Source organism: Bifidobacterium sp. ESL0704 (assembly GCF_029392075.1).
GTDB lineage: Bacteria > Actinomycetota > Actinomycetes > Actinomycetales > Bifidobacteriaceae > Bifidobacterium.
In genome coordinates, this window is record NZ_CP113929.1 from 57,672 (window position 1) to 115,342 (window position 57,671).

Consider the following 57,671-nt stretch of genomic DNA (forward strand, 5'->3'; position numbering starts at 1 on the left):
ATGATGAGTATGAATGCGCCCATTACTGCGATAATGGTGGCACCGGCTGGCACTGGGCTCGTCGCAGGTATGATCTCAAGGTGCCATTGCAGGCTGAACGTTGGTATTTTCGCGGGTACTCGAACCGGTTCCGGCTTGCGAAAATCTGTCCAATGAGAGTCGTTGCTCGCGGTGATGCCTAGTTCTGAGGCAATGGAGGTATCTTTGCCGTAGTCTTGTGAAACGCCAGCTGAGACAGCAATAGAACCTTGTTGAAAGTTCATAGAATACTTCTGTGTCTTGTCACCGTGCGTACGGCTCCAAGAGAATCTTCCTCCTCCTCCTTTGTCGAGGCCAAGATCATGGTCAGTCTTCCATCTTCCGTAGCCTCGCCCCTCCGGAGCGTCAATGGGATGTCCGTTTTTATCAAGCTGGACTGAGTTGCCCATCACGCCAAAGGAAATCATGTCAAGCAGCTCATCTTTCTGTGCTTTCGCTATGGAGCCGGGTACGTTGAGTGTCACCTTCCCCTTGCCGTCTGCGGCGGATACCGAGAAACTCAGTACGAGACCCGGGCCAATTGGTTTGCTCCATTCATTGCTTACAGATAATTTGAGCGCGTACTTGAGGATTTTGTTGCCGAAGACCTTCAGCATGACCGTCAGTGCATGAGGGTCTTTTGAAGCGCTGTCGGCGTCCAAACCCTCGTTCTCCATCTTGCCGTAGAGCGCACTCACCTTGTTGTAGAAATCGATGGATGCTTTAAGGCCGCCGGTGAGGTAGGAGATGTCGAGTGTTCCTGTGGCTGCCCCGCCGTCCAGCGTGGCGGTCAATGCCTTGATTTGTTGTTGGAAGTCTTCCAGATCGGATTGAGTGGAGGAGAACTTGGTGAGTGCAGTACTGGCGTCATCGTTGACTTTCGCCCAGATTTGCTCAATCTGCTGGCGCGAGGTGTTGTTCATGTCGATGAGATCGCGCTGAGCGTTGAGGTCCACGATTCTTTGGTTCAGATGCGCGATTTTGTTGCGTATCGTATCTGAATACGGCATCGTGTCCCATTCCCTCTTGACAACATTGTGTTATAGGCCTGTGCAACAATTACGCGCATTTTATCATAAAAGAGAGATTTTTAATCATATCTGAAGCCCAATTGAAACTCATGGGTGCAAAAGGTATGATGCGATGATGTGTGGTACTGCTTGGGTACGGGAATCAATAGCGTGAGGCTGATTTCGCAAGGCATGAGTTATCAAGAGAAAAATCCAGTTGATTTCCAATTGGTGATTATCGGGCATTGATAGCACGGAAGATTTAGGGTGAGCGTGCTAAAAATGAGATATCGGGATATGTCAAAACTTATATGGTGTATCAATGTCTCTTCAATTCCAATGAAGTTTGAGCGTAGAGAACTCTGCTTGACGGGTGCGAAGTGCGCGGTGTAAGGCGTACGAGGCACTTAGGGGAATGCGAGACGCTGCAAGAAAATTGAAGGGCGATGAAGGGTATGGCGATGGCAGGCACGGGTTCGACTGGTGGCGACGCTGATGTGGATAGCGGGTTCGACGCAGCATCTATTTCGGATGATGCGGGTGACGCAGCGGGTCGTGTGACTGCGGAAAGCGGCGCTGACGATATGAACGGGCACAAGGGCTTCGGCAACGTCGCAGACGAGGAAGCCGACATGGACACGGTTGCCCGGGACATTGAGAAAACGGTGAATGTGACCGATGGCGTCAACGATGCCGACACCGGCGATGGAAGTATTGACGATATTTTCGGCGATTTGAACGAATCTGATTCCGAAGAATACCGGCGTGTGGCCAGGGCGGTGGCTTCCATCGATGACCATAAAGGCCACAATGAAGGAACTGACGACGGCGATCACCGCGATCACCGCGCCAAGGTGCACGACCGGCTGACGCATTATATGCCGTTGGACACCGCCGACATCGAGCGCGACTGGGATACGCCGGTGGTCGACGCCGGCATTGCGGCGAAGGCGAGCATCATTGCTCGTGTGGGCCTGCTCGACCTGCGCGCCGGCACGGGAAGCTTCCGCATCCGCGAGTTGATGCACCGCATCGGCTATCCGCTTGGCGTGCATGTGCGGGCGAACATCAACCTCACCGATATGGGGGTCTCGTGCAGCGATGGCGTCAGCAGGATTACGCAAGTTGTCGATTTGCCGACGACCGGAGTCAATACGGAGCGTATCTGGCTGCTTGAGCATTTCGCCGATTGGTTCAGCGTCAACATCGGCGCGCCGGCGACCACCTACCACGCGCAGACCGCGGTGTCGCAAGAGATGGTGCAACAGCTCGACAACCCCGACGCCCAACGTTCCATGCTGCGTGCCACGCAAAAAGCCCATCGTGAGATCGAGCGACGCAAACGGGTCCACGAAAAGGCCATCAAACGTGCCAAAAAGCGCGGATTCCAGCCGCCGAAGGGCGAATATGCGGAGCATTTCGAGCACATTGGCAAGACACGCGAGGATATCGCGGCCGAACGCGAGACCGCCGCTGGCCAGAACGAGCCTGGCGTTTCGCTGAAGCAAGGCCCCGTGAATGGCACTCATCATGTGCCTGAACAGCACGATGGCGTCAGGGCCGGCCAATCCTCGGTTGCGACGGCGTCGGCAGGTCAGAAGCCCCAGCCTGCCAAGTCGAAGTCCAGCCGTGGCATCACGGTACGTCAGGCGCATGAACGGCTAAGCCTCATCCAGCATCGCAAGCCGCTTTACGCGCCGTGGTTCTCGGCGATCGCTTCCGCCGTGGCATGTGCATGCTTCGTTTTCCTGCTCGGCGGTGGCCCCTACGACATGATCGGCGCGTTCGTCGGCGCGGGCGTTGGCCATTGGGTGCGGCGGCGGATGTTCATCTATCACCTGAACCAGTTCTTCGTCACGTTCGTGGCGGTTGCGGTGGCTGCGTTCGCCTGTGTGGGCACCTTGCGTCTCATCGGCGTTTTCGACCCGGTGGCGCTGCGCCACGATACCGCCTACATCGGCGCGATGCTCTTTGTCATTCCCGGTTTCCCTCTTATCACCGGCGGTCTTGATATCGCCAAAATGGACCTTCCCAGCGGCATTCAACGTTTGGTGTACACGCTCGCGCTCATCCTCATGGCCACACTCGCAGGCTGGATGGTCGCGTCCATCGTCCATCTGAGCCCGCAAGGCTTCGAGCCGCTAGGCCTGAATCCGTGGGTCAATGCCGGTTTGCGTGCAATCTGCGCATTCGGCGGTGTCTGGGGATTCTCGGTGCTGTTCAACTCGCCTCAGCGGATGTGCTTCACCGCGGCCATCATCGGCGCCATCACCGATACCTTGCGCCTGACCATCGTCGATTTCGGTATGCCGCCGGAGGCCGCCGCGTTTCTGGGTGCGATGCTCGCCGGCCTGCTTGCCTCGGTATGGCGCTCGTCGGTGCGCCACGGCTTTCTGCCGCCTTATCTGGGCTATCCGCGCATCTGCTTGACTGTGCCGTCGATCGTCATCATGGTGCCCGGCCTCTATATGTACCGCGCGATGTTCTACTTGGGCCAGTTCGACACGGCCAACGCGCTCGATTGGGCCTTCCGCGCCTTCATGGTCATCCTCTGCCTGCCCATCGGCCTGGCGATGGCCCGCGTGATTACCGACAAGTCCTGGCGCTACGACGTGTGAGATTTCAGGTTTCGTCGGCAACAAGTGCTGCTTTTGTGACGCAAATCGGCGTTTATGCGTCACAAAAGCAATAGGAATGTAGTGGACTGTTGCATTTGCGACGCAAGTTAAGGTTTTAGCGTCGTATTTGCAACAGTTTGCAATCGTTAGTTACGTTGGTGGCGCTAAGCGGATGCCAAGCGTCACCAACGTAATCAATCAATCAATCAGTACTTCATGCCCATAGCGTCGCGCACCTGGTCGAGCGTCTCCTCGGCGATCTCGTTGGCGCGCTTGTTGCCGTCGTGGATGATGTCGCGGACCGAATCCATATCCTTCGCCAGCTCCTCGCGGCGCTCGCGGTGCGGGGCGAGGAATTCGTTGACGGCCTTGGTGACGTACTGCTTCAAGGCCCCTGCGCCTGCGTCGCCGATCTCCTCGGCAATGTCCCTCGGGTCGCGATTGGTGACCAGGCCGGCGGTGGTCAACAGCGCCGAAACCTGCGGACGCTTGACTGGGTCGAAAGTGATGCGGCGTTCGGAATCGGTCGGGCTCTTCTTAATGAGCTTGGCGGTTTCCTCCGCAGTGGCGCTGAGCATAATGGAATTGCCATAGGACTTGCTCATCTTACGGCCGTCCAAGCCCGGAATCTCGGGGGCGTCGGAGAGAATTGCCGTCGGTTCGGGGAAGACGGGGTTCTTCTTGGCATACCGCTCGTTGAAGCGGCGGGCGATGGTGCGCGTGATCTCGACGTGCGGCAGGTTGTCTTTGCCGATCGGCACGACGTTGGCCTTGCAGAAGAGGATGTCGCAGGCCTGATGGACCGGATAGGTCAGCAGCAGGCCGGTCAGCGCGTGGCCGCTCGCTTCGGCTTCGGACTTGACGGTCGGATTACGCAGCAGCTCGGCTTCGGTGACCAGCGAAAGGAACGGCAGCATCAGCTGGTTTTCGCTCGGTACCGCGGAATGCGCGAAGATCATGGTCTTGTTCGGGTCGATGCCGGCGGCCAGATAGTCAAGCACCATGTTCAGCGTGTTCTCCTGAATATGCTCGGTGGTGTCGCGGTCGGTGATGACCTGATAGTCGGCGATGAGCACGTTGGTGTGCACGCCCTTGTTCTGCATCGCGACACGCTCGCGGATCGATCCGAAATAGTGACCGAGGTGCAGACGGCCGGTCGGTCGGTCGCCGGTGAGCATGGTGAACTTGCCTGGATCCTTCTCGAGCTTGGCCAAAACCGCGTCAGAACGCTTTTTCGCCTCGACAAAGCTTGCACTTATCTCATTGCCCGCCGCAGTGATCTGTTCTTTTTTCGCGTCGTTTTGTGTGTCCGCCATGACCTGCCCTTAATGTCTGGAAACCTTGAAAATCTTGTTTTTATGGTAAAAGTCTGAGCCGACAATGAAACGTAACAGATTGGGTGGTATCCTACTATATTGATGGATTAAATTGCGACTAAAAATTATTCAGGGGGTCAAATGGGCCGCGGACGTCAAAAGGCTAAACAAAAGAAAATGGCCCGTAAGCTTAAGTATTTGACAACCGATACCGATTATGACGAGCTGGCAAAGGAGCTTGGCGCGCAGGAACCGGGTAGCGGGTCGGCAGATCCGTTCGATGAAGTCGAGAAGGAATATTCAAAGACTCACGGCAAGCGACATGAAGATACGGCCGAGCAAGACGTAGACCGGCATGAGGATTCGCCGATTGACGACGATGATTTGGACGATTACGCCAAGTGGGCCGCCGAGGCCGCAGCAAAGGCGGCAAGCGGTGACAATGCGAAATCTGCTTCCAGCGCCAAGAAAGCGCCGATGCCGAAGCCGCACAAGCCGATTCACATGCCTATTCCCAGCGCTTTGCGTAAGCCGAAGCCCAAGGCCAGCGAGGCCTGAGCGGATTTTCGTGTTTCCGTATTTCTTACCATTACCGTTGGCGTTGAAGCGTCGACGGTAATTTGATTTCTGGAGATTATGCAGAGCCAGCTACGCAACGTTTGTTGGAATTAACCTGTTGGAATTAACGAAACGCTACGATCATTCATATCGTTCCGGGGATACCGGCCAGAATGTGTGTCCAAAATCAGCTCTGAGCCATTGAGGGAGTAAGCAAAGAGAAGATCCAAATTTTCCCATGCCGATCTTAAACAGCTTCTAAGCTATATGGCAGAACACTTCGATGCCTATTTGGACACACATTCTGGCCGGGATCCCGATTTCCGTGTCTAATCGCTATGAACCATATACATTGTGGCGGCAATGTTGTCGTATTTCAGCCGATGCCGGTAATTTAAGTAGTCGTTCAGTCCAGTGGTAGAAGTGCGCTCAAATTATCGCGCTCGCCCACCGCGCTGATGCGGCCGGCGTTCTTTTCTTCATCCCACTTCGTCAGCCCGCAAGTCAAGCGCAGCCACACGTCCGGGTCGAGCTCGATGACGTCTGGCGGGGTGAGATTGTGCGGGTCCGACTTCGGCCCGTCGAGAATCTTCACTGCTCCCCACGGCGCCACACGCACTTCGACGCCGGGGCCAGGAGCCTTGTTTTCTAGCAGATACAGGGAATAGCGCACGGCCATCGCCCAAGTATTGCGCGGCAGGCCGTCCGGCGAAAACGCAAGCCGTGCCTCAAGCGGTTCTCTGCGATGTGCGTCTGCCACTTTGCGCCACGCGTCCAGCGCCGCCATGCCCTTCGAAATGTCCTGTTCCCGTATCGCTGCCATAGCTTCATTGTATATGGCCGTGGTCTGCTGTCGGACTTCTGTGTCAGGCTGTCTTGTTGCTCTGCGTTTCGAAGATGCGTCGAAAAGCATGTTTTTGACCCCGATTTCGTGCTTTTCAACGTACCTTTTCTGTCCAATGCGTTCGAAAGCATGTTTCGGGGCTTGTTTTCCTGCTTTTCGACGCATCCATCGTTTCGTCGCGTCAAAGGCACGAAAAAAGGGAGCCGACCGAAATCGACTCCCCTTTTTATTGAATAAGATCAGGCGGTAGCGGTTTCCGGGCCCTGCTCGGGCTTCGGATCGGCTTCCTTATCAAGACCCAAATCGACTGGTGAAGAGCTGTTTTCCCACGGCTCTTCCCACGGATCATAGTCGGGGTTCTGCTGCTTGTACATGTACAGACCGACGACTGCAGCGAGCAGACCGCCGAAGAGCAGTGCAAAGAACTTCCAACCGTTAGAAGACTTGTTCTCCATGACGGCTCCTTTCATAAGTGTCGACCTGTGCGTCCAAGCCGACGTTGCTTCTATCCTAGCCGATGTTCTGTGACAATTGGGTGGAAAAGTGAAAAATCAGAATTCTCGCATCCCTAAACAGCGGTATTCAAAATATGATTGGCTGCTTGGTGAGGTTTTGTTGGTCAATGTCCCTATCGGGGTGTGCGGGAAGATGGGTTGTTGGGAATGGTCATCGATAAAATGGAGTAATGACCAATCAGAGCGGCGACATTCAACGGTGGTTTCGAAGGCTGAGGTACGAGTGGCGATCCAATGGGCCGGTGGTCACGTGGGCGATTGTGGTTGCATGCGTAGCGGTATGGCTTGTGGAAGTGCTGTTCAAGTATGCCTTCCCGCAACAGTTCAATACCCTGATTTTTAATGGCTCGTTCGCTTCAGGTTTGGCGGTTGTGAAGCCGTGGACGTGGTTCACGTCGATGTTTATGCATTCCCCAAATGTATTGCATGTCTTGGGCAACATGCTGACGCTGATTATCATCGGGCCGTACTTGGAAAAGCTGCTTGGGCACTGGTGCTTCCTCGCGGTTTATCTGATTTGTGGGCTCGGCGCTTCAGATGGCCTGATGGTCTACAGCTATATCACTCACGATTGGGGCACGTCCGCATACGGCGCTTCCGGCGCGTTGTTCGGGCTTTTCGGCGTGGTGCTGCTTGTTTTCCAGCGTACGCACGCGGATATTCGTGGGATGGTGATTTGGATCGTCCTCGACTTGGCGATGCCATTGTTCATTCCGAACGTGGCGTGGCAGGCGCATATCGGCGGATTTGTGATCGGCTTGGTGCTGGGTTGGTTGCTGTTGGATGGGATTCCCGCACTGCGTCGCCGCCCGTTGTGGGTACGGATGTTGGTTTACGGTGCAGTTCTCGTCGTGCTGCTGGTCGTGCTGGCGGTGGTACTGACGCCGTCGTGGCTGATTCGGCTCGGACAACAGATACCGTAGAATTTGCTGGAATGCCGTTGGCAACCGTCTGTCGGGCGGCCTCAAATACGGAAGAATCCATCCTGAACCGAATAGAGTGCATTTTTCTGACGGTGGTGTCGGGAAGGTGCGTTTTGGGTTCGGTGGGGTGCGCTTTTTGGACGGTGGCGTTGGGAAAGTGCGTTCTGGGTCCGGTGGGGTGCGTTTTTTTGACGGTGGTGTCGGGAAGGTGCATTTTGAGTCCAGTGGGGTGCGTTTTTCTGACGGTGGTGTCGGGAAAGTGCGTTGGAGCGGGGATTAGGTGCGCTTTTCTGACGTTGGAGTGGGATAAGTGCGTTTTGGGTTCGGTAGGGTGCGTTTTTTGACGGTAGCGTCGGGAAAGTGCATTTGAGCGGGGATTAGGTGCACTTTTCTGACGTTGGAGTGGGATAAGTGCGTTCTGGGTCCGGTGGGGTGCGTTTTTCTGACGGTGGTGTCGGGAAAGTGCATTGGAGCGGGGATTAGGTGCGCTTTTCGGACGCAATATATAAAAATGTGCAACCAACAGGTAGTTCGGTTGCACATTTCGGAGATCTGAACGCTGGCAGTAGACGGGCCGGTTGCTCGCCTATCCCCTATTTATCGGCGCGATGCTGGCGTAGGACGGACTCCACCAGCTGCGAGTAGAGATCGGACAGACTGTAACCGGCGGCGATGGCGGCTTGCGGTAGCTGCGAGGTCGCGGTCATGCCGGGAGCCACGTTCGATTCGAGGAACTGCGGGATGCCGGACTCGTCGACGATGAAGTCGGTGCGGGAGATGTCGCGTAGACTCAGAGTGTTGTGCGCGGTGAGTGCCGCTTCCTGCGCCGCCTTGAGCACGGCTTCGGGCAAGCGCGCGGGAACGTAGAAATCGGTCGGGCCGGGGGTCACGCGGGCTTCGTAATCGTAATCGCCGTCAGGCGTGGCCACTTCGAGCGGCGGCAGAACGAGCGGTTCCCCGTCGATTTCCAGCACGGAAACGGAAATCTCGGTACCGGTGACGGCTTGCTCCACCAGCGCAACGTCGCCATATGCGAAGCTGTTGACCATGGCTTGCGGCAGCTCGGAGGCCTTGTCGACGCGGGTGCAGCCCATCGCCGATCCGCCTTGGGTCGGCTTGACGAACAGCGGCAGCTTAAGCGAGGAGACCAGCAGGTCCACCACCTTCTTCGCACCCAGCTCGCGGAACGTCGATTCGGGCAGCGCTACCGAAACGGGCGTGGAAAGTCCGCCGAGTTTGCGCACCACGTTCTTGGCGATGGGCTTGCTCCAGGCGGTGCGCGACGCCTTGGCACGCGAACCGATATACGGCAGGCCCTCCAACTCGAGGATGTCGCGGATCGAGCCGTCCTCGCCATTGGCGCCGTGCAGCAGCGGCCAGACGATGTCGGGGCGGGTCTTGGGGTCGCTCAGATACGGCAGCAGTTCGCTGTCCATATCGTGCGTGGTGACATTCCAGCCAGCCTTTTCGAGGTAGCCGGAGACGCGGTGGCCGCTGGCAAGCGAGACGTCGCGCTCGTGGCTCATGCCGCCGCAGATGACGAGCACCTTGGTCGCCGCTCGGTCGATCGACTCGTGTTGGGTTGCGGAATGCTTGCCGTGTCGTGCTTGAAGGGTTGACGAGTCGACGACTTTGCCGGGGTTTGCGGTGCTACTGGCTTTGGTGTGACGTGCCATAATATCGCCTTTCGATGATTGATATCAGTTGAATGATATGGACTGATGATTGTTGCTATTGCGGAATCGTAACCGCTGTTGCCAATGTTGTCTGTCAGTTACCGGATAACAGGTAGAAGCGCGGGCGGTGTCTCGTTGCCTGTTGCCATTGCGGACTGTGTCTCGCAACGGTGGGAATAGCGGTAGAGGCAAGCCGGTGGCTGCTTTGTCGGTGGTTGTGGCGCTGGCGATTTGATATCCATGATTCACCTTTTGCTGATTCCTGTTGGAGGTAACGGTAACGGAGCTTGCTGCAACGGTGATGGTTTGCAGCAAAATAATATCGATTGATTTGCCGCTTCCAGCCGTCATCATTGTGCTCAGGCTTTCTTGCCGGCGGTGCCGGAGGTGCTGGAGGTGCTGGAGGTGCTGGCGGTGCTGGCGGTGCCGCTGGCAGGCGTACTCGAGGTGTGCGAAGCGTGCGTGTCCGCATCGGCCGCAGCGGTGCCGAAGAGTTCGGCGGTCTTGAGCTCGCCGTCCATCACACTTGCAAGCCGCTTGATACCCAGCGTGATCTTGTCCGGCGTCGGATAGCAGAACGAAAGGCGCATGTGGTGCGTGCCGCTGCCGTCGAGATAGAAGCCGGTGCCGGCCACGTAGGCGACTTTCGCGGTGATGGCGCGAGGCAGCATTGCCTTGGAATTCAAGCCCTCGGGGATTTTCAGCCAGATATAGAAGCCGCCCTGGGGTTTGTTCCAGGAACAGTACGGCAGATACTTCTTGAGCGCCGCGTCCATGGTGTCGCATCGCTCCTTGTACATCCCGCGGTACTGGCTGATCTGCTTCTTCCAGTCGAAGTTGTCGAGATAGGTGGTGATGGTCAGCTGGCTCATGTTCGGCGGACAGAGAATCGACGCCTCGTTGGCCAGAACGAGCTTCTTGCGGATTCCCGGAGGCGCCACGATCCACGCGATGCGCATGCCCGGCCCGATGATCTTGGAGAAGCTGGAAAGGTAGACGACGTTCTCGGCGTCCATCGAACGCAGCGCGGGGTAGGTCTGGCCATTGAAACCGAGCAGGCCGTAAGGGTTGTCTTCCACGATGAGCACATGGTATTTGCGCGCGATCTCGATGATGCGCGGTCGGCGTTCGACGCTCATCGTCACGCCGGCGGGGTTGTGGAAATTGGGCACGGTGTAAAGGAATTTGACCTTTTTGCCGGCCTTGCGCAGGGCCTCGATGGTCTCCTCGAACGATTCGGGGATAAGGCCGTCTGCATCGGTCATCGCGTTGACCACTTCGACTTGGAAGGAGGCGAAAACACCCAGCGCGCCCACGTAATTCGGGGCTTCGGCGATCACCACGTCGCCCGGGTCGCACATGATGCGGGTAATCAGGTCGATGGCGTTCTGCGAACCGTTGGAGATGACCACGTCATCGGGCTGCACGTCCTTGATGCCTTCGAGCGCCATGATCTGCAGCACGTCCTCGCGCAGATGCGGATCGCCCTGCGCCGAGCCATACTGCCAGGCCACGTCGCCCTTGTCGACGAGCATCTTGGCGATGAGCTGCGAAAGCTCCTTGAACGGCAGGTAGTCGAGATAGGGCATGCCTCCGGCCAGCGAGACCACGTCCGGACGCGAGGCGGTGGCGAACAGGGCCCGGATCTCGGAGGCGCGCATATTGTCGGCGCGGGCTGCGTAGGAATGTATCCAGGGATCACTTTTGATGACCTTCGAGCCGCCCTGTTGCGTGCCTTTGTTGACAGTTGGCATTGCCGAACCTTCTTATGCTTCGATATTCGATTACGTTGCCGGCCCGTCTACGGCGAACCGTAGGAAAACTCTAGTGCATGGGCCGTGTCTGTGCCACAGCCGCCCGTAAATCGCCACTGCTTCGTCACGGTTGGAGCGGCAAATGGTGCCGGCAGGCGTGCGGACGCTTCAGCGACACTCTGGAGAGATGACGACAGTGTCGGCGGGCACTCCCGCGTGTGCCCAATCACGGTGGCTTATCGTCGGGGCCGCGGTGCATCCTCCATCGCCCCGTTCTTGATTTGGCGGCTACGCCCTAGAACAGTTGGACGTGGTTGATGTAGAGGGAATGGTTCGGCAGGGAGTCCATGGGGACCCAGAGCATGAAGTCCTGGGACTTGACGGGTTTGGCCAGCTTGACCTCTGTGGTGCCGCTCTCGTCGAAGGTGAACTGCGCGACCTGCTGGCCGGCGTTCGGGTCCTGAGTGGTGTTGGCGATGAGATAGCCCGTACCGCCGGAAGTGCGGATCTGGACCACGAACCGGGTGACGGTCGCAGGATCGCTGACATGCATGTAATATGCAAGGCCGTTCTGCCCGGCAGGCTGACGGTAGAACTCCTGCTTGTCGATGGTCAGCGGCGTATTGTTCACCGGAATCGAGGGCGCGGGCACGGCGTTGGCGACCTTGTCGGAGGTAATGACTTTGGAGCTGGAGCTGGAGCTGGAGCTGGAACCCGCTTCAGACTTCGAAGTTGACCCGTTGGACGAGCCGTTCGAAGAATCACTGTTTTGCTTTTTGGAGCTTTCGGAACCGGCCGAGCCTTGTGCATCATTGCCCGCTCCGTTGCCTTGAGCGCCGAAGGGCACTTTGTTGAGGTTCATATCGGGCCATGGGTCGGAGCTGGATTGCTGGTAGCTGCCCGCGCCTCTGCTGTTATGGCCGGTGAGCACGAACGCGGCGACCCCTGCGGCCGCAAGAATCAGCACGATGACGGCGATGATGGCGACGGCTTTGGTGGTGAGTTTGCCGAGCAAGGGGGTGTCGGCGATATCGTCGCTGGTCGGGTTGGTGGATTGCTGATGGGCCCGCTGCTGAGGCGTGAAGCTGGGAGGCGTGATGACAGGGTTGGCGGCGTCGATGGCCTCTTGCTCCGCCTGCAGCGCCTGTGCGGACTCGTGCCCCGGCTCGATGAAATTCCCGTTGGCGTCAAGCAGCGGAATGCGGCCTGTGGCTTCAGTACGGTTTCCTGGGGTGACGTCGTGCGTGCCGTCGACATCACCCTTCATGGCGAAGTCAAATTGCATCGTCGGATTGGTGTTTTGCACGGCGTTCTGGTCGAAATCCGAGAAGATGGAGTCGTCGGCGGTCGAATCGAAGGATTTGAAAGCATCCGCCATTTCCGCGGCGGTCAGATCGTGCAGATCCATGCGCGGGGCCGCAGCGTTGGTCAAATCATCAGAAGCGCTGGGCTGATTGCTGCCTGACTTGCCGTGTTGACGCCACCATTTCGAGGATTTGTCTTGTGAGGATTTCGCCGAATTCGAATCCTTTGCGGAGGCGCGGTTTCCGTTGGTGCCGTTGGCGCTGCCGGGGGCGGGCGGAACATTTGACTTGGCATCTTTGCTCGGTGACGGTGCTGGGCCGTTTTGCGGCAATGCCGGCTTCGGCTTGTTCGACATGTTGCCGGAAGCTGGATTGGTTGCGGCTTTCTTTTGGCTCGGCGAACCTGTCTGTAACGGTTTACCGCCATGCTGGGTGGCAGCCGCAGAAGCCGTGGCAGCCGCAGCGGAACCGATGTGGTGAGCCGCCGTCTGCGCTTGTTTCCGCGCTGTGCCGGTTAAAGCGGAGGCTCCCGCAGCTGCGGCGGCAACGCCTTGTGCCGCCGCAGATTCCGCTGCGCTGGCGGCCTGACGCGCACGGAACTGCAACTGGTTGGTCGAAAGATTTTGTGGAAAATCAAGCAGGTTATTTGGCCGAGTCCTGCGAAGTGGAAGCCTCTGAATCGAAGCCTCGCCATCGGAATTGGGTCGCTTTATTTCACTTGCCGGAAGCGTTGCCAACGGTTTGGCCTCGCCCAGCAACGCCACAAGCTCGGACAGGGAGACCATCGAAAGGGTCGGACTGCCATCCGCATCGTTGATGGGCAGCCCGCGTTCGCAGATGATACGCAATTCTTCCGGAGTGTCTTCCGGCAACGCGGAAAGGTCAAAATCCTTGATTTCCGAAGTCCATTTGCCGATGAGCATGGCGTAAATCAGCGACGCGAGTTCGTGGATTGCGCGCATCTCCGGTTGGAGGCTTCTTTGCGCGGGGGTATCGGTGAACATCTCCTGAAGAGGGGCGTCGGCGATCTGGACACCTTTTGAGGTAATGCGAATGATGTCGGTGCTCAGGGACTTCATGCCCAAGTCGTCACGCAGCAGTGTTTCGAGTCCGTCGGCGACTTCGGCGATGACGGAATGCATGGCTGTGTAGCTAAGCTTGCGCGTGCCGTGCCCGATGAAATCGTTGAGCGAAAGTCCTCGGTCCAGTTGCGTGATAAGCACGGGGACGTCATCGACGCGCTGCATCTGGATAACCGGTGTGAAATGAGGGTTGCGCGAAAGGGTGAGCGTCGAAGCGATGGCCTCGAAACTGGGGATGGCAGCCTTGTCGGTGACGATGAAGAGCTGGCAATCGCGCGCGAGGACGCGGTCATTGGCTTTCCACGCTTCGAGCCCAGGTACGCTACGCAGCGGCGACACCAACGTATATCTGCTGATGACGATATCTCCCAGCTGTGGCTTCATAATGTCCTCGACCCTATACGCAAACGAATGTAAACAATGTCAGGCGACAAACCGCCCCTTTCATTCTATCCATGTCGGTGGCCGGACGGGAAGGTTTTGTGGCAAGGTTTCGTGTCGATTTGCCTGATATCGGTGGCTTGACGAGTCGGTTTCGGCGGCATCATCTCAGCGTGCGCGATGGCGGACGGCTTTGGAGATTTGCTTTTTCATCGCCATTGCGCTGTCGCCGGCAACCGGTGGCAAGCCCAGAGATGCCGCGGTAAGCCAAGCGAAATCAACGGCCGAAGCCGAGCGTTCGTGGCCGGATTCGGCGTTGGACTTGTCATCAGAGTCGTGCGACGGGATGCCGTCTGCGTCGAAAAGCGGCTTGATCGATGAAGCCAGGAGTTCGTCATCGGACTGGTCGCCGGAATTGATGGGTTCGATAGGAAGCGACGGAAGGCCCGTCTTATCGGTGCCTTTTGAGTGCGGGTGTTCGGCCATGGAGGCGAGCGCCGAATCATCCGATAGCTTGAGATTCTCTGATTGTCCGGGTTCTTGGGATTCCGGGGCGGTGAGTGACTGCTCGGTGTCTCGTAACGTCGGCTTGGACTCGCAGGCGCTGTCGGCCGCCGTGTCGATCGGCTGATTGCTCTGCCATGCATGATCATCCGATGGGCCGCTGTCCAACGAATCGAAGCCAATCGGATCATAGTGCCTCGGATGGCTTACTCCGAAGGGAAATTTTTCTCCCAGATGCCGGGCAGACCTCGTTTCCGTATCGGCGGGATCGGCGTTCGTGAAAGGCATACCTTCCACTGTAGCGCTCCTGATGGTGGCGTGCTGCTCGGGAACCGACGTTTCTTTCGGCATATCGAAGCCGTCTGTTTGGGACGTGTCCGATTCGTCGGTCTGCGACGTGTCCGGCACGTCCGGTTCGTCGGGAACGCCGAAATTGTCGGGAATGCCCGCATCCTCGATTTCCTGGCCGACGTCATCGCCGGTTCCGGAAGCGCCGTGGTCTCCGAGATTTCCGGTGCTAGCGCCGCCGGGGAGTCTGATACCGAATTTGGCGGCGAGCGTTCGTGCGATCGGCATCAATTCGTGTGTACGAAGTACCCACAACGTAGCGATATACAGCAGGATGATGACGATGGTCAGCACGCAGCAGACGCCCACTGCCTGCAGCCAGTTCATGTGCCCGCCGCGTACGCCCGAGCCCGGTTCGATGTCGGCGTGGAAGAGCGCGTAGGTCGGATAGCGCAGCAGCAGGCCACCCGCGATGGCGACCAGCGTGGCGATGATGCCTTTGGCATAGGTCGCGGTGATGCGTTTGCCGTCGATATCGCCGTTGAAACGTTTGCGGATCATGATCAGCAGTGTCGGGAACGAGAGGATGTAGCCGGCCGCGCTCGAGAACGCGAGCAGCGAAGCCCAATTCGAAGGCGAGATGAACAGGCAACCGACCAGCAGGATGCCGATTTGTATGATGTTCTGGATGACGACGAACAGGAAGGGATGGTAGCCGTCCTCAAAGCCGTAGAAGGTGCGCTGGATAAGCAGGTAGGCCGAGGAAATCGGTAGGCTCAGCGAAAGCAGGCTCATCGGCGTGGCCATCAGCACGGCTTCCTTGACGCTGACGCTGGGCAGTAGGGCCAGCGCGATCGGCGTGGGCATCACCACGAAGGCGACGGTGAAGAAGCACATCATGAGCCATACGTTGCGCAGGGATTCGCTTAGGTCGCCGCGCGCGGCGTCGATGTTGTGGTCGGCGATGGCCTGGGCGATTTTCGGGAAGACGGCCGTCGCCACGGAGACGGCGATCAGTGAATACGGCAGGATGTAAATGGTGTAGGCGTTCTGGTACGAGGCGTTGCCGGCGACGTCGAACTGACTTAAGTGCTGGGCCGCGGCGGCCTTTCCGGGGATGCTGGTCAGCACGCGGTTATTGACGATGTTCGAGATCTGCCCGGCCACGACGATGCCGAGACTCCAAGCCGCCACAGGGCCCATCGAGCGCAGGCCGATGCCGTGGATGCCCCAGCTCGGGCGGTAATGGATGCCGATACGGAAAAGCGGAATGAAGAGGATCAGCGCTTGGAAGGCCACGCCGAGCGTCCACGTGCCGGCCGTAAGCGCTATTTTGCCGGTGGTCCAGTAACCGAGCGGCTGGTGGCTGGAACGGCCGAACATCAGGATGAACACGGTGAAACCGATGCAGCTGATGACGTTCGCGCCCACCGAACTCCAGGAGTAGGCGCCGAAATGGTCTTTCGCCGCGAGGATTTGGCCGATGACCGTATAGAGCCCGTAGAAGAAGATCTGCGGGACGCACCAGAAGGTGAACGCGGTGGAAAGTGCGAGCATATCCGGCCCGGCGTGGACGTAAAGGCGCACCAGCAGCGGGGTGAGCGCGGCCACCAGCGCAGTGACCCCGGCTAAGAGGACGATGGCGAAGGTGATGAGCTTGTTGAGCCGGTCTTCGGCGTCCTTGGCCTTGAGCGTGCGCACGATTTGCGGAACGAGCACCGCGTTGAAGATGCCGCCGGAAACCAGCGTGAAGATGACTTGCGGAATCGTGGAGCCGGCCTGATAGGCGTTCGCCGCAAGACCGGTGGTGCCCAAAGCCGCCGCCAGAAGGATGGTGCGTACTTGGCCGGTGACACGGCTCGCTGCCGTGCCCACGGCCATAACCATGGAATTATGACCTACAGAAGAACTCATTCGTCAGGATCTTTCTTGCGATTGAATTGGCGCCACAGGCCGAGTACACCCAGAACCAGCGCGATTGCAATGAAAATCATGCCGCTCATGTCGCTTAAGCGCAAGGTGCTGGTGATGCGTGTCGACTGCGGAGTGGAGAATTCGTCTCCCCTGCGGTCGGTGAGTGTGAGACGCGCCGTGGCGGTGCCGGAAGTCGAGACGCGCACGTTGAAGGTGGTCTGGGCCTCGCTGCGGGCGGGAATGGAAAGCGTGGCGAAACGTGTCGTGACGATTTCCATCGAATCGGAGAGCGACGAAATCTTGACCGTGACCGGGTAAGGGTGGTTGTTGCTCACGGTTACCGGCATTTTCGCGGATTCGCTCAAGACGGTGATGGATTCCGAAGGGGTGATCTTGATGCCGTTCATCAGTTGGGAGGCGAGGTTCTGGGCGCTCGCGACCATGTGTTTGGCGACGGTGTCGCTGCGGGAAAGCGCATGCAAGGCGATGGTGCTTTGCGTGCTTGAGATGGCGGCGATCCAGTCGCAGCCGTTCTTCGAGCGTTTCGCCGTGGCGTCGGCGTCTTGGCGTGCGAGCGATTGCGCGTCGCCGGTGTCGGTTTTGCCGCCGTTGACATTGTCGGTTTTACCACTGAGCAGATTATTGCCATTGCTGTTTGAAGGCGAGGAAGGCGTGGTGTTTTCGGAATCGCTCGATTGAGCTGAAATGCCGTCCGCTTTCGAACCCGGTTTTGCCCCGGTTGCTGGAGCCGAGCCCGGTTTCGCGCCGGAGGCTGAACCTGAGCCCGATTGGGTATCGGATTTGGAATCTGACGAATTGCTTTGCCCGCTTTGTGTTTTCGGCGTTCCGGAATCATTCGCACCGCCGGATGTTCCTGAATTTCCTGTTGTCCGCGAATTCCCCGAACCGGACGAATCTGCCGAAGACTTATCAAGAATGGATGAATTGAAGCGGTCGATGTCGTTTTTGCCCGCTTCGAGCGCGGTCAGCTCTTGACGGATTTTATGAAGTGCAGAAGCGTGGATATTGGACGAATCCGGAATCGCGGTCGCCGCCTTGTCCCCGGAAAGATAGGCTTTGGCCTGATTCAGATCGCCGATGTTGTTCAACTTGAGCCAAGGCGCCTGCTCCACCGTCTGCATCAAGGTGTCTGCATCCTGCGCGTTGCTCTCGGAATTCGCGGTGGCGGTATTGAAACAGATCAGCAGGTTGCGCGTGGCATAGGGGCTTTCCATCTGGTAGAAAGCGCTTTGTGCCATGAAACGTGCCAGACGGCCGGCAGGGCTTGATTCCCCGTCCACGGTTTTGTCTGTCGGTTTGCCTTGGGCGAGCCTGCTCAGCTCGTTCTGTGCGGTGAGCACGGTGACATCGCCCGCAGACGTGTGAACGGTGTATTTGCCGGTGCGGATGGTGGAATTGGTGTTGCCGTCATCCATGCCCGTGGCGTCCGGCTCGATCACGGTGGAATATCCCTGCGCTCTGGCTGTTTCCAGCGCGTTGATCGTCCAGTGCCCGCGCCCGGGCCAAGCGTAGGCCGGCATATTGGCTTTGGCGTCGCCCACGGCGTCACGATACTGCTTCAGCGCGGTTTCCGAATTCCAGTCTTTGGCTGCGATTCCGGCTTTTTCGTATGAGGTGCCGTCATTGATGGCGGAATATGCGGTGATGTCGAAATCGCCGGACTGCATGATTCCGCTGGATTTCGGGGGCACGGGAAGGCTTTGCGCCAGTGTCGGATCTGTGATCACCTGCAGTCCGGGATGTTTGCTGATCAATTGCTCGACGGGCTGCGAAAGCTTGTGTGCGTTGACGATTTTGGCGGTATCGCCCTCCCCCGCAGTCATGAACTGCGTGAGTTTTTGCCCGTCGACCTGCCATTCGTCACTGGTCAGCGGCATGGCGATGGTGATATCCATCGGAGGGGTGTTCGCGGTTTTGAGACCATCGCTGGAACGGGTCAGGAAGGTGTGGGTGGTGTTGAGATAGGTGCGGTTCGATTTTGCTGAGGTTTTGCCGCTGTCCGTCGAATCACGAGCGAAGGAATAATCGATGCGCAGAGGCTTTGGCCCCCACGAAAGCATGTTCTTCAGGCTTGGTTGGTCGGGGTTCGCATCGATGGTGACGCTGGTTTTCTCGCCTTTGGCGATGGTCGGGACGTTGACCTGCCCGATCTGATTGGGCACCTGGATCCGCGAATTGCCCTGTGCCCATTGCTGCAGGTCCGAGCGTGAGGCGAACGTGTAGTAATCGTTGACGGCCACGCTCAATGTGCCCGCCGGCAACGCCGCGCCGCTCAGGTTGGTAATCGCCACGCTCAGGTGATAGCCCGAAGTCGAAGTGACCACAGGAGTCGAGGCGGCGATGGTCACCGTGGCTTCCTTTTGTGCGCCGTCGGTGTCGTGCACGTTGGAGGCCGAGTCATTTCGGGCGCTGCTGCCGGTGCCGTTTCGTGCCGTTCGTCTTGAGGAAGACGAGGAGTTGTGTGAAGAGCGTGGAGTTGTGGTCGTTTGCGGGTTCCGTGTCTGTCCGTTGGAAGGCCCGGTTTGTTGCGATGGCGCGGGTTCGTTTGGCGTCGTAGGGTTCGCCGGTTCCGTATTGGTATCATCGCTTGGCGAAGACGGGGAGGCGGGGGTTTGCGAAGTGTCGGATCCGCCCGGGTCCGAGGTGCTGCCGGTGGGAGGAGTGGTTTCTGCCTGTTCTGCGGCGAATGCCGTATTCGGAGAGAATATAAGTGCCGATGCGCACAGCAGAGCTATGACGGATGCAACAATCGCCGCAATCCGAGAGGAGACGGACGATCGTTTGTTGCCGGCAAAGATGCGGGTGACGCAGGGGTTCGAGTGGTTCAACCTTCTGCCTGCCTGTTCAGTTTCTTGGCATAAAGCCACACGATTTTACGTTCGTTAGGATAGCTCAGCACGTTGTCAAGGTCATCGAAATCCACCCAGATAGCGTCTTCGGCCTCATGGTCAGGGTCGCCTTCGACGGTAAGGAAGCCGCCGGTCTGCCGTAGCGCGAAGTGATGGACGAGCTTGTGGACGCGTTCGGCCTGGCCGGTGAACCAATAATCGATGGTGGCGATGGAATCGATGATCTCGCCTAATATTCCGGTCTCTTCGTGTACTTCGCGCACGGCGGTCTGTTCGGGGGTCTCCCCTTTTTCGATATGGCCTTTCGGCAGGCACCATTCAAGATGGCCGCTGCGTGAATGGCGTGCGATGAGCGCGACGCGGTTGTGTGAATCGAAAATCAAGCCGCCGGCTGAATATTCACGGGCTACCGGCAGTTCTTGGGCGTCGAGCGTGGCGAATTTCGTGGGACCATGGCCAGCACGGTGATGCGGCATCATCTTTGGCGTCGGTGCGCCGTCAGGTTCGATGAAACGGACGATATGACGTTCGGATTGTGAGGTATAAAGCAATGTGTCGGGCTGGTTGAGTCCGCCGTCGTATCTGCCGGTGTTTCGTCCGTTCGCATTTTGGGTATGGTTGCCCGAGGAGTTGGCCATCATGCGGGCCAGGTCTGCGGGCGTTATCATACAACCCAGCTTACTCAACAGGGTGTGCAGGTGGGGTGACGGGATAGCAAAGAGCACAAAACCAGCGGAATCGTCTTGACGCTGCCGATTTTTCGTTTTTGCCCTTGTGGTATTCGCATCAGGTTATTGTGGCGGCTTTGTGTAGCTAACCGGTCGATTTTGCTGGTTTTCGTATGTTTTTAGGGAGGATGCTATACGTTTCTTGGCAGGGTTGACCGGTTACTCGCAGTAATGTGGGAGTATTAGTGCCGCGATTAGGGCACAACGGCCGACAGGACGGCTGGATGGTCGATCGATTGTTGGCCAATGGCGGGTCAATGCCGTGGGTGGCGGAGACGAGATACGCCAGCATCCGAATCCTGGGGCTGTTGCTGAATGATGGACGCGACGACGATGCTACGATACTGTCACTGTTTGCAGATTATTCCGCGATGATGTCCATTTGTGCCAGCCAGCTGTCACTAAATGGCGAATATCCTGGAAGTGGGTACATTTGAGTGGCCTAGGTGTCATTGAATGGGGACAATTCTAGAAGTAAGTCCATTTGTGCCAGCTAGCTGTCACTAAGCGGAGAATATTCTGAAAGTGGGTCCATTTACATTTGAGTGGCGTAACTGTCATTAAATGGGGAATATTCTGAAAGTAAGTCCATTTGCGCCAGCTAGCTGTCACTAAATGGCGAATATTCTGGAAGTGGGTACATTTGAGTGGCGTAACTGTCAATGAACAATGAATATTGCACGAATGCCGACGTTGACAGGGTTGTCCTCCAGCTGGAGCGCCTGTGTGTCTGATGCCGCGAGGCGCGGGCAACGGTGACGGTATGCTGGAAGGCGCGTGAAATTTGAACGTTGGAGGCAAATCGTGGAGTTTGAGGTGTGGCCTGAGGCCATTGAGCTGGGGCGTATGTTCGCCGAGCAGGGCTACGAGCTTTCGCTGGTGGGCGGACCTGTGCGCGACCTGTTGCTGCACCGCAAAAGCCATGACCTCGATTTCTGCTCTTCCGCACGACCTGAGCAGTTCGAGCCGATTCTGAAGCGTTTCGGCCACGACGGTTTCTGGGACATGGGCCGCAAATTCGGCACGTTGGGCGCGATGCGGCGTCGCAAGGACGGCACCGAAGTCAAGGTCGAGGTCACCACGTACCGCTCCGACAAATACGACCCCGATTCCCGCAAACCCGAGGTCAGCTACGGCGACTCGCTCGAGGGAGATCTTTCCCGGCGCGATTTCACCGTCAATGCGATGGCCCTGCGTGTGCCTGATCTGGAATTTGTCGACCCGTTCGGCGGCGCCAGCGATCTGGCCAAAGGTATTCTGCGCACGCCGGTCGACCCGCGACAGTCCTTCGAGGACGATCCGTTGCGCATGATGCGCGCGGTGCGGTTCGTGGCCCAGCTCGGTTTCCGCATCGAGCCGGACACCGCCGAAGCCATCACCGATATGGTCGACCGCATCTCCATCGTCTCCGCCGAGCGCGTGCGTGATGAGATCACCAAGTTGCTGCTTTCGCAGCGCCCGCACGAGGGTATCGAGGCGCTGTGCGATTCTGGTTTAGCCGATATCGTATTGCCTGAAATTCCGGCGCTGAAGCTGGAAATCGACGAGCATCATCGTCATAAGGACGTTTTCGAGCATACGTTGATGGTGCTCGACCGCGCGATCGCTCTGGAAACCGGTCCCGACGGCCCGGTGCCCGCGCCTGATTTGACCTTGCGTCTGGCCGCGTTGCTGCACGACATCGGCAAGCCCGCCACGCGCCGCTTCGAACCGCACGGCAAGGTCAGCTTCCACCATCACGACGCGGTGGGCGCGAAACTGGTGCGCAAGCGGATGAAGGCGCTGCGTTTCGACAGGCATCTCATCCAGGACGTCAGCGAGCTGGTGAACCTGCATCTGCGCTTCCACGGCTACGTCGATGAACCTTGGACGGACTCCGCTGTTCGCCGGTATGTCAAGGATTCCGGCCATCTTTACGAGCGTCTGAACCGTCTGACCCGCGCCGACGCGACCACGCAGAACAAGCGCAAGGCGCTGATGTTCTCGGATGCGATGGACGAGCTGGAAGCCCGCGTCAAGGAGCTCAAACAGCAGGAGGACTTCGACGCGATTCGACCGGATGTCAACGGCAACGAAATCATCGAGATCTTGGGTATCAAGCCTGGCCCGGAGGTCGGCCGCGCCTACAAGCACATGCTTGATTTCCGCCTTGACCACGGCCCCGCTGACCACGACACCGCCGTCGCTGAACTCAAGCGTTGGGCCGCGGAAGAGGGACTAATCGGCTGATTGCAAGCTCGGCTGATTGCAAGTATTTACTGCTTTTTCTGACGGAAATCCTTGGGAATCTTTTTGGCGTCGATTTTGTTCGGCGGCGTGCAACCCTTGATGTTCTTGATTTGGGTGCCGGCGGCGGGTATTGATTCTTTATCCGCCAGATCGGTGAATGTCGAGCCGATGACCACGCTTACGACCTTGTCCTGCCTGTTGTCCAGCACCAGTTTGGCGTCGGTGAAATTGCTATAGACCGTATAGGCCTGCGCAATGTTGTTCATTCCGAAATAAATGGTGGTCCGTTCCATTCTCCGTGAACCAAAATCGCCGACGCTGGACACGTTGAAATTACGGTTTTGCAGGGCTTCGCCGACTGCCTTGGCGAGGCCGACCGACTTCGTGCCGTTGAGGACGTTGACCTCGATGTTGCCATTTTGCATGTAGGTCGCGGGATTTTTGTCCGAATCGTTGGAAACGCAGACAAGTGGCGCGCCGAAGTTGGTTTGTGCCTGTGGCACCCCGGCATTGCTTTTGCCGATGGTGTGGAAGAAGACGAAGAACGAGGCCACCAGCGCCACGACCAAGACGGCTGAAATCGTTGAAAACACGCGCACCTGACGATGATGCACATATTCCTTGCGTGCCTTGCGCTCGTCGCTAAATTGCTGCATTGTCCATTCCTGTCAACCCGTGCCTGCGCCATTCCTATCAGCGCGTGGGGTCTCCGACGTGTTAAGGATTTGGCGAAATATCGACGTTTTCACTTTACCGTGAGAGTGTGACGCGCGAGGCGTGGCTGCCGCTTGGCCGTTTTGCGCCATACATAAGTCGCTGAGTGACGCTGACCGGCTTAAATATGGCGGCTATTGTGGGTATCGCCAGATTTGGGCCGCTGAGGTCTGCTAAGTGGCTTATTTATGGCGCGATTCTTTATGCCTCGGGGTATGTGGCTTGCTCTGCTGCGGTCGCCAGAGCGGCGAATTCATTGACGGTCAGGGTCTCGCCGCGTCTGGTCGGGTCGATGTCGGCTTTGGCGAACGCTTCCGCGGGTACCAGCTTTTTCAGGGCTGCGTGAAGTGTTTTGCGGCGTTGGCCGAAAGCGGCGTCGATGAGTTGGAACACCTTCTCGCGACTGGCTTTTGAGGTTATGTTCCTGTCGTCATTTTCGGCATAGCGCGTAAACGAGACCAATGCGGAATCGACGTTCGGCGCGGGCCAGAAGACGTTGCGCCCCACCAGACCGACGCGCTCGGCCTGCCCGTACCATGCCAGTTTCACGCTCGGGGTGCCGTAGATCTTGGAGCCGGGCTTGGCCGCGAGTCGGTCGGCCACCTCCTTCTGCACCATGACAAGGAAATGATCGAGATTTTCGAACCGCTCGAGCAGCGTCAGCAATATCGGCGTCGCCACATTGTATGGCAAATTGGAAACCAGGGTGAACGGGTTGTTGCTGCTGGTAGCGTTCGGCGCGAAGTCCGGCAACGTCTTCGGGCTCAGGCTCATCGCGTCGGCGGTGACGACGGTAAGCCGATTGGCTGCTTCGGGCATGAATTGCGCGACGGTTTCCGGCAGGCGAGCGGCCAGGGCCGGGTCGATTTCCACCGCGGTGACGGCAGCTCCGGTTTCCAGCAATGCCAAGGTGAGTGAACCCAGCCCCGGACCGACTTCGAGCACGCGGGTATCGGCGGTGACCCTGGCCTCGCGCACAATGCGCCGCACCGTGCCCGGGTCGATGACGAAGTTCTGCCCGAATTTCTTGGTCGGGCTGATTCCGGCCTCGGCCGCGATGCGCCGGATATCCCCCGCTCCCAGCAGATGGCCGGTATGTCCCGTCGCGTCGTCTGTCAAACTGCCTCCGTCTGTCGTTTGCTCATTCATGCCTTCAAAGATACCCTTGGCACGCGAATCGATGTGTTTGCGGGCTTGGCAAGCCGTTGGGTTGTCGAGAATGCGTTGCTGAAATGTCAGTTATACAGCATATTCGAGTTGAAGTGTCAGCTATAACTTGCTATTGAAGCGGATGGGACGAATGCTCCGGCGATGCCTGAAATTTTATATGGAAAGGCGAAAATTCCAGCCATGTCTGCGATTTCGGGATTCAATGGTTCGGATTCGGGTCATCGCAGTTATGCTAATCACCAAATCTGGGCTCGCAGATTGTGGGCGATACTCGGCGATTTGCGCGTATCAGTAACCATGATGAGCTTGCCAGAAGGCCCAGGCTTTCCTTGGGCTGCCGTACGCATTGTGGATGTAGTTCAGGCCCCAATCGATTTGTGTGCCAGCGTTGTCTTTCCAATCAGACCCGAAAGTAGCCATTTTCCTGCCGGGGTATGACTGAGGTATGCCGTATGGCGCGTTTTCTGGAGTGCCGTCGGCCATATGCCGGTTCAGTGCGTTCCAACTCCAGCCGGATTCCATGGTCCACATGGTGATGAGTGGCTGACAATCCTGCTCGCCCCAACCCCAGCTACTGTGTTGCATCACCATAGCGCAGGCATATCCCTGTGCGGCGCTTGGGCTCGCGTGCCACAGGCCGCCATGGCTAGGTGACGGAGGCGTGGGTGCCGGCGCCGGTGTAGGTGTCGGGGTAGGCGTCGAGGGCTGTGGCGGCTGGCTTGGCTGCTGAGGCTGCTGTGGTTGTGACGGTTGACTTGGCTGGCTGGGTTGCGGCGTTGGGGTCGAAGGTGTGGGTGTTGACGGGGTCGAGCTGCCTGAGTCGTCTTTGCCTGAATTGTCCTTGTCTTTGCCGTCGTTCTTGTTCGAATCGCTGTTGCCGTTCGAGCCCGTATCGGTGCTGTTACCGGAGGAATCGCCATTGCTACCGCTATCGCCCGTAGACGGTGCAGGAGTCGGCGTTGCGGCAGGCCCTACGGCCACAACCTGGTCGAGGGCCACCTGCGTGACGGTTTCGGACTCCAATGTGGAGCTTTCGGCCTGGCCGTCGACGTAGGTGACGTCGTAGATCTGCCGTTTGTTGCCGTTTTGGCCTGCCTGACGAATTTCGGTCTGGCCGGGCTGCAGGCTGGAATCAACCACGGTGCGCGTGGCGAACGGCAAGCTGACGTCTTTCGTCTCCTGGCCGTGCGTGACGCGTTGGACGCGCAGGATGGTCTGCCCGTTCTCGACGCTCACGCTGACGCGATCGTCCTTGCCGACCGTGATGTTCTTGGAATCGAGAATCGAAGCGGCCGTAAGCTTGCCGTTGGGGGCGATCGAGGTCTTGCCGTCGGCGATGACGGTGACCGGGCCGGCCTTGTTGATCACGAACCCGCCGGTGAGCTGGTTGTAGACGTTGCCCACGTCGACCGACACCTTCGTGGCATTGCGCTCATTGGCCTTGAAGAACCCGAGCAACTGGTCGGCGCTGGTGGCGTACGTCCAGAAGGGGACTTCCTGGCCCTCGATGTTGATGGTGGTCTGGTAAGCGCTGCGCACGGTGACCACATCGTGGTTCTTGAGGCCCGCTTTCTCGTCGGTGGAGTCGATGAAATCGTGGGTTTTGGCTTTCACGCCTTGCGATTCAAGGAATCTGGGGACGGATGCGGAGTAGGTGGTCACGGTTTTGGTCGCGCCGTTGACCGTCAGGGCTACCGTCTTGCGTGCGGTGATGGCGAAGAAGACGATGCTGGCCAGCAGCACCACGCCCACGCAAACCGCCACGCGAATCCTGCGCAAGGTGACGAACCGCCGTGGAGTCCATCGACGTGCCATGAAAACCCCCTGAAGTAGTGTGCGGAATATGCCGCGTATTCCTGCTGCTCAATCTAGTCTACAGGCTATCGGTTTCGCTATGAGTGTGCCATGCGTGATCGGTCTGTTTGGTCGAGATTGTGCAAAGAAAGGGTGAATCAGGAAGAAAAGCGCCAAAACGGACCCAAAATAGCGCTTTTCTTCCTGACCGCTCTTTGCTCGCAGAAAAGGGAAAGGGGCGGGAGAGAAGGGGATATTCCCGCCCCTAAAGGGCGAAGCAAATTGGGGGAAGCTACGCCCTTGGACGTCGTCCCCCATATGAAGAGGAACAACGCTTACTTACTCGAGCGCGAGTAATATCGTCGGCGCCTCCTTCACGCCGGAACCGTTGGGCTTGGCTGGTGCCGTCACCGCAACGCACGCAAACCACTCTCGTGGCTCTTACAACAAATCCGTTACTACTTCAGCCGAAGCGAATTGCTTGCCTCAACTGCAAACATGTACAACACAAAAACAACATATGTCTTTCACCGCAACATTGCACCGGTGAGCCTCCTGTCGGGATCGAACCGACGACCTGCCGCTTACAAGGCGGCCGCTCTGGCCATCTGAGCTAAGGAGGCGTTGGTTTCAATCGTATCCGACAAAACCAGACAGCCTCTCACTTTAACAGCAAGGCTCGATTACTTTCATGTATCGTGGTAATGTTCCAAGCTGGAGGTCGATGACTTTCCGCGATTCGCACAATTTGCGGGGAAAATTAAAATAGGATAAAATATATCAGAATTTGATAAAAGTCAATCGTTCTACGTTTATTTCATCTTTGGGAACTTACAAATATCGATGCATCAAAAGCGTTGCTATAAAAGGATTTCTGTACTACTTTTTGATTTTACGTCATATGGAATAGTGGTGCGTTTCGCGCAAAAAAACTTCGCTAAACGATACACAATTCGTAAGGTTTTGACGCATGAGATATGCTAAATAGCGTTGTTTCTCGTACATTTTGCATGGCATTGTACTTTTAAAGGAATGCTATATAGCATGTTTGGGTAGGAATGCTAAGGCGTGAACTAGCCGGTAATGCGCGAAGGTTTGGTAGAGAGGCAATGTTGCTAGCGCAAAGAGTATAGAGGACGGAGTATGGCTCGGCAGACAGGCAATGGCTACGCACAGGCGCCAGCAGATTTTTCTTGGTTTGATGGTGCAGACGCAGGCGATTTGTTGATTCAGGCACGGCGGGCACAGGAAGCCAAAGAACGTAAGCAGCGCCGTATCATCGGCTTTGTCGCGTTTATTCTTGTAGTAATTTTTATTGCGGTTATTGCCCTGGTGAGTTACCGGTCTATTGTCAAGCGCAATGCGGCGCAGGATATTAGCGAGGACCAGGCATACAGGGCATTGCAGAACGTGAAAGTGAAGCCACAATACGCTAATGATAAGGGTGGCATACTTTTTTCGAAAGTCGGGTATGGCAAGAAGGCCGCCAACGCCCCCACGCTGGAAATCTACACCGATCCGATGTGCCCTGGTTGTGCCGTGCTGCATCAGCAGATGGATGCGACGTTGCGTACGCTGCTGGATTCCGGCCAGATCAATCTTGAAATTCATCCGGTGACATTCCTTGACAATATGTCGACGGATCATTATTCTTCGCGAGCCGATAACGGCTTGGCCTATATTGCTTCCCACGATCCCGATCCCGACCATCTTCTGGATTTCATCACCAACATTCATAGCGACTCCTTCCAGCCTGAAGAGGCCGCCAACTACAAGCCGGTGAATAATCGGCGATTGCAAGAGCAGGCCGAGGCGGCAGGGGTGCCTGCGGATATTGCGAGCAAAGCCTTCGGCGGTGAATACGATCCCTGGCTCTCCGCCGCTGCGCAATATACGTTGCGTCGCCCGGAACTTAAGGACGTCGCCGGCCAGTTCAAGGGCAAACTCACTACGCCGGTAGTGGTCATCAACGGCAAAATGCTTGATATCTCAGGAATTTCCGATATTGGACTCACCTATAAAGTGGCTATTCTTCAGTCCATAGGCCTCGCCAACGCGGATGTAGGCATAGTCGGCAAACAACCGGCGATCGGCAGCACAGGCAATCCTACGTTCCCCAAGACGCAGCCTTCCGTGTGAATGTCTTCCACGTGAATACCCCGGCTGTGCGCATTGACTTCGGCCTCCTAAATTTCCCTGATTTTTCCTGCCTGATTTATTTGCATATATTTCGGTTGTGTGAGCTGATATCTCAGCGCCATCGCTCCTCTGCTCTTGTCGGCATGGCGTGATGCTCAATTTCTCGGCATTGCTTGCATCGTCTCGTATGCCCTCGTCTGGTAGATAAAGGTGGAGCTGAGGCGTGATGAGGCGGGTCAAAATGCGTGTCTGCGATGAGGCGGGTCAAAATGCGTGTCTGCGATGAGGCAGGCCAAAGTACGCGTCTGCGATAGGCCAAAGCATTCTGTCACTTGGTTTTGATTGGTTGAGACCAGTGCTCCCCCAGCCGGATGCGTCCGGATAACTGTGTCAGTCACTAATAAAAATAGCGGCGGACCGCCACGTGAATGGTGAATCCGCCGCCGTTTTTATTAGTGGCCTCTTATTGAGCCCGGTTAATAGACGAAACCGACTGATTAATCCAAGGATTCAGGCGCGCCGGTACCGATCTTCGGCATAACGCCTTTCTTACCCAGCTGCGATTCCTTGATTCCCAGTTCCTTGAGCAAGGCCTGCCGTTGTGTGAGGCCCAGCTGCGCCAATTCGCTCATGTCCATCAGTTTGCCGTTGACAGTGACGGCCGGGGTGCTCAGAGATCCTTCGCTGTTCAGCAGCTCCGGACGCTTGAGGGTGTATTTGTAGACGGCCTTGAGCCACGGGTTGTACTGACCGCCAAACGCTTTGTTCGCAACGCTGCGGGAGACGCCGGCAGCGATGGCCTGCTGGGCGATCTTGTCGTTGCTCGTTGGCTGGTAATTGGTCTCCGAAGGCTGGAAATCCTCGGCATAGAGATTGGTGACGAAGCCAAGCAGATGGTCGACGTTCGGGTCGTGGCTGGCTATGTAGAGAATCGCGCCGCTTGCTCGTGTGGAGTATTGGTCGCTTGAATCGGGATCGAGGAAGTTCATTGGATGGTAGACGAGGTTGATTTGACCGGCGTCGACCATCTTAGTGAGGTCCGAATCGATTTGGCGATGAAGGCTGCCGCAACCGGGGCACAACGGATCCATATAGATTTCAACGGTCGGCGCTTTCGCGATCTTCTTGCCGAAGCCGTTCTTGGAAAGGGGAATGCCGCCCTTGTCGTCTGCCGCGCTGGGCTTTACCTTTACTTTTTGCAAAGCGCTGTAAGTCTGATTGGACGTGACTTTCTTGGCAACGTTTGCTTTGTGAATGGAACGGAAACTGACGATGGCGATGATGGCAACAAGGATGACGATGACGGCGACGACGATAGCGCCGATGATGGTCTGTTGCTTGCGTTCCTTGGCGGCAGCCTCTTCGAGCGCTTTCTGACGCGCCGCTTCTTCGGCCTGGCGTCTGGCTCTCATCTTGCGCTTTTGCCTTTTATTGTTGCCCTGCTGTGCCATATGCCCTTCTTTGTGATTGCAAAATACTGTCAACCGCTGGTTGGCCCTTTGTCGTAGCGACTGAAGCACCAACGCATTGCAATAGACCTAATGTTCTTTATTTTGCACGTATGGGTGGATGAAATAGCTTTGGGGCGAACGCTGATTGCATTTTGCGGCCAGCGCGCACACCCAGATGGAGGCAATTAAATAAGGAACGGCTTGATTGCAGGGCTGGATTTTTCAATGCCCTGGTTTGGGTGTGCGGACTCCACTTATAGAAGTTATAGAAGCGGAATCCAGTTGATCTGCTGATTGCTGAGAGCGAACGCCAGCGCCGCGAGCGTTGCTATCAGCCAAATCGTCAACAATACCCAGCGACGGGCCGAATGGTGTTTTCCGGGATTTGCACCATCGATGTTCAGTTCATCTTCGGCGTCGACATCGTCTGTATCATATCCTCGATTGGGCTGATTGCCGTATCCATTATCTGCGAAATTCGGTGAAACGAATCGGGATCCTGCTGCGGCGTCCGGCTTGGGATAGGCTGCCCCGCGCAGTCTGCCGGCGCCGATACGCAACAGTGTACTCTTCGGGCCGAAAACGACGGCAATCCAGGCGGCGGCCATGAATATCGCCAGCGAAGCGCTCGAATAGGAGAGGGAAAGATCCGCCGGCAAGGCAAGCGGAAGATGCAAGGGGCCGAGAGGCAAAGTGACCATGCGCATGGGAAGCCCCGAAACCAGATTGACGACCACCGGGCCCACGCCGGCGATGAAGATGAGCGCCAGCGCTCGCGGGACGGTGAACAGCAGAGCTTTGAGGGTATGCCAAGGCAGGCTTACCGTACGCAGCGCCGTGTCCCCGCCTTTGCGGATGCCGCCGTGACGACCCTCGCGCCCAAGTTGCCCCTCTTCGCTGTAACCCAACGTCAGAAGGAACCAAAGCAGGGCCGTGGCGCAACAAATCGAGATGAGCGGTGCCGAAGCCGAAAGCAGCGCGAGCGGAATCGCCAGAAGCCAAAGCGGCAGGACGGAACGCGAAAGGAGCCTGCCGCGTCTGGCGTCCGCCGGATTTGTGATTGTGGCTGATTCCGGTTGCATGGATTGGAGCGTGGTCTGGGCTTGTGCCTGCTGGGGCATATAGCCTTGCTGCGCGTTCGGCTGTCCATATATATATGGTGCGTATGGTGCGCTTGCCGCGTACGGTGCGCCTTGTGGCTGCCCCTGTTGTGCGTCAGCGAAACGTTGCTGTGCGGCAGCTGGCTGGGCGACTGTGAGCGGCATAGTGGCGGTTTCGGTTTGTTGCGTCGTCCTTGGTTCCGTTGCAGGAAGAGGCGAGGTCTGTTCGAGACCTTGTGTTGCCCCTGTGCCGAGCGGCATTGTGGCGGTTGCGTTGCGAGCCATCGTGGAAGTCGCTGCCAGGTCTTGCGCCGTTGGGGGCGGCAAGGTCTGGGTAGCCTCGTCGTTTGGAATCGAAGATAGGTCGGGGTTCGTGTATGGCGTTTGATTCGTTGGCGGTCGACCGGTGTTGTATCCGGTTTTTCGCGTTCCTGCCGGTGGTCGGCTCGTGGCTGGTTCGATTGGCATCGCTCGCGTCGATCCGCGTATCTGGCGGTGTGGTTGCTTGATCTGGGCGTTTGAGACAACATCGTCGGCGGCGCGTTGCAATGGTTTCAATGCGGCATTGCCGTTTGAGGCCGCTGTTGCGGGAATGGCATCGGTCCAAGCGGCTCGGGGATTGTTTGGGGCCGTGCCTACCCAATCCGTGTCAGGCCGAGGCGTTCGGCTAAAAGGGGGCACCACCCCTTCGGACCCATCGCCCAGCTCGCCGTTTTCGAACGGGTTCAGGGCATCGAGCGTGATGGCTTGCAGCAATTGGTCGGGGCTGCAGCGCTTGGCAGGGTCGGGGTTGAGCGCGCTTCGCAGTGCGTTCAACGTATTGGGCGGAAGGCCGGCGAGATTGGCGTTGCCGCTCGCCTCGCGCTCGAGCACCGCCATCATCGGCTTGCTGCCGAAAACCGGTCTGCCAGTAGCGGCGAAGGCGATGACGCTGGCGAGCGACCACCAGTCGGTGGCCTCATTGCTTTCCGCGCCGTCGATGATTTCGGGGGCGATGAAACCGGGCGTGCCCATCACCAGACCGGTGCGGGTGACGTGGCTTTCCCCGGCGCTCATGGCGATGCCGAAATCGACCAAGACCGGGCCCGAGGCGCTTACCATGACATTCGTGGGCTTGATGTCGCGGTGGATGATGCCTTGCGCGTGCACTGCGCGGACCGCGTCGATGAGCTTGGAAGCCAGACGCTGCAGATCGTCGCCGACATATCGGCCGTTCGCCGCCACGTCATCGCGCAGGTTCTTGCCTTCGATCAGTTCCGTGACGATGAAAGCGAGGGAATCGTCGAGTTCCATGTCGACGATGGCGCAGACACCTGGGTGGTTGATTTTGCGCATGGCCACTGCCTCGCGCCGCATGCGCTCGCGGGCCGTGACGTGCGGATCGTGGCTGCGGTGATGCGATGTATGGCTTTCGGAACCATAATCTGATTGAGCTGAATAGGCGCTGGTGTTTTCATCGTTCCGGCCATAACTGGTAGTGCCGAATCCGTTGCCGGCTGTGTTGTTGCTTGTGGAACTGTAACCTGCGGAACCGTTCTCGCTGTAGTTGTCCGCATTGCCATAATTCTCGGAATTGTCTTGCGATGACATTTCGTCGTTCTGATAACTGTTCCCGCCGGCAACGCTTTCGTCCTTGAGTGAATCGCGCAGGATTTTCATGGCGTATATCTGCCCGCCGTCATCGCGCACCCGCCAGACCGAGCCCATCGCGCCGCCGCCCAGCCGTGAGATCAGCGTGTATCCGCCGACAATCTCCCCGGGTTCCAGGTCCAACGCGTTCAAGTCGCTCATATGGTCAATACTATCGAGACCGCTGCATCGTTACTGGGTTATCTGCGCTGTTCTTCATGGGTGCATGTTTCCGGCGGTACTGTCGAAAAGGTGCGGGTTGCCTCAAGTAGGGTGCATGTTTGTGACGCTACTGTCAAAAAGGTGCAGGCTACCTCAAGTAGGGTGCATGTTTCCAACGGTAGCGTCAAAAAGGTGCAGGTTGCCTCAAGTAAAGTGTATGTTTCCAACGGTAGCATCAAAAAGGAGCGGGTTGCCTCGGGTAGGGCGCGTGTTTGTGACGCTACTGTCAAAAAGGTGCGGGTTGCCTCAAGTAGGGTGCATGTTTCCGACGGTGGTGTCGGGAAGATGCAGGCTGCCGTGTCTAAAGTGCTTGTTTCTGGCGGTGGTGTCAAAAAAGTGCGGGTTGCCTCGGGTAGGGCGCGTGTTTGTGACGCTACTGTCGGGAAGGTGCGGGTTGGCTCGAGTGGAGTGCATGTTTCCGGCGGTAATGTCAAAAAGATGCGGGTTAGTCCGAGTAGGGTGCATGTTTCTGACGGTAATGTCAAAAAGTGCAGGCTACCTCAAGTAAAGTGCTTGTTTCTGGCGGTGGTGTCAAAAAAGTGCGGGTTAGCCCGGGTAGGGTGCATATTTCCGACGGTAATGTCTGAAAGGTGCGGGTTGCCTCGGGTAGGGCGCGTGTTTATGACGCTACTGTCGGAAAGGTGCGGGTTGGCTCGGGTAGAGTGCATGTTTCCGACGGTAATGTCTGAAAGGTGTATTTTGCCGTGTCTAAAGTGCGTGTTTCTGGCGGTGGTGTCAAAAGGGTGCGGGTTATCTCGAGTAGGGTGCATGTTTCCGGCGGTAATGTCTGAAAGGTGCAGGTTGCCTCAAGCAAAGTGTATGTTTCCAACGGTGGTGTCGGGAAGATGCAGGCTGCCGTGTCTAAAGTGCATGTTTGTGACGCTACTGTCGGAAAAATGCGCGTTTGCAGTTGGGGCAGGAAGCTATACGGCCTGAAGTGTCGCAACGAGGCTTGTCTGATTCACCAAAGAGCCTTTCCCATCGGCACCCCGTTGTTGAGAAGCTTCTGGATGAGAGTCTGCGGCCGTCTGAGCTCTTCGTAATCCGTACGCAGAATGGCGGTTACTCCAGCACGGCGCAACGCATCTTCGCGGTTGCGCTCGTCGTAAACCACTCGCCGTGTGTCATGCCCGTTTGTCATATGCTGGTTTGTGTATTTTTCCATGCCGTCGTATTCCAGGACCACTGTTTTGTGGTCACATGTCCAGAGGAAATCGGTGCGGAAAATATGCTTTCGATTGGCCGGGTCGCGGAATTCGTGTTGCAGCTCGGGTCGTGCAAGTCCGGCTTCGAGTATTGTTGCGCGGCACAATGATTCGCCGCCGTTCTCGCTTTTCTCATCCGCGTCACGCAGAAGCTTCTGTATTGGTGAGCAGTCTTTACGCAACCCGGAACACGTGTCAGCGATGTCTTTTCGTGTTGTCATTCCGAAACGCAATGCGGAGTCGAAAATTCCCAGAGATTGCATATAGGAATATCGCAAGCCGCAATCTACCAGCGTTCGTTCTGGAGGGGTGATACGGATTCCGTCATGGACGATGAATGTTAGCGGGTGCACGTATATCTTCTCGATCGTGCCTGATGGGCGAGGTGGTATTGAAGTGTCCGCAGCGATTTGCACATGTCCCAATCTATCGTTGTACCCAGGGCATTCAAGCCCCAGTATCAGTGCGGCACTCATCGCGCCGAATACTTTTTGGGGATATTTGGCTGCTAGAGCGCGGATTAGGTGTAGGGCGCGTTCTCGTGGGTTGAGCTTGTTATAGTACTCGCTTCGTGCATAGACATTCGGGTATAAGCGGACGTATTCGTGGGCAAGCCAGCGTTTGCGCATGGACCTCTTCTGGTTTGCTGTTACGCCGAAGAAGTAGCGTTGGCATTGCTGGGCGTCATCGGCTATCTGCTCTATTTCCTGATTGCGTCTCATAGAACCGACGCTAGGCGATAAGTGCTCGACAGGAAAGCTGTGCGGGCAACTGTGGTCGGATGCTTGGGGTTATCCACAATCCCGGGCGTGTCGCGGCTGACTTGTCCACAAGTTTGAAGATGCCAGTGACCACTTGTCCACAAAATCAGGTGTGCTGGGATGGTATTCACAATGTCCTGATGAATGGCGATGCCGTGGGGAACATCAAGGTGCGTATTTGGGACGCTGCCGTCAGAAACATGCAATTTATCCTGAGTAAGGTGCATGTTTGTGACGCTGGTGTCAGAAACGTGCGGGTTGGCTGGTCAAGGGTGCATGTTTGTGACGCTGGTGTCGGGAAAGTGCAATTTATCCTGAGTAAGGTGCATGTTTTTGGCGCTGCCGTCAGAAACGTGCGGGTTGGCTGGTCAAGGGTGCATGTTTGTGACGCTGGTGTCGGGAAAGTGCAATTTATCCTGAGTAAGGTGCATGTTTTTGGCGCTGCCGTCAGAAACGTGCGGGTTGGCTGTTCTGGGACGCATGTTTTTGACGCTGATGTTAGAAAAGTGTGCGAAATGCGAGCAAAGGATGGGCAGGAATAGCCGCGAGCGCGGCAAGGTCAGTTTCGGGGTGACGGTTAAGAACGCAGGTTCTCGTCCTGGCAAGAACGCCGTCGAAGTCCATTGTAACCCGTTCAATGTTGGCATGGGAAGATTTCCGCCGCCTTCGCTTGCGCTTCACGCAACATCAAGATTTCGTTCAAGGGCAGCGATATGGATAACCTTATCCTGAATGGCGGCTACGGTACGCAGGCAACTTCGTCCATCGGAAAGGGCCGGGCGCTCGATATGGATGGGTCGCCCGATACGGGTGGGTCGTGCGCTCGATGGGCCGGCCCCGACGCGAACCGTGTGGCGTGGCATAGGCATGCGACTGATCGCACCGCGTGAGGCCTTGCCTCGTCGGGGATGCTGAGACGGCAACATTGGTATTTGGCATAAGGAGCGATCGTGAAATTCGAAGAGTTTTCGGTTACCGAGAAGGCGGCATTGCTTTCCGGCGCGTCGGAGTGGACTTCGCGCGGCAATGAGCGGGCCGGAATTCCGAGCTTTGCGATGAGCGACGGCCCCAACGGGGTGCGCTGCCAACTTGGCGTGGGCGACCACTTGGGCATCGGTGTGTCCAAGCCCGCCACCTGTTTCCCGACAGCCGGCACGGTGGCCAATTCCTGGGATCCCGCGCTCGCGGAAGTTCTGGGTAAGGCTCTGGGGCGCGAGGCTCACGACCTCGGTGTCAACGTGCTGCTTGGTCCTGGTCTGAATATCAAACGCAACCCGCTTTGCGGCCGCAATTTCGAGTACTATTCCGAGGACCCTCAGGTCGCCGGGCGCATGGCGGCGGGCCTGGTCAAAGGTATTCAGAGCAATGGCGTGGCCGCGTGCCCGAAACATTTCGCGGTTAACAGCCAGGAGTTGCGGCGTCAGGCTTCCAATTCCGTGGTCGACGAACGGACGTTGCGCGAGCTGTACCTGACCGGTTTCGAGATTATGGTCCGTCAGGCGCATCCCTGGGCCATCATGACGTCGTACAATCAGGTCAACGGCACGTATTCTCACGAAAACAAGCATCTGCTCACCGAAATCCTGCGTCAGGAGTGGGGTTTCGATGGCGCGGTCATCTCGGATTGGGGCGGTTCCAATTCCGCTCTCGCCGCGGTGAAGGCCGGCGGAACGCTCGAGATGCCTTCTCCCGGTTACACTTCCGTGCGTGAGCTGGTTGCCGCGGTGAAGGCCGGAACGCTTTCCGAGGCGGATATCGACGCTCGTGCCGGTGAGGTCGCCAAACTTGCCAAACGGACGCATTTCGCAGGAGTCGGCCGTGGTGATTTGCTCGACGACACGGTTGCCCGGCAGCACCATAAGGTCGCCCGTTATGTGGCTGAGAATACGGCCGTACTGCTGAAAAACGATGTCGTATCGAGGGCGCGAAGCAGCGATGGCGACGTTGCGTGCTCGGTACTTGATTTCGGCGGTCAGGTTCATGCGACTTCACCCGGCAACACTGCGGCCGTACGATCGGAGTCTGTAAACAAGCTCTGCCATATAGCCGAGACGGACTCTCAGCCGTCCGCCTCACGTGTGCTGCCTCTGAAACCCGGCACTCGTGTCGCAGTCATCGGTGACATGGCGAAAACCGCACGATATCAAGGTTCCGGTTCCGCCAAAGTCAATGCAACGCAGGAAGAAAACCTGCTTGACGAGCTCAAGAAGATCGACGGTGTGGAAGTTGCGGGCTATCGGCAGGGCTATGAGCGTCACGGCGGCAAGAACGGCGTGCTGATTGATGGTGCCATAACGTTGGCCGCAGCCGATGACACCGACGTGGTGCTTGCCGTCATCGGTATTGACGAGCGCAGCGAATCCGAAGGTCTCGACCGCTCCACTATGGCCCTCCCCGAGTGCCAGAACGAACTGGTGGAGGCGTTGGCGTCCACCGGCAAGCCCGTGGTCATCGTGCTCGTTGCCGGTTCCCCCGTTGAGCTGCCGTGGCTCGACAGCGTTGCCGCACTCCTTTATATAGGGCTTTGTGGCCAGGCTGGTGCTTCCGCTGCCGCCCGTGTGCTTACCGGCAGGGTCAATCCTTCCGGTCACCTTGCTGAAACCTGGCCGCTCAAATACGAAGACGTCCCCAGTTGCGGCTGGTACCCGTCCCCCGGCCGCGATTCGATCTATCGCGAAGGTCCGTTCGTCGGTTACCGTTACTACGAAACGGCCGGGGTGCCGGTGCGCTTCCCGTTCGGTTACGGTCTGAGTTACAGCTCGTTCACTTATTCCGGTCTGGCCGGCGACGAGAACGGCATCGCGTTCACCGTAACCAACGATTCGGATGTCGCCGGTGCCACCGTCGCCCAGATGTATGTCCGCGGGCCTCGTGGTGGCGCGATGCGTCCCGACCGTGAGCTCAAGGGCTTCAAGAAGGTCTTCCTCGGCGCGCACGAGACCAAGACGGTCACGATTCCCTTCGATCGCTATACATTCCGCCATTACGATGTCGTTACCGGACAATGGAAAACCGAGACCGGCATGCGTGAGATTCTGGTTGGCGACAGCGTGGAGCATTTGCCGCTTTCTGTCACCCAGATGGTTCAGGGTGATAGCGATTTGTGCCCGCCGAACCCGGCTCTTGGCCACTATCTCAAAGGGCAGATCAAGGAAGTCTCCGACAGCGAGATGACGGCTCTCTTCGGTCACAGCGTTGCCGCGTCCGGCGAACCAACCGTTTTCGGCGAGAACGACCCGATTTCCTCGTGGGCGGATTCGCGCGGCTTTGTGGCTCGAACCATCGCCAAGACGCTTGCAAAGCGTGAGGTCAAAATTCGCCAGAAGACTGGCCAACCCGACCTCAGCATCCTCTTCGTGCTGAATATGCCGCCGCGTGCGATATGCAAAATGGCGCGGGGTTTGGTTGATTCGGCGATGGTCGGGGCCGTCGTCGAGATAGCGAACGGCCGTACTTTCCGTGGTTTGGGTTCGTTTATCGCGGGTTATTTCCGCAATGCCTCGGCCAACAGGCGCGTGGCGAAGGCGCTTGGCAAGCGGGGTGGCCAGGGATGAGGTGAGCGAGACCATGTACGCGACTGCAGAAGAGGGCGAGGATACATGGCGAGAAGGCGCGAGTTCGATCCGATTCGACTGAGGTGGCAGATGCCGTATCCATGCCGAAACGCGGTGAGGAAGGCAAGAGCGTTGTTGCCGCTTGCAAGTGCTTTGCTGCCAAATACCTGAATCTGCAGGAGTTCATCGGATTCAAGATGCTTTCCGGTATTTTGGCCATCGCACGCTTTGCCGTCAAATACTCGAGCCTTCGGGGATTATCGGGTTTAAGGTGTTTTCTGGTATTTTGGCTATCGCGCGCTTTGTTGCCGTGTGGCTTCTGGCGGCACTGTTCGTGCATGGCGTGAACCTTGCCCGGCCGTTCGGCGACTATTGCAAGTCCAGTGCCAACGGTCTCGGCGGTTCCCCCGCCTTCCCGTCGCGGAAATCTGCGCACGGCCGTCGGCGTAGTGTGCGTGTGGGCTTTTGGGTTCCCGGTATTTCGGCCATTATGCGCTTTGTCATCGTATGGCTTCTGCCGGCGCTGTTTGTGTATGCCATGAACCTTGCCCGGCTGTTCGGCGACTATTGCAAGTCCGGTGCCAACGGTTTCGGCGGCTCCACGTTTTCCCGTCGTGGGGATCTGCGCACGAGCCGTCGGTGCGATGCGGTGTGCGTGGGTTTCCAAGTTGGACGCGAGCTTCGGGTCGGTCGTGTGGAAATGCGCGATTTCGGTTGTCTTTATCGCAGTCGTCGGCTTGTTGCTATTCGGCTGTGCTGCTTTGTTGCTGCCCGGCTATATCACCTCGTTTTGCAAGCGTTTTGGTTGCAATGACGCCATTTCCTCGACATTCGTCTCGGTGGACAATACGATTTTGGCGTCATCGTCGGCTGCTTGTTTTTGAAGTGGCGGATTGCCGCGGTACGGAAGTGACGCAACCGCGGTTTACGCATCCGATTGCTTGATACGAGCTTGGTCGCGATGGATTGAATACAGTCCAGCATTGTGATACAATGTATAACATATCGATGGCTTTTGGGTAAACGATTGTTGTTTTCCAGAATATACAAAAGTTGTTCGATATGAGATTTATACCAACGATATTGTTGGCGTTGTGCATTGCAGTAGACGAAATATATATAAATTTGTTGGGTAAAGTTCCAAGGAACTTCAACTCAACAGGCGGAAACGGGAAGAAGGATGAAATGGCTTATTCGCAATTACTCAAAGGTGGAGTGGCGCTTACGGCCACCGTATGTATGCTGTTCTCCGGAGCAAGTGTGGGCAATGCCGCTGAAACGTCCACGGAAAATCAGCCCGTGACAGCTGTTGCCGTTGCTGCCTCTGCGGATCAGGCTAAGAAGGGCGTCGCGGTCACCGTAAAGGAGCCGGAAGCGGCCGCTGCTTCTGTTGCCAAGGCCGATTTGCGGACCGCCCAGGTGAAGGTCGATGCGACAGCCGCTCAGACCAAGAAGGCTGCGGAACCTCAGAAGGCGCCGGTTCAGGCCCAAACTCCTGTCCGGCCTGAGGCCCAGGTCCCGCAGTCGGCCAAATCTGCACCGCAGGCAGCCAAGTCATCAGTGCAAAATGCGGTTGATACCTCCGCTTTGAAGGCCGCGTTGGATGCTTTCCGTGCGGCAGGTTTGGATACCAACCCCGAGACCGCTGATTTCTATAATGAAGCGCTCGATTTGTTTAATAATCCGACTTCTCAGGATGAGGTGGATGCTGAAACCGGCATGCTCAATAGCATTCGGTCTGATTATGAGGAAGCTGGAGATACCAGTGATACCACGATTCATGAGACCGTCGACAGTTTGAAGGCAGAGCTGCAACTTGTTATCAACAGCACGCTGGAAGCTCAGAAGAACAAGACTCAGTATCCGAATTGGGATGCCTCTGGCGTGGAGGGTAAGTTGGCCGCTGCCCAGAGTGTTTACAACGATGAGAATGCGACATCCGATAGCGTCACCAACGCCATGACCGAGCTTTCCGACGCCTATAACGCTGCGGTGAAGATGGAGACCCCGATTCATCAGGATCCGGTTAATCCCAATCCCGTTAAGCTTGATACCTACGCTCTTGAAATGTGGATCAACAACGCGCCGTATCTCCTGCGGGACCGCTATACCGCAGAGAGCTTGGCCGCTTATGATAAGGCCATCGCTCAAGGCCGCGCCGATCTTGCCGAGGCGGCAGGCACTTCGAACTTCCTCGATCAGGATGCCATTGATGCGGACGTGAAGGCAATCGAGACCGCATTCGATCAGTTGGAGATCAGCACTGCCGGCTGGAGGAGCATTCTGCAGGAAGATGTGAACTATGCTTACAGCAACTTCAAGCAAGCTGATTACACCGCTGAATCTTGGAAGCCGTTCGATGCGGCTCGCTCCGCCGGTAAGGCTGCTCTCGAGTCGGTCACCCGTGCTGAGCCTGACTACCGGACTCTTGACGCCAATCTGAAGACCGCCGAGCAAGGCCTGAAGAAGATTGGCAAGCAGGCTGATTTCATCAAGACCAATAACGCCAAGAATGATCCTGCTAAAAAGACTGACGGAAACAATACCGGCAAGAAGCTCGCGAATACCGGTTCCAATGTCGCAGCTGTCTCGCTTGTGGCTTTCATGGCTTTTGCTGCTGCTGCTGCTCTCACCGCGTTGCGCAGGCGCGACTGAGCTGAAGTTGCTGGTTCATGCTCATACGGGCTGATTCGCAGTGATGTAGAGCCCAGTTGAATGATGAGACCGCCCCGGGAAACGATTCCTCCCGGGGCGGTCTCTTGCATAGGTAATGACAACAGCCGCACATGCTTGGTTCGGCTTAGACCCATCGATGTGCGCTTGCCGTGGTTGCGTCTGAAAAGTGCACTTTGGGTGCGTTAAGTTGCATGTTTGTGGCGGTGGCGTCTGAAAGGTGCATGCTGGGATGGCTGGGGTGCATGTTTGTGACGGCGGCGTCGGAAACGTGCACTTTGGGTGCGTTAAGTTGCATGTTTGTGACGGTGGTGTTTGGAAAGTGCATGCTGGGAGCCGGGTGCGCACGTTTGTGACGGCGGTGTTGGAAACGTGCACTTTGGGTGCGTTAAGTTGCATGTTTGTGACGGTGGCGTCTGGAATGTGCGTGTTGGTGGGTGTGGGGTGCATGTTTGTGACGGTGGTGTTTGGAAAGTGCATGCTGGGAGGGCTGGGGTGCGCTTTTGTGACAGTGGCGCCGGGAAAGTGCATGTTAGAGGGCGCAGGGTGCATGTTTGTGACGGTGGTGTTTGGAAAGTGCATGTTGGAAGGGTTAAGTTGCACTTTTGTGACGGGAGCGCCGGGAAAGTGCATGTTGGAGGGCGCAGGGTGCATGTTTGTGACGGCGGTGTTTGAAAAGTGCATGTTGGGAGAGCTAGGGTGCGCTTTTGTGACAGTGGCGCCGGGAAAGTGCGACTTCGGGCGGACACTCTGGCATGCGGTGGATCCATCTTCCGCTACTCCGATTCGCATGTGGCGCAGCGTTTGGGCTCTCCCCCGCAATTATCCCCGCTTGGCATAGCTTTGCGGCATCGGCGGTCAAGCTTTGCGGAAGCTGCTCGGCATTTCGGCGAGCAGATGCGCTTGGACCTTGATGATTCCATGGTGATCGTATTGGTTATTCCCATTTGTTGCGCGGATGCCGTTGAATCGCTGTGTGTGGAATCCGATCCGGTCTTGTTGGCTGCAAATCGAGCATCCTCCCATTCCTTCATATGGTCGCGCTCCTTGGACAAACGCGCTATGGTGCAAGAATAGATCGTGAGGGATAATCGATGATGGCGACGCCAGGGAGGCTCGGTTCGTACTCGCGGATGCGGCGCAATGCCATCTCATAGAGATATACCAAGGTCCCGAAAGGAAGCGTTTCTATGGCAATTGATAGCAACAAGCAGCGAATCATGGACATCGTCGACGCGAAGAAAGACGAGTTCATCGAGGCGTCGGACCGCATCTGGGAGACACCCGAAACGCGTTTCACCGTGCCGAAGTCCGTCGAACAGCATTATAAAGTGCTTGAAAAGGAAGGCTTTGACATCCAAAAGGGCGTGGCCGGTATGGATTATGCCTACATTGCCACGTACGGATCGGGCAAGCCGGTCATCGGCATCACCGCCGAATACGACGCGCTTGACAACCTGAGTCAAGAGGCCGGCAACCCCGAGCGCAAGCCACTCGTCCCGGGTGCTCCCGGCCAGGGGTGCGGCCACAACGTGCTCGGTACGGGTGCGCTGGGTGCCGCCGTCGCGCTGAAGACGCTGATGGAAGAAAAGCATCTTAAGGGAACGCTCAAGCTTTTCGGCTGCCCTGCCGAGGAGAGCGGTTATGGCAAGGCGTTCATGGCTCGTGCGGGCGTCTTCGATGGCGTGGATGCGGCCTTTACCTGGCATCCCGCCAGCACCACTGCCGTCGCCGGTGGTTCAGGGCTTGCCGTAATGCAGGCCAATTTCAGCTTCAAGGGTGTCGCCGCCCATGCCGCCGCTGCTCCTGAACGGGGGCGCGATGCGCTCGATGCTGCCACGCTGATGACGGTGGGTGTGCAGTTCCTGCGCGAGCACATCATCGACGCCGCGCGCATCCACTACGCCTATCTTGATGCGGGCGGCGAGTCCGCGAACGTCGTGCATCCCACGGCGACGCTCTACTTCTTCGTGCGCGCCCCGTTCCTGGATCAGGCCAAGGAGATCTACGACCGCGTGGTCAAGATTGCCAAAGGCGCCGCGATGATGACGGATACCGATCTGTCGATCGACTTCGATTCTGCCTGCGCCAACTATGTGCCGAACCACCCGCTGAGCGAGGATATGGATCGTAATCTCGACTTGGTCGGCCCGTTGCAGCTCACTGACGAAGAGCTCGAGTTCGAGGGCAGGATTCAGGCCAACAATCCTAAGGGCTTCGAGGGTCCGCTTGCCGAGCAGTTGAAAGCCGCAAATCCGGAGCTGAGCGATGAGGAAGCAAGCAAGATGGCCCATTCCAGCATGGCCCTGCCGAAGTTCCCGCTGATCTACACCACCGATACAAAGGGCCAGGCATCCACCGACGTTGGCGACGTAAGCTGGTGCACCCCGACCGCGCAGTATTACGGTGGTTTCGAGCCGCTTGGCACTCCGGCGCATTCCTGGCAGTGGGTGGCTAATGGCCAGTCCAGTGTGGCGCATAAGGGACTCGTGCAGGCCGCCAAGACGATTGCGTTGACCGCCTATGATGCCCTGACCGACCCCGAGCTTCTGCAGGCCGCGAAGGACGCCTATGCCAAGGAGTTCAAGGGCAAGCCTTACAAGTCGGTGATTCCTCCCGAAACCCAACCTCATGGCTGAGTAACGTTTGTCTCGCTGTCGATTGTTTGAATTGGCAAGATTCATTGAAAATGGCGAGTATAAAAGCCGTATCGATGGCGCTGAAATATGCGTCTCGATACGGCTTTTACCGTTGAGAGGAGCTGGCTCGTGGAGCTGGCTTGCGGAGCCGGTCTATGGAACGAGCTTGCGGAATGACCTGTAGATTATTCTGGATTATTCGGTTTTGCCGTTGCTTTGATTCCCGGAGGGTCGCAGGCCGCACATGTCGTCGCCTTGGCCGTCCAGGGCGGCGGACGGGGAGAAGCTCAGCAGGTTGCTGGCAGAGGAGAGATGCAATGGACTAGCCGTTGCAGCTGAGGTTCGAGCGGCACTTGCAGCATCTGTTGTTGAGTTGGCGTTGGAATCTGCCCGCGTATTGGAGCCTGCCTGTGTGTTGGAGCCGTTCTGGGATGCGTTGAGTTGTATGGAAGCGTTTGCGCCCGCAGTTGCTTTGGCGCTCGCTACAGCCGTATCACTTGCTGCAAGCGGCTTGGCGGTGGCGGAATCCTGATTGGTGGCGGAATCCTGTTCGGCGTCCGTATCCAAACCATCCGTATCCAGATCCGAGTCGGTAAACTCCTTGCGGCCGTCGTAGAGGTCACGGTCGAGCTGATGTTCGGTTGCGGCGACGACGAAGGCGGTGTTGGAGGCTCCGGCCACGTTGAGGGCGGTGCGTCCCATGTCCACGATCTGCGAAATCGGCTGGGAGATGGCGATGAAGGCGATCGGCAGGCCGGTGGCCGCGAACAGCGATGTGGCGGTGATGGTGGCGGTGCCGGGCACGCCGACGGTGCCGATCGAAACCAGCAGGGTCAGGGCGACGAGCATCAGATACTGCAATGGAGTGTAATGCATGTTGAGCGAGTTAACGGCGAATACCGCGAGCAGCGTAGGCCACACACCAGCGCATCCCGGCATACCCAGATTCGCACCCAGCGAGGCGACGAACGAGGCGATGTCATCGGGCACGCCGCCCTTGCGTAGCTGGCGCACAGTCACCGGAATGGTGCCGATGCTGGACTCGGAAGTAAACGCGACGACGCCGGCGGGCCAGAAGAACTTGAAGAAGCGCAGCGGGTTGGTGCGAGTCGTAACGCCAAGAATGGCAGGTTGCACCACGAACATCTGCAGCGCGATGGCGATGTAGGCCACGACCAGCACGAGCAGCAGCGGCAGCAGCGCGACGAGATTGCTCTTCGAGATAGCGGCGGCGATCAGCGCGAGAACCGCGTAAGGCGTGAAACCGACGACGATCTGCGTGGCTTTGGAGAGCACGACGTTGCCGGCGTCCACGAAGATTTTGAATGGCTTCACAGCGGCCTCGCCTTTAGGCGTCGATGCGGCGGCGTTGTATGCTAGGCCGACGAGGATGGCGAAGATGACGACTGGCACGACCTGGTTGGCGGCCCAGTTGGCGACGAGATTCGAGGGGAAGAGCCCGACGATGGTATCGAGCACCTGCGGCACGTGTTTGGCTTGGTAGTGCTGAGGCATCGCGGCGTTGAAGCCCTTGCCGACGCCGAACGCCAGCGCGAGTCCGAGCGTGACGAGCGAGGCGGTCAGTGTGTTCAGCAGCAGGAATACCACGGTTTTCACGCCGATGTTCTTCAGCCGCAGCGATGAGCCGAGGTTGGTGATGCTGGCGATGACGCTGAAGAGCAGCAAAGGCACGACGATGGCTCCGATGGCGTTCGACCAGACAGTGCCGAACGCGGCGACGTAGTCGGTGTGGCCCTTGAAAATCAGCCCCATCACGATGCCGAGCACGGTGGCGATGATGACGCGTGCGCTGAACCCGGCCTTTTTCGTGCGGCTCAGCACGGCGAGGCCGGCGAACAGCAGAACGGTGACGCCGAGCGCCAGCCAGTTCCATGTGATTTCGTTCATGACGTTCCTCTCAATTACTTTGTATAAAATAATTACTTTGTATAAAATAATTACTTTGTATAAAATAATTACTTTGTATAAAAATATGTATATATGTATGGAATGAATATGGACTTGGCAATCTTAAACGGTATTTTCGTTGGGCTCAAGAAATTCTGAACACGGATATTCCGTATAATATCGCCAGTTTTAGGGGGGGTGTGGAAGAAGTCTGCTGATTTCGCCATGAAACCGTTACCGTTGAGGCATATACGCAATTTTGCAAAATCGGTATAAATTATTCAAAATAAATTATTCAAATAATTGAATATCGAATACCTATCGAACGCCCATCGGTGAATAAATCTTTAAAAACGAAAATAGCGGCGAAATTATCGAACGATTCAGCGGCAACAAGACATCGTCATACAAGACATCATCGTGTGCAGACGAGAGTTACAGTCGGCGGCTGAACGATAGAGCCCGGAGCCGTTGCTGCTGTCCGCAGAAGAAATTTGTGATGTCATGAATGCAACGATAACGGATGGAGACGATAAACGCAATATCGAGTCTCGCGCAATGAACGTTTGGTGCGTAAAGAGAAATCTGGGTGACCCCGCTGTTGGATTACGAGGCTTGTGCGTCGGTATACGAAAGCGGGTTGGCGACCAATTGCCGTCAACCCGCGATGATTGATGTTGCGCTTCTATGTCATAGCCAACCCGTCAATGGCAGCAAGCGCGCTAACGCAATGTGCTGGTGCGCTTGAGGCGCAGGGTTGGGGAATGCGAGCTTTCGTGTTGTAGCCCGTGCGCTGATTTCAGGCTGCCTTTGTTGTCGCGGTCTGGATCTCGATGTTGCTCCTGTGCCTGTCGTCGTTCTTCAGATGACTTTTCTCGGCGTCGCGGCGAATGATCTCCTCCGCGATGGAGCTGATGTTGCACAAGCGCAGCGCGTTGTTTCCACGCACGCCAGAAGCTTCTTCATTGCTGACAATGCCGGTTTTCACCAACGCGTCAACGGGGTTGATGCCATAGCTGCGGGCGATGTCGATGATTTCACCGGTCGCCAGTTTTCCTAACTTGATGCGCTTGTACAAAGTGGCATAGGGGATGCCAGCCTGTTGCGCGATCCTGTTGATGGAATCGTCGTGGGTAACTTCTCGTAGCCATTCAATATGATTATGCCGAATTTCTTCCATGCTTTTATTTTCCGATAATTCAGGTGAAAATGGAAGAGAAAAAAATGCATGAAACGTTTGATTATTTTTCGGTTAATATTTATTTTTTATAGTAAACACGTTTTTTAGTCAGAAATTAGCGTTGTATGATAGGCCGAAAACCGTTGGAAAACTTAGGAAACTTCAATTTTGCGTAAAGGCGAGTAAAATTTCTTAAGTAATGCAATGAGGCAAGGTAATGTTTATACGCTTTTTTGATAAACGCAAACGGATCGAAAAAAATATTTTAAAAAATTTATATAAAACGTTTAGAATTGTATAATTCAGTTGTCAGCATAATTTAACTTGGGAACTGAAGGTGCGAAAGGCCAGGTGACGTTGTCAGCCCTAGCGGCATCCCCGCTTGAAGGCCACCTACGGATATAAGAGGTAAGAGACAGGTATAAAAGGGTACGGGGCCGATGGAATTCGAACCGGCGGCGAACCGGCGGTGAGATGGTGACGCCGGTTCGCCCATTGGCCGCTTGGCTCTGGATTGGCCGTGCCTCCGTGTTGCCGTGGTTGCTTATTCACCTTATGCCGGTTTCCGGAGGCCGTTCGGACTTATTCACCGTATGCTCAAGTCACGGAAGGTACACGGATTCCGGAGGGCTCCCGGTTTCTGGAAACCGCCTGAGTTCTGGAAACCGCCTGAGTTCTGGGAACCGCCTGAGTTCTGGAAACCGCCTGAGTTTCGGAGGCTATTCAGTTTTCGGAGATTTGTCCGGTGTCCCGTGATTGCCTGAGTTCCGGATATTGCGCGATTTCCGTCGGTATGTCCGATTTCCGTCGGTATGTCTGATTCCCGTCGGTATGCCCGGTTCCCGGAGACTGCCCGATTCCCCGTCGGTATGTCCGATTCCCGCCGGTATGCCTGATTGTTGTCGGCATGTTCAGTTTCCGGAGGCTACCCGCTTGCCGGGCGGTATTCAGATTCCGATCGGTCCCCCAATCGCCTTGTTGCGGCCGAATGCTGCACGATTCCCCAATTTTGCGCAGTGGATGATGGTTGCTGCCTGTCGCTTCGTTTCCGGATCCGTTTGCTTGCCGGCGATCGGGTTTGGGCGCGATCCCCAATATCAAGAGGTGCCAATATTAAGAGGTACTAATATTAAGAGATGTGTCCGGTCCTAGTCCTCGTCGGAGTTTTCTTGCGTTGACGGGTTGCCGTTGCCTGCCGAGCCTCTTGTGGGGGTGCTGCGCCGGACTATCTCAGCGGCGATGTCTTTGATGCTGCTGAGTCGCAGGGCGTTGTCTCCGCGAACGTCGCTCGCTTCTTCCTTGCCGATGACGTTGGTCTGGACCAACGCTTCCACTGGGTTCATGCCGTAACCGCGGGCGATCGCGATAATCTCGTCTGTAGTCAACGTGTCCAATTTGAAACGCTTATACAAAGTCGTATACGGAATCCTGCTCAATCGTGAAATCTTATTGATGGAGTCGTCGTGCGTGAGGCGTCTAAGCCATTCGATTGGGTTATTATTCGTATTTTTGGTCATTCACTTATTATGCGATGACTTACCTGAAAAAATAATTACAAAAGAATGAACTTTTTTATATAAGAGAGAGACACGCCATAAATTGACCTTATAACGCGTTAAGAATACTTATAAAATAGTTACGGTACAAAACGCGCATTACGGCTTTCTCTCGAAGTGCTCTGTTCAATATCGTCGGAATTGTGCGCCTTCCTTTGTATCGCAGACGCGCCGTCGGCGGTTTTTCGTTCTTGGCGCCGCAGCGGATGAGGGCGATAAAAATGTGAAGCTTGGAAAAATGTGAGATTCACCAAATTTCGGCAATAGCAGAAATTCTTGATTCTCGTCAATGGGCGACGTCGATAGGGGCTCATTGTCACTGGTTGCAGTTCTCAAACGGCTGCCGGGAGGCGGGGCTGGCAGGTGTTCTTGGGTTGTTTTGTGTGTGAGGAGATTTCGCGAGTCCGCTTCGCCATGCAATATTTTCGATTATTTATTTTTAACAACTTGCAATAGATTTGACAGAAACTATGCACTAGGTATTAAATTATAACGGTAATTGTTGAATTTGGTTATTGTGATCAGTGACAAATAATAGGACGTTAACGGCCGCTTTTTATCCGGGCGGAAGGAGAAGAATTGAGCAATTCAAAGCCTTCTGCCCGGCATCCCGAAACTTATTCCAAGCGTCCGGCTTCCCCTTTTGGACGAATCGTCTATAAGGCTGCCCACAGTGCTGCCATAGTCTATCCCGCAACTGTCATGCTGGTCGCGGCGATATTGGTTGTCGTCTTTTCGATCCTTTCGGTGGCTCCTTTCGGGGGCGGGCAGAAGACGCTGGCTGTCAACGATGCGAATATGCAGTATCTCAGCTTCTTCGCCTATCTGAAGGATGTCCTTTCGGGGAACAACAGCATCGGCTACACCTTTTCCAAAGGCCTCGGCGGCAATAACGTCGCCGTTTTCTCCTATTACCTTATGTCGCCTTTCAATCTGCTCGTCGTTTTCTTCTCGAAAGTCCATCTGAACGACTTCTACGACATCTTGGTGCTGCTGAAGCTCTGCACCGCCGGTCTGACGATGTCGGTGTATCTGACGCATCGTTTAGGGCCTCGTCTCAACCGTCTGTACACCGTTCTTCTTTCTGTCAGCTATGCTTTGATGCAATATAATCTTGAGCAAAGCCGCAATGTCATGTGGCTTGATGGCGTCTACATGCTGCCGTTGATGGCACTCGGTGTCTATTATTGCATTCATCGTCATCGTTCACTGCTGCTGATCCTGTCTACCGCGTTCGCCGTTGTGTTCAATTGGTACACGGCGGTCCTCGACGGCTTGTTTATCGTCATGTGGTATGTGGTCGAATCCGTGGCGCTCTCCGACGAGCGGCATGCCAAGGTGCTCCCTGTTATCTGGCACAATCTTGGTCGCTTTGTGCTTTCTGGCGTTGCGGGACTCGGTTTGAGCGCGTTTGTGCTGTTGCCTACCGCGTTGCAGCTGGGTCGAGGCAGAGGCCGGATCAATCTCGGTGATCGTCAGTGGCCTTTCTTGGGTGCCGGGACATTCGAGTTGCAAGGTTTCGTGCACGGCTCGCATTCGGTTTCAGGTGCGGCCTCCCTGTTTATCGGTGCGCTCGCGTTATTCGGATTTATCGGTTTCCTGTTTACCGACCAGATTAACAGGCGCACCAAAATTGCTGTGGCAGGGGTGCTGTTCATCATCATTTTGGCCTTCCATGAAGGTTCGTTGTTTTACGTTTTCTCCCTCTTGAAACAGGTGGTCAGCTACCTGTACCGCTTCGCCTATCTTGCGATGTTCGTGATGATTGCCGCCGCAGGTGCGTTCTATGGTTCTTGGCGTGACGTGCGTTCGCGTCGTAGTGTCTACACCTACGTCGCATTTGCCGTTTTCCTGGTGCTGCTGGTGCTTTTGGAAGTGGTCAATCCTGTCCGTGGCGTTCTTATGGCGCTGTTGACCGTATCTGCGGGTGTGGTGGTCGTTTTCCTTGTGGTGGAAAGTCGGAAAATCCCGGCGGGGTCCGTGCGCGCAGGCATAAGCGTTGTATTGGTGGCGGCGGTTCTGGCGGATCTTGGATGTGATGTATGCCTGTTTTATCGTTCGTCTTCCGGAACGGGGGACTATACCGCCAACACGTCCCTATACAAAAATTATGCGGCTGAGCAGGTCAACCAGATTAAGGCGGTCACAGATGCTGACCATGGCACGTACCGTATCTCGCAGACTTCCGCCCGCCGCCAGGGGTATATCGACAAACATCTGAACTGGATGTTCGATGAGGGGTTTGCATATGACTACAAGCCGATTGTTGGCTATACTTCCGATCCGAACCCGGATGAGCAAAGGTTGCTCGAGAACCTCGGTTATGCGCAGAACGATATCAATATCAGCGTGGTCGACACTTCGATACTGAGCGCGGACTCATTGCTTGCGTCCAAATACGTATTGTCCCGTTACCCGATCGAGGGGCTTGAAAAGACGAAGCTGCCTGGAGCCAGTGGCAAATCCGTCTACCGCAATCCTTATGCGTTGCCTTTTGCCTTTGTGGCTTCCAAAGATGCTCTGCATGTTTTGCCCAGAGAAAAACCGGACGAGCTTGCGCGTATTGCGCGTATTACTGATGGTTCTTACGTCCTCGACACTAATCCGTTCGTTTATCAGAATCAGCTTTTCAGCCAGCTGACGGGTTCGAAGGTGCGTCTCTTTGAGCCGTTGCCTTTCAAGGCTTCCAGCCACGACGGTTCTACGCAATACCATCTATCCGGAGTCGGCAAAGGTCCCGTTTACGGGGAAATACAGACTTTGGACAGTGGTGCGGTGCTGACATTGAAAGACGCTTGGATTCCTTATGCCAAGTATGGTGCGCCTGGCGTTGTCTATATTCCGCAAAACCACGACGGTAGTGCGGATGTCTCCTATCGCACTAAGCATCCTTCCTCGCCGCGCTCGCTGAACCCGCTGTTTTATCAGTTGAACTTGGACGAGTTGAAACGTTCCACTGACATATTGAAGCGTGACCGTCCTGACATCAGTCATTTTTCAAACGGTGATGTGACGATGAAGGTCGACGCCGAGCATGTGGAACAACTGGTAATTTCCATCATCTCTGATTCTTCATGGCAGGTAAGTGTAGACGGAAAGCCCGCAAAGACCCAGAAGGTGGCGGGGGCGTTGATTAGTCTTCCGCTCAAAGCAGGCAAGCATACCGTTCGCATGCATTACGTCGTGTCAGGTATGAAAATCGGTGTGGCAGTGAGTCTTGTTTCGTTGTTTGCCGTTTTCGGCTATGCCTGTTTGGCTTGTCGCAAGTCCAAGCGAAGCGAAAAACGGGTCTCGGCAATCTCGTTGTAATTCCTTTTTACCAAAAGTTAGCACGATGTGATATTGTTAATAACAATTGTTTAAGAGGAAGTTAGAACTATGTCTCAAAAAGCAGTGCAACATAAAAAACGTTATACGTTGAGCCACTTGGTGAGCATGGCTGCCGTGATTGCAATTTCTCTTTCCGGAGTTCTTATGGTGGGAGGTGCAAGCGCTCAGTCGGTTAGTCAAGAGATGAATGATTCCACAGCGAGTGTGAAAGCTACTGGAGTTGATACTGAGGCGATTCACAAGCCCTCTCTCATTTCTTTGAATGGCTATAATGCTTCATCTGAGTGGACCAAAACCGGCCTGAAGATGAATATGGACGTGAAGGTGGCCAGCGGAGATGTCAAGCCGAATTGCGTAGGCCTTGCAACTGGTGACGACAAGATAGCTGACGGCGAGGGACGCTGCGGGTTGCAGCTGTTCATCGGTAATCGTACCGACGCGAACGGCCAGACGATGATGCGCCGGATTACCTATATCAATACTCTGGGCGGCAAGGACGCCGACCAGTCAGCTTTGAAGGCCGCGAGCGATGCGTGGAGCAAGGCAGCGGGCGATTTCTTTACTATTCAAAAGCTCGATACTCCGAAAGGGCAGACGTACGATAGTCTTTCCATCGCGTTGAAAACCAGTGCGCTTGACCCGGCGGAGGTCAAGGCGTTGCATGTCTATGCGGTCATCAACGATGGCAACTCGCACGAGCCTATCCCGCTTTCCAAGCAGGCCGTCAACGGTGACAACGCTGAAGTCGTGATTCCCAACGAGTTAATGAATTCCGATTATGTCGCTGATTTGATGGCGGCGCAGACGCTCAATCCCGATGGACTTTCGTGGTGTGGCGATGCCTCGTCCATCACCTGTGTGGCCGATGCTAAGGCTAAGGTAGAAACAAAGACTTCTCCCGCTGCACCGCAGGATAGTAGCACTGCTGCTCCCTCAACTAATGTGACTCTCGGTAAAGTTCAGCCCGTGTCTTCGAGGATGCTCAATTACGTCAGTCGTATTGAAGTTCCGGGTGGAGCGTTGCGCATGGACTTTGTTTTGCGGGTGCCTCGCGGTTCGATCGAACTGGCTGCAGATGCTGAAAACCTCGATCTGCATATGAAGTTTTCGCCGACAGGCAAATCCGGTGATGCGGTGAGCAATTTGACTTATGTGCCTCTTACGAAGACTCAGAACAGTAAGAAGGGCACTACGGTCTGGGCGGAGACAACCAATGATCAGAATGTTTACACAATTCATTCGGTCACTCCCGTTCGTACGGATGCCGACGTCATTTCCGATCCCATCTATGATGATGTTTCTATTTCGGTGAAGGCGAAGCTCAACTACAGCGCTCAAGATGTTAATGCGAATGCTGTTGGCGGTACGCAAGAACCGTTGTATGTTTATGCAGTTCAGGGCAATGATCCTGGTCAGCCTAATGTCGAGTCCATGGAAGCGGCGCACGCTTTCAATGTGAGTGCCGGTGATCCTGTGCGTCTTTATAGCTCAGCAGCTTGCGATGATGCTGACCAAGCTTGCAACGGTCCACGTCTTGCTACCGGTACTGATGGATTCGTGAAGCCGTGGTGGGATCCTCTGAACAACAACAAAACCGGTTGGAAAGGCAACAACGGCGAGACTTCGAAGAAGGTAAGGGGACAGTCTGCAAATTGGGGCCTCGATTTGCGCGAAGGATTCTCCGCGGCGGATACTGGCTATGGCGATGACGCAGATGAGGGTTATGCCCCGATGAGTGTGTTCAATATCGGCTGGAAGAACCCGGCATTGCCAAAGGACCATGATCCGAACGGTAATGGTAGTAGCACGAGTCACCCCTGTTCTCAGGTTTCCGGCTATTGGTTCCAGTGGGTCGGTTTGGATAAGAAGGGTAACTGGCAGCCTGTCACGAGCTTGACGCCTCACGCCCAGTATCGTTCTCAGGTCCCTATGGGTAGTCCTACTGATGGCGAGCTAGGTCAGTATTCTGCTTACAACAACAAGCAGATGGGCAGCAAAAAGATCGGTAACAATACTTACTATACCGGTGATTTCCGTGGGGGTACATGGACGGAAGGCCGAACGGACACGAATCGTGAGTCCTCTGCTCAACATGAGTACGGTAAGATTGATTTTGCTGAAGTGCGTCAGAAACAGCCGGATCTTAACGGATATTTCAAGCTGGTCACATGGCCTGTAAGCTCTACGCCGGACAGCACTAAGGATGGTGCCAGCTGCAGTGCCAGTGCCAATACAACGGCCGATCAAGATATCCTTAATCCGTTGGGCTACACGCGAGATACATCCAACAAAACTCTCGGTCTTGTTGAGAACATGAACCAGAAGGATGCTCAGACATTGCTTGATAAGGGTTGGTCTGTGGACTCAGCTTTCTACGGATATGATACCGTCAAGGATGCTCCTACGCTCGACTCTCCGAGCAATGGCACCCAAGTCTACGATACTTATGCACCGAAACTAGAAGGTCATGCGCGTCCAGGTGCTAGCCTCGAAGTCTATCGAATTTCTGGAGAATCTGGAAACTTCAGCGCACCCGGAGATGACGAAAAGAACGGTAACTGGGGCACGAAGATTCAGGACCAGCAGGTGCTCGAGGGTGACAATAAGAATCCCTATACTCAAGGGGTGGATGTTAAAGCCGATGAGCATGGCAATTGGTCAATGACTGATACGAAGCTTCTGGTTGGAACCTACAGTTATCGCGTACGTGAGAGTCTGCCGGGGCACAGGAATAATACGAAGTACACTGATTTCTCGCAGGTTAAGTCTATTAAGGTTGTTCCAGTAGACCATTCTCCGCAGCTGTTCAAGATGCTGAACTACAACTCAAGAATGGATACCCTGCAGGATAAGTTGCGTATGGACTTCATGCTTCGAGTAGGGCATGGTGATGTCGATGTCCTTCAGGACGAAAATGCTAATCGTGACGGTTCAAGTAACACAAATCAGCATCAGAACAATATTTCAGTAATTTATGATTATCGCGGTGACGGCTCTGAGATGCGGATGGCGAAGTACTCGCCAGCTCTTTCTGAAGGGGCTAATCATCGTTGGGCTAATGCTTGGGACAATGACGATCGTTTCGCCATTACTGCGTACAAGACTTCAGGAGCATACGATTATCTGACTGTTTCCATAAAGGCTGATCTTGCGTATAAGGATGATCCTGATGATGGTACTTTGGGTGGAATTCCTTGGACTCAGCATGTCTATGTGACAGTAGATAAGGATCCTTCCAGTATTTCGTCGCTTAGAGGTATGAGTAGTAAGGATAGGCTTACGTATTTGAAGGGTAAAGCAAAGGCATATGGCACCAATACCATTGATATTGCTAATACTCCGGATGCTGACGATTATCTCGCTGCCGGGGAAGGCAATGAGGCAAACGCCGAGAAAGAACATGCGGATGCAAATGTTTATGGCTATGACGCATGTGGGAATACGTCTGGTTGTGCAGGTCCGAGGCTTGCCTACGGTCCTCTGACTCGTGATCCTGTCAAGTCTGGTAACTACCCGCAGACTTGGACCAATGGTTCGTCGAATTGGGGCGTTTCTTTGGATAATGGTTTCAACAGTGCTCCGGAAGGTCAGAAATCTCCTGGAACTGCTCCGGCGAATACTTTCTGGAATATGTGGTATGACCCAGCTTACGATAAGGCGAACGATCCGTATGGTTTTAATTTGTCTGGAGATTGGTATGCCAACAACGGTAAGCTGCAGCATAAGTGTGCACAGGTTTCCGGATATTATTTCCAATGGCTAGGTCTAAATACTGAAAATAAGTGGGTTCCAGTTGCCGATTTGACTCCTACTGCACAGTATCGTTCACAGAATCCTCTGGCGAGCTGGGAAGGTGATCCATGGAAAGAATTTTCATCGGATGTTAACGGTGATAATTCTTATAAGCTCAACAAACACAACCGACAGTTTGAATATGCGGCTCGGAATAGCAACGACAAGAACAATAGTGGCTATGAGAATGAGCATAAAGATGGCGAGATTCGTGATGGAAAGATTGTAGGTGGTTCTATCGCCATAGTCGATGCCAACAACAAACCGATTGGTAAGACCGTGCAGGATTACTTAATGACAAGCGATAAGGGCTTTGTGGTACCTAAGCAATTACGCCAGAATATTATGGCATTGGATACGGATCCGGCTACTGGCGGAATTAAGATTGATTCGACATCAAAGTCAAAGGATTATCCGTTTAAGTATGCTCCGGCACAAAATTCCAATGGTTCGATTAATTTCCTCAAAGCAAAGGAGGACCAAAAGGAACTGACAGGTTACTTCAAGATGGTTAGTTGGCCGGTGACCACTACCAACATTAATGGTGTCACGAGCGAGTGTACGGATAATCCTGATACCTACAATCCTCTCGGGAATCCTGATGATACTAAGTCTGTCAAGGGTGTTACTGAAGGTATGAAGAAGCTTGAGGCGCAAAAGCTGATTGATAAAGGTTGGTCGAATAATTCAGCTTCCTTTAAGTATGACGTTCCTAGGCCTGTTGCTCCGAGCATTCTTGATCCTAAAGATGGAGCTACTGTTAGCCATATCTCTCGTACGATTTCTGGTACTGGTATTCCTGGTGCGACGTTGACGCTCTACTCCATGAAGAGTGGTAGTGACAATGTCGATGACGCTACGGTGATCGGTAAGGTCACGGTAGGGGCTGATAAAAAGTGGTCTCTGACGGATACCAGGTATGTAGACGATTATGACGAAGCACAGCGTACGTTTACGTATCGTGCGACGCAAAGTGATCCGTTCCATTACCACACTGAATCTGATTGGTCTAATTCCGTTACCGTGCATGTCGATCCAGGCAAGCCGAATAAGCCAGATTTCCCAATTGATGCCAATGGTGAGATGACTGGATTAACTGTTCCGCATACAGTTAACGGCAGGTTGCTTAATACAGATGGGACTCACAAGAAAGTCGTTATCACCGGTACGCAAGACGATACAAAGGGTGATGTGACTGTGCATCTTTATGCTCAGCCGTTGAAGGACAATGGCGATCCAGTCAGTGAAATCGGTGCGAACGATGATCCGCATACGGTTTGTGCGACGGATGAAAGCGCCAAGACTGCAGGTGTTGTTTGCGGAAAAGATTCCGTACCAGCGGATGGTAATTGGAAGATTGAGCTTGATGCCACACAGTTCCTTGAACCAGATCGTTCTCCAGAGGCCAGTGGCAAGGAGAAGTTGTCTGAGAAGTATACGAAGTATCGTATTGTGGCCCAGATGGCCAGGTCCGAAAAGGATAAGGATACGGGTAAGTATACGGAAGTTGCACAGTCTGCCGTCACTTCAACCACGAAGGAACATCCGGCCATCATCGATATGCGTGCGCCTGTTGTCACCATTACCTCAGCGAAGTGGAACTCTGTTACAGGCACGGCGCGCCATGCTACTCCGGACGGTGATGAAGCAGTGCCGAACGGTTCAAAAGTGGTAGCTACTTGGTACAAGTACAAGAATGGCACCTCCGGTGAGATGGTAGCCAACGGTTCCTCTCAGGGCACTGTCGAGGATGGTAAATGGACGGTTGGCATGCCTGACGATGTAGAGCCTGGCAAGGTTTCGGTACAGGTAACCGATACTGTCCAACCGGCACCTGGCAATCAATCAAAGGCTGTTGAGAGCAATCTCGATATAGCACATCTTAGTAATCTGCCGATGACTGGTGGATGGAGATGGGTCCTTATCGGTTTGTTGTTTGTGGTTCTGCTTGCCGTGCTTTACAAGTTCACGCATAAAGCCCCTCAACTCAAGCATTCGATGAAATCGATTCGCGGAGAGGAGTACGTGGGAGTGTGATGAAGAAGCTGATAGCAATTGTCTTTGGAGCGGCGTCTGGCCCTTAATGGTCTGATGCTCTGTGAGTAACGTAAACCAAACAAAAGTAAAGGAAGAAAATGAATAAGAAGAAAAAGCTTGGCGCACTCGTGGGAGCGGTTGTTTCCGCAGCCACGTTGCTCGCTTTGGCACCTTTCGGCGTTGCAAACGCTGATTCGGCAACCAAAGGTGACAACGATGGCTCTACTCCGCTTACCTTGGTTGATCCCGGTAAGAACGTTGGGGCGACCATCAAGGTTATGGCTG

33 protein-coding genes, 1 tRNA gene and 1 pseudogene (2 of these 35 cut by a window edge) are annotated in these 57,671 nt (G+C 55.7%); 14 read left to right on the forward strand and 21 right to left on the reverse strand.

All coding sequences use genetic code 11. The features are described from left to right. Positions 1-1,028, reverse strand: partial view of a hypothetical protein gene (locus OZX64_RS00215; protein ID WP_277172923.1) — the 5' portion only. The gene continues 16 nt to the left of window position 1, outside the view; the window shows 1,028 of its 1,044 coding nt (coding positions 1-1,028); its start codon is at positions 1,026-1,028; its stop codon lies off the left edge, out of view. 878 nt (positions 1,029-1,906) lie between these two features. On the opposite strand from OZX64_RS00215, the gene OZX64_RS00220 reads away from it, so the two are divergent. After that, entirely contained in the window at positions 1,907-3,646 is a 1,740-nt protein-coding gene (locus tag OZX64_RS00220; protein WP_277157490.1) for a threonine/serine exporter family protein, read from the forward strand. A 206-nt stretch (positions 3,647-3,852) separates the two neighbouring features. Here OZX64_RS00220 and trpS read toward each other — a convergent pair whose 3' ends face one another. Beyond that, a complete protein-coding gene (gene trpS, locus OZX64_RS00225) occupies positions 3,853-4,962 on the reverse strand; it encodes a tryptophan--tRNA ligase (RefSeq protein ID WP_277156617.1) in 1,110 nt (369 codons plus the stop codon). A gap of 141 nt (positions 4,963-5,103) precedes the next feature. On the opposite strand from trpS, the gene OZX64_RS00230 reads away from it, so the two are divergent. Next, entirely contained in the window at positions 5,104-5,520 is a 417-nt protein-coding gene (locus tag OZX64_RS00230) for a DUF3073 domain-containing protein (RefSeq protein ID WP_277172926.1), read from the forward strand. Between the two features lie 406 nt (positions 5,521-5,926). Here the strand turns inward: OZX64_RS00230 and OZX64_RS00235 are convergent, their stop codons facing one another. Both OZX64_RS00235 and OZX64_RS00240 read right to left on the reverse strand, forming a co-directional pair. After that, a complete protein-coding gene (locus tag OZX64_RS00235; protein ID WP_277172927.1) occupies positions 5,927-6,343 on the reverse strand; it encodes a sterol carrier family protein in 417 nt (138 codons plus the stop codon). A gap of 260 nt (positions 6,344-6,603) precedes the next feature. Next, positions 6,604-6,819 (reverse strand): hypothetical protein, encoded by a 216-nt coding sequence (locus OZX64_RS00240; RefSeq protein ID WP_277156620.1) that lies wholly within the window; start codon positions 6,817-6,819, stop codon positions 6,604-6,606. Positions 6,820-7,049: 230 nt separating this feature from the next. Between OZX64_RS00240 and OZX64_RS00245 the strand changes: the two genes are divergently transcribed. Further along, entirely contained in the window at positions 7,050-7,802 is a 753-nt protein-coding gene (locus tag OZX64_RS00245) for a rhomboid family intramembrane serine protease (protein ID WP_277172929.1), read from the forward strand. Positions 7,803-8,395: 593 nt separating this feature from the next. On the opposite strand, the gene OZX64_RS00250 is transcribed toward OZX64_RS00245, so the two are convergent. The 7 genes from OZX64_RS00250 to OZX64_RS00280 all read right to left on the reverse strand — a co-directional run bounded on the left by OZX64_RS00250 (position 8,396) and on the right by OZX64_RS00280 (position 20,243). Further along, positions 8,396-9,478 carry a D-alanine--D-alanine ligase gene (locus tag OZX64_RS00250; RefSeq protein WP_277172931.1) on the reverse strand — a complete coding sequence of 361 codons (1,083 nt, stop codon included), beginning with the start codon at positions 9,476-9,478 and terminating at the stop codon, positions 8,396-8,398. 24 nt (positions 9,479-9,502) lie between these two features. After that, a complete protein-coding gene (locus OZX64_RS00255; RefSeq protein WP_277172934.1) occupies positions 9,503-9,832 on the reverse strand; it encodes a hypothetical protein in 330 nt (109 codons plus the stop codon). Positions 9,833-9,837: 5 nt separating this feature from the next. Further along, positions 9,838-11,232, reverse strand: coding sequence for a PLP-dependent aminotransferase family protein (locus tag OZX64_RS00260; protein ID WP_277172936.1), 1,395 nt, complete (start codon positions 11,230-11,232; stop codon positions 9,838-9,840). A gap of 295 nt (positions 11,233-11,527) precedes the next feature. Continuing rightward, entirely contained in the window at positions 11,528-14,002 is a 2,475-nt protein-coding gene (locus tag OZX64_RS00265) for a hypothetical protein (RefSeq protein ID WP_277172938.1), read from the reverse strand. 165 nt (positions 14,003-14,167) lie between these two features. Then, entirely contained in the window at positions 14,168-16,705 is a 2,538-nt protein-coding gene (gene murJ / locus OZX64_RS00270) for a murein biosynthesis integral membrane protein MurJ (RefSeq protein ID WP_277172940.1), read from the reverse strand. Beyond that, positions 16,702-19,554 (reverse strand): DUF6049 family protein, encoded by a 2,853-nt coding sequence (locus OZX64_RS00275; protein ID WP_277172942.1) that lies wholly within the window; start codon positions 19,552-19,554, stop codon positions 16,702-16,704. Before OZX64_RS00275 ends, murJ begins: the two co-directional genes overlap by 4 nt. Continuing rightward, the gene (locus tag OZX64_RS00280; protein ID WP_277172944.1) at positions 19,551-20,243 is read right to left on the reverse strand and encodes an NUDIX hydrolase; all 693 of its coding nucleotides are present in this window, start codon (positions 20,241-20,243) and stop codon (positions 19,551-19,553) included. Before OZX64_RS00280 ends, OZX64_RS00275 begins: the two co-directional genes overlap by 4 nt. Before the next feature lie 864 nt (positions 20,244-21,107). On the opposite strand from OZX64_RS00280, the gene OZX64_RS00285 reads away from it, so the two are divergent. Further along, a complete protein-coding gene (locus tag OZX64_RS00285) occupies positions 21,108-22,532 on the forward strand; it encodes a CCA tRNA nucleotidyltransferase (protein ID WP_277172946.1) in 1,425 nt (474 codons plus the stop codon). Between the two features lie 26 nt (positions 22,533-22,558). Here the strand turns inward: OZX64_RS00285 and OZX64_RS00290 are convergent, their stop codons facing one another. The 4 genes from OZX64_RS00290 to OZX64_RS00305 form a co-directional block, all read right to left on the reverse strand. Continuing rightward, positions 22,559-23,188 (reverse strand): LytR C-terminal domain-containing protein, encoded by a 630-nt coding sequence (locus tag OZX64_RS00290; RefSeq protein ID WP_277156630.1) that lies wholly within the window; start codon positions 23,186-23,188, stop codon positions 22,559-22,561. 259 nt (positions 23,189-23,447) lie between these two features. Then, on the reverse strand, positions 23,448-24,395 hold the full coding sequence (rsmA, locus tag OZX64_RS00295) for a 16S rRNA (adenine(1518)-N(6)/adenine(1519)-N(6))-dimethyltransferase RsmA (protein ID WP_277172948.1): 948 nt from the start codon (positions 24,393-24,395) through the stop codon (positions 23,448-23,450). A gap of 309 nt (positions 24,396-24,704) precedes the next feature. After that, a complete protein-coding gene (locus OZX64_RS00300; RefSeq protein WP_277172950.1) occupies positions 24,705-26,231 on the reverse strand; it encodes a G5 domain-containing protein in 1,527 nt (508 codons plus the stop codon). Between the two features lie 528 nt (positions 26,232-26,759). After that, positions 26,760-26,833: transfer RNA gene (locus OZX64_RS00305), tRNA-Thr, on the reverse strand. A gap of 520 nt (positions 26,834-27,353) precedes the next feature. Between OZX64_RS00305 and OZX64_RS00310 the strand changes: the two genes are divergently transcribed. Continuing rightward, a complete protein-coding gene (locus OZX64_RS00310; RefSeq protein WP_277172952.1) occupies positions 27,354-28,349 on the forward strand; it encodes a thioredoxin domain-containing protein in 996 nt (331 codons plus the stop codon). Between the two features lie 497 nt (positions 28,350-28,846). On the opposite strand, the gene OZX64_RS00315 is transcribed toward OZX64_RS00310, so the two are convergent. The 3 genes and pseudogenes from OZX64_RS00315 to OZX64_RS00325 all read right to left on the reverse strand — a co-directional run bounded on the left by OZX64_RS00315 (position 28,847) and on the right by OZX64_RS00325 (position 34,678). Next, positions 28,847-29,800 carry a thioredoxin domain-containing protein gene (locus OZX64_RS00315; RefSeq protein ID WP_277172954.1) on the reverse strand — a complete coding sequence of 318 codons (954 nt, stop codon included), beginning with the start codon at positions 29,798-29,800 and terminating at the stop codon, positions 28,847-28,849. A 1,823-nt stretch (positions 29,801-31,623) separates the two neighbouring features. Next, positions 31,624-32,691 (reverse strand): annotated as a pseudogene (locus OZX64_RS08855) (serine/threonine-protein kinase); the annotation flags it as partial. Positions 32,692-33,712: 1,021 nt separating this feature from the next. After that, a complete protein-coding gene (locus OZX64_RS00325; RefSeq protein ID WP_277172958.1) occupies positions 33,713-34,678 on the reverse strand; it encodes a hypothetical protein in 966 nt (321 codons plus the stop codon). 119 nt (positions 34,679-34,797) lie between these two features. On the opposite strand from OZX64_RS00325, the gene OZX64_RS00330 reads away from it, so the two are divergent. The 6 genes from OZX64_RS00330 to OZX64_RS00355 all read left to right on the forward strand — a co-directional run bounded on the left by OZX64_RS00330 (position 34,798) and on the right by OZX64_RS00355 (position 43,583). Beyond that, positions 34,798-35,259: a hypothetical protein gene (locus OZX64_RS00330; RefSeq protein WP_277172960.1), complete on the forward strand. Its 462-nt coding sequence runs from the start codon at positions 34,798-34,800 to the stop codon at positions 35,257-35,259. A 171-nt stretch (positions 35,260-35,430) separates the two neighbouring features. Further along, positions 35,431-35,607, forward strand: a complete 177-nt coding sequence (locus tag OZX64_RS00335) for a hypothetical protein (protein WP_277172962.1) — start codon at positions 35,431-35,433, stop codon at positions 35,605-35,607. A gap of 60 nt (positions 35,608-35,667) precedes the next feature. Next, complete coding sequence (locus tag OZX64_RS00340; RefSeq protein ID WP_277172964.1) at positions 35,668-38,271, forward strand: glycoside hydrolase family 3 C-terminal domain-containing protein; 2,604 nt, start codon at positions 35,668-35,670, stop codon at positions 38,269-38,271. A gap of 286 nt (positions 38,272-38,557) precedes the next feature. Continuing rightward, entirely contained in the window at positions 38,558-39,085 is a 528-nt protein-coding gene (locus tag OZX64_RS00345) for a hypothetical protein (protein ID WP_277172965.1), read from the forward strand. A gap of 371 nt (positions 39,086-39,456) precedes the next feature. Continuing rightward, positions 39,457-40,926 carry a hypothetical protein gene (locus OZX64_RS00350; protein ID WP_277172968.1) on the forward strand — a complete coding sequence of 490 codons (1,470 nt, stop codon included), beginning with the start codon at positions 39,457-39,459 and terminating at the stop codon, positions 40,924-40,926. 1,208 nt (positions 40,927-42,134) lie between these two features. Further along, positions 42,135-43,583 carry an amidohydrolase gene (locus OZX64_RS00355; RefSeq protein ID WP_277172970.1) on the forward strand — a complete coding sequence of 483 codons (1,449 nt, stop codon included), beginning with the start codon at positions 42,135-42,137 and terminating at the stop codon, positions 43,581-43,583. 195 nt (positions 43,584-43,778) lie between these two features. Here the strand turns inward: OZX64_RS00355 and OZX64_RS00360 are convergent, their stop codons facing one another. The 3 genes from OZX64_RS00360 to OZX64_RS00370 all read right to left on the reverse strand — a co-directional run bounded on the left by OZX64_RS00360 (position 43,779) and on the right by OZX64_RS00370 (position 48,188). Next, a complete protein-coding gene (locus OZX64_RS00360; RefSeq protein ID WP_277172971.1) occupies positions 43,779-45,491 on the reverse strand; it encodes a dicarboxylate/amino acid:cation symporter in 1,713 nt (570 codons plus the stop codon). Between the two features lie 799 nt (positions 45,492-46,290). Then, entirely contained in the window at positions 46,291-46,671 is a 381-nt protein-coding gene (locus OZX64_RS00365; RefSeq protein WP_277172973.1) for a hypothetical protein, read from the reverse strand. 1,148 nt (positions 46,672-47,819) lie between these two features. Further along, complete coding sequence (locus OZX64_RS00370; protein ID WP_277172975.1) at positions 47,820-48,188, reverse strand: hypothetical protein; 369 nt, start codon at positions 48,186-48,188, stop codon at positions 47,820-47,822. Between the two features lie 618 nt (positions 48,189-48,806). Between OZX64_RS00370 and OZX64_RS00375 the strand changes: the two genes are divergently transcribed. From OZX64_RS00375 to OZX64_RS00385, 3 genes are all read left to right on the forward strand, one after another. Next, positions 48,807-51,536: a YfhO family protein gene (locus OZX64_RS00375; RefSeq protein WP_277172977.1), complete on the forward strand. Its 2,730-nt coding sequence runs from the start codon at positions 48,807-48,809 to the stop codon at positions 51,534-51,536. 69 nt (positions 51,537-51,605) lie between these two features. Next, complete coding sequence (locus OZX64_RS00380; protein WP_277172979.1) at positions 51,606-57,386, forward strand: hypothetical protein; 5,781 nt, start codon at positions 51,606-51,608, stop codon at positions 57,384-57,386. Between the two features lie 98 nt (positions 57,387-57,484). After that, on the forward strand, positions 57,485-57,671 hold the beginning of the coding sequence (locus OZX64_RS00385) for a SpaA isopeptide-forming pilin-related protein (protein ID WP_277172981.1). It continues 1,844 nt past the right edge of the window; 187 of the gene's 2,031 nt are visible here — the first part of the coding sequence; its start codon is at positions 57,485-57,487; its stop codon lies beyond the right edge, outside the window.

Coding starts and splice junctions, on each gene's coding strand:
- OZX64_RS00355 (WP_277172970.1), top strand. CDS start 42,135: ATGGCAATTGATAGCAACAAGCAGCGAATCATGGACATCGTCGACGCG.
- OZX64_RS00380 (WP_277172979.1), top strand. CDS start 51,606: ATGTCTCAAAAAGCAGTGCAACATAAAAAACGTTATACGTTGAGCCAC.
- trpS (WP_277156617.1), bottom strand. CDS start 4,962: ATGGCGGACACACAAAACGACGCGAAAAAAGAACAGATCACTGCGGCG.
- OZX64_RS00300 (WP_277172950.1), bottom strand. CDS start 26,231: ATGGCACGTCGATGGACTCCACGGCGGTTCGTCACCTTGCGCAGGATT.
- OZX64_RS00315 (WP_277172954.1), bottom strand. CDS start 29,800: ATGGCACAGCAGGGCAACAATAAAAGGCAAAAGCGCAAGATGAGAGCC.
- OZX64_RS00220 (WP_277157490.1), top strand. CDS start 1,907: ATGCCGTTGGACACCGCCGACATCGAGCGCGACTGGGATACGCCGGTG.
- rsmA (WP_277172948.1), bottom strand. CDS start 24,395: ATGAATGAGCAAACGACAGACGGAGGCAGTTTGACAGACGACGCGACG.
- OZX64_RS00255 (WP_277172934.1), bottom strand. CDS start 9,832: ATGATGACGGCTGGAAGCGGCAAATCAATCGATATTATTTTGCTGCAA.
- murJ (WP_277172940.1), bottom strand. CDS start 16,705: ATGAGTTCTTCTGTAGGTCATAATTCCATGGTTATGGCCGTGGGCACG.
- OZX64_RS00280 (WP_277172944.1), bottom strand. CDS start 20,243: ATGATAACGCCCGCAGACCTGGCCCGCATGATGGCCAACTCCTCGGGC.
- OZX64_RS00230 (WP_277172926.1), top strand. CDS start 5,104: ATGGGCCGCGGACGTCAAAAGGCTAAACAAAAGAAAATGGCCCGTAAG.
- OZX64_RS00330 (WP_277172960.1), top strand. CDS start 34,798: ATGCCAGTGACCACTTGTCCACAAAATCAGGTGTGCTGGGATGGTATT.
- OZX64_RS00290 (WP_277156630.1), bottom strand. CDS start 23,188: ATGCAGCAATTTAGCGACGAGCGCAAGGCACGCAAGGAATATGTGCAT.
- OZX64_RS00310 (WP_277172952.1), top strand. CDS start 27,354: ATGGCTCGGCAGACAGGCAATGGCTACGCACAGGCGCCAGCAGATTTT.
- OZX64_RS00350 (WP_277172968.1), top strand. CDS start 39,457: ATGGCTTATTCGCAATTACTCAAAGGTGGAGTGGCGCTTACGGCCACC.
- OZX64_RS00240 (WP_277156620.1), bottom strand. CDS start 6,819: ATGGAGAACAAGTCTTCTAACGGTTGGAAGTTCTTTGCACTGCTCTTC.
- OZX64_RS00370 (WP_277172975.1), bottom strand. CDS start 48,188: ATGACCAAAAATACGAATAATAACCCAATCGAATGGCTTAGACGCCTC.
- OZX64_RS00325 (WP_277172958.1), bottom strand. CDS start 34,678: ATGAGACGCAATCAGGAAATAGAGCAGATAGCCGATGACGCCCAGCAA.
- OZX64_RS00260 (WP_277172936.1), bottom strand. CDS start 11,232: ATGCCAACTGTCAACAAAGGCACGCAACAGGGCGGCTCGAAGGTCATC.
- OZX64_RS00250 (WP_277172931.1), bottom strand. CDS start 9,478: ATGGCACGTCACACCAAAGCCAGTAGCACCGCAAACCCCGGCAAAGTC.
- OZX64_RS00360 (WP_277172971.1), bottom strand. CDS start 45,491: ATGAACGAAATCACATGGAACTGGCTGGCGCTCGGCGTCACCGTTCTG.
- OZX64_RS00235 (WP_277172927.1), bottom strand. CDS start 6,343: ATGGCAGCGATACGGGAACAGGACATTTCGAAGGGCATGGCGGCGCTG.
- OZX64_RS00365 (WP_277172973.1), bottom strand. CDS start 46,671: ATGGAAGAAATTCGGCATAATCATATTGAATGGCTACGAGAAGTTACC.
- OZX64_RS00335 (WP_277172962.1), top strand. CDS start 35,431: ATGGATAACCTTATCCTGAATGGCGGCTACGGTACGCAGGCAACTTCG.
- OZX64_RS00245 (WP_277172929.1), top strand. CDS start 7,050: ATGACCAATCAGAGCGGCGACATTCAACGGTGGTTTCGAAGGCTGAGG.
- OZX64_RS00265 (WP_277172938.1), bottom strand. CDS start 14,002: ATGAAGCCACAGCTGGGAGATATCGTCATCAGCAGATATACGTTGGTG.